The organism is Mesorhizobium sp. M2A.F.Ca.ET.037.01.1.1, from assembly GCF_003998075.1.
Taxonomy (GTDB): domain Bacteria; phylum Pseudomonadota; class Alphaproteobacteria; order Rhizobiales; family Rhizobiaceae; genus Mesorhizobium.
The window spans coordinates 1-50,143 of record NZ_RZSA01000001.1 but is presented as its reverse complement, the minus strand read 5'-3'; the positions used below and the strand labels follow the sequence as shown (position 1 = coordinate 50,143).

The following is a 50,143-nucleotide window of genomic DNA, read 5'->3' as shown; positions in this document are numbered from 1 at the left end:
GAAGAACGTCATGTTCCCGACCGACGCCAAGCTCATCCACCGGGCGCGCGAGCGGCTGGTGCGGCTGGCCAAGAGGACGGGCCTCCATTTGCGCCAGAGCTATGTGCGGGTCGGCAAGCTGGCGCTGATCAGCCACCAGCGCTATGCCCACGCCAAGCAGTTCAAGCGGGCCAACAAGGCGCTGCGCAGGCTCAAGACTATGTCGGCCGGACCATTCGCGACATTGGTCGCCAGATCGCCGGCAATGCGGGGCTGGACGCGCTCTTCAAATGGCCGCTCTACCAGGCCGCCACCGTTCTCCAGCAACGTCAGCGCCAGCGCGTCCGCAAGATCTACTGCCTGCACGCGCACGAGGTGGAATGCATTGGCAAGGGAAGGCGCATATGCCCTACGAGTTCGGGGGGAAGGTGTCGGTGGCCACCACGCTGAAGCGTCCGGGCGGCCAGTTCGCCCTGCATGCAAAAAGCGCTGCCCGGCAATCCCTATGGCGGCCACACGCTCGCAAGCCCATAGAGCATCGGCCACATCAAGGCTGAGCACCGGATGAGCCGCAACTCCTCGCCGGCCAGCAGGGCGACGCCCTCAACGCCGCCGCCGGCTACAACTTCTCCCTCCTGCTCAACTGGTTCACAGGTTTTGTGGCTTCTCATCGCAGCCCAGTCAGCCGAGAGGACTCGAAGCCTGACTAATCTCGTTGTTCACGGACGACTGACAATTCTTGGTGTTCAGTGAGGCTCCTCTGTTGCGGTAAACACGGATTGTCCGTGGATCTGAATCTTATTACAGAGCCGCGCCAAGTCTGACAGATCGTGACTCGCTGTAAGACAGATGCGTATGCCCGCATGGCCCCGAGCGACCGTCGGAAAGAACGTGACGGAAGTGTAAAAGCCATCATCGAATAGGCGTGCTGCGAAATCAATAGCCGCAAATTCATCGCCCACATTAATCATGCGAATTGGCAGAGGAGCGCCTCGCTGATCTGTGTTGATGAGATCGTCGAACAGGGCGATGCGGTCGATCAATTGATCTCGGCGAACCCTGAGCTCGCTCGTGCGGTGGATTTTCGCCGAGGCCATAGCGGCACCGACAGCTGCAACGTTGGGCGAAGCCGAGAAGGCATGCGGAATGGAGTAGCAACGAAATAGCTCTTCTTGATATGCCGTTCCCAGCATGAGCATGCCGCCCGACGCGCCGAAGCCCTTGGCGAGGGACGCCGCGACGATCGTGCGCTCACCTAGCTCGTTGGGTAATTGCGAGCGCGCAAAACCTTCGCCACTTTCGCCAAATAGTGAAATTCCGTGTGCGTCGTCGATGTAAAGAAAAAGGCCATACTTTTCCTGCAACTCAAGAAGCCCTTCGATCGGCGCGAAGCCGCCCATCGAATAGACGCCATCGCAGACGTAAGCGACGATTGGATGCTTGCGGCAAAGCTGCTCCAAAGCATCGAGGTCATTGTGAGGAATTGTCTCGACTTGGGTCTCCTCGGCCACAACTGGCTTATGAAAGGCAAGCGAGGCATGTGCCAGACGGTCGAACACCATGACAGGTCTTTGACCTCCCGTTAAATGTCCGGAGGCGATGATTGGCAGTGCGCCCATGTTGGCAATCATAACCGTCGAGTAAGTAATAATCCGCGCCCCAAAGAGTTGGGAAAGCAATCCCTCAAGTTCACCAACGAGTCCGAAATTCAGGCGCGTGCGTGCACAAGACCAGTGGAGTGATCCGTATTCCTTTATCGCGGCAACCGCGCCTGCAACGATAGCTGGATGATTGTCCAAGCCGAGGTAGCAACAACGTACGTAGTCGGCCATGGTATCGCCTCGACGCTCGCCCTCCGTGATCATGACCGCCCTCCCCTCTAAAGACCGCCCGTAAACACCCATGAGACCACGTTGGTGAGCCCGTTCGAAATGCATTCGCGTCCGATCAATGACCGAAGCGGTGTTGCGGAAATGACTGGCGTTTGCAGCGCCCGCTGTGAATTCCACCGGAGACATTTGGACGTCCTTTCAAAAGTGCATATTTGCGGTAAATTGGCTCCCCAGTCTCACGTGATCCAAATTGCGAACCGCCGAATTCCGATGCGGCTGATGGCCGTCTGATATGATCCCGAAGACACCTTCAGTCTGTCGGATGAGGAGCTGGCGCGCCCTGGGTGGAGAGACCCGAATACCCAGTTCTGGGGTGAAGAGTTCTTCTGCCCTGAGTAGCCGGCGCATCCTGGCACAACGTGCCGCAAAGCCCAGGTTGGAGTTTTCAGCACTAGGTGGAACATGACACCGGAAATGAATCGCGAGACAAGGGAACCGCCACGCGGTCGAGCCCGTCATCGGCACAATCAAAGCTGAACACCGGAGGGGCGGCACCTGTATCGCCCACAATCAGGACGACGTCGGCGGCGCCTCCCTGGCCACCGCCGACTACTTCCCGCTCCTGCTAGACGGTTCAGGAGCTTTTGTGGCTTCTGTTCGCCGCGGCGCTCCCACTCAGGCCGATATGACCCGCGGTCGGGGACATCCACTCAGGTCCACCAGAGAACAAGATCTGGCCGCGCAAATCCGAAAAAGCAATTCAGCAGCACGCGACGCTTTCCGTTGCCTGATTGACCGGTAACCCCGTGAACGAAGCCGCCATCGATTAGGGCGATATCCCCAGTTTTGAGCTCGAACTCGCGGCAAGGGACGGCCTCCAGATAGGCTGCCGAATAGGGGTATCCAGTGGTCTCCACACCTTGCGATATCCGGTCCGCAACCGTCGGCTTGTGGCTCCAGAGCTTCAGATTGCCGCCTTCCTCAGGCATGCTGGGATAGAGGTTGAGCGCTGCGACCGTATTGTGCGCCACCGCAGAAAGCTCGTAATCATCGCCAGCACGTAAGACTTGAGCGACGTCGTCGTGGGGATCCAAGGAAAACGTGCCTGTGCCCGACCAACTGAGGCCGCGACAAACATTGGCCTGGCCGTGTTCGGAACGCGCTAGCCGCAATTCGATTCCCTGGTTGTGAAGCTCTCGCTTCAACGCCCCGAATACTGCTCGAACCGGGTCAACCAAATTCTTAAAAAGGGCATCGACGTACGGCCGCGCGTTTTCGGCGTCTGCGAAATAGGTGGCTGCATCCTTTCTGTAGTGAGATGCACCGACATATTGTCCGGGCACACCATCTTTACGCTCTCTGAGACCGGAGCTTCCAATAAAGTTCGTAGTGATCTCCTCTGCTACTTCGGTGCTGAAAGCTTGCTTGATGTGCAGAGCGGTGAGCTCACCTTTCAGGACCGAGATGATCTCCGCCGTGTTGATCGACCCGGTCCGTTCTTTGATCGAAACCGGCGAGATGGCTGGCACTTGAGATATCTGACTAGGCATTGTCTTGCTCCTGTAGTGCGTGTTCAAGGATGGTGATGCCACGATCGAGTTCGGCATCGGTGATGGTTATCGGCGGGAGGACTTTGATAACGTCGCGATTTGGCCCCGAGGATTCGATAAGAAGGCCATTTTCGAATGCGACATCGTGCACGCGGCCGACAACTGCCGGTGAACGGCATTTCAGGCCGGCCATCAGACCGCGGCCGCGCTTCTGTTCGATGTATCTTGGAAATTTCGCAACCAGGCGATCGAGGTGCGTTTGCAGCCTGACGGCTGTCCGCTCGACACCTGCAGTAAATTTCCTATCCGACCACATCTTGCACATGGCTCCTGCCGTCACGAAGGCGAAATTGTTTCCTCTGAAGGTCCCGCTATGTTCTCCGGGCTTCCATATATCCAAGTCGGGTCGAATCAGAACGATGGACAACGGACTACCTGAACCGCTAAGGGACTTAGAAAGACAAACAATATCCGGTTCGATTTTTGCAGACTCGAATGAGAAGAAGTCGCCAGTTCGGCCCGCACCTGCCTGGATGTCGTCGACGATAAAAACAATGCCATGCGTGCGGCAAATGCGCTGAATTTCCGTGAGCCACGCTGCGGATGCGGCGTTCATGCCGCCCTCTGCCTGGATGGTCTCCAGAATGATTGCGGCAGGCTTTTCTATGCCGCTCCCCGGGTCGCTCAAAACGCTGTCGATGTAACTGGCGGAATCGAAAGCTTGGCTCGGATAGCCGTCATAGGGAACACGGATCACATCGTGGCGAGCGACGCCTCCCAGTTCCCTGGTTGAGGCCGAGCCCGACACCGCTAGAGAGCCGAGCGACATGCCGTGGAACGCATTCGTAAAGGCCATGACGCTCGAGCGGCCGGTGTATTTTCGCGCCAGCGCCAGAGCCGCTTCGTTGGCGTTCGTGCCGGTCGGCCCAGGAAACTGAATCTTGTATGAAAGGCCTCTGGGTTTCAGGATCCAATCGACGAACCCTTCAATGAAGTCACGCTTTGCCGCCGTATGCATATCAAGCGACAGAAGAATGTTCTCACCGACGAGATATTCAATCGCCGGCGCCATAATATCCGGATTGTTGTGCCCGTAGTTGAGTGCGCCGGAACCCACCAGGAAATCGATAAAGGGCTTACCCGTCTCGTCCCAGATCGTCGCCCCAAGGGCCTTCGTAAAGACGGTGGGGAACGCCCGGCAATAACGACGAACGCTAGATTCATGAGCCGTGAAAGCGTCGGTGTCCATATTAAGTCCTCTGCACATAGTCGTCAAAGAAGAGAGCTGTTTAATGGCTAGTGGTTTGCGGCATATGTTCGTCGTTTAACATTGAAGCAGAATGCCGGAGGCAGCTTTGTTTGGTCTGGGTTTGGTCTGGTGGTGCCGGGATCCTCATTGAATATTGTTGGTTGCGTTGCCCTCCATTCGGATGTCTTCGGGGAATGTGCTGCAACAAGATGGCTTCTAAACCTTCCGCGAAAGCACCGATACTATGGCATCAGGTAGTTGACGTACCCACCCATCGCTGCCCATAGCGCCTCCGCACAAATGAATGGGTCCAAGGAGATCAGCAGGGTCGCGTCGCCAGAGGTTGTGTCGCTCGGCGGTAGCGAAGCCGCTCGCGAGCGCGCTCCTCGATGGCGCCGTAGCGAGCGAGCGGCTTCGCGGCGGTCATCAATATTCGCCGTTCAACCTCGGGCTGCGGACACCAACCTGATTCAAGAAACTATTTGATGACCGATGACACAGCGAAAGCCACGCTCTCTTTGAGAAGAATGCGGATTCCGATCTCTTGCGCGATAACTGGCCCGAGCCGCCGGATCAAAAGGGCGGGGCCGCCGTGGACCCCCTTGACGGAAAGCCCGTTCGTAGGCCAGGCGGAAGCAACCGGGAGACGCGCTGGCGAAGGGCCGCATCGGTTTCGAGAGCGTCAACTACCGCGACGGCAACCATCCCCGGCCGCAGCTGGGGCTGCTGCCTTCAGGCGAGTCGAACAGGAGATCGTCTGGGAGGCTGAAGGCGTTGACGAGGTGGGCCGTGAGTAAGTAATCAAGCGCTGATCGGGATCGACGAACGCTGTTTCCGTCCGACCGAGGTTGACCTGTGATCGGCGTTACCTCAAGGCAGGCAGGCCGACAAGCTCGGTTGGAAGCCGAAGACCCCTTTCGATGTGGTCGAGGCCCACTGCCGCGCCTCACGCGAAAACACGATGGCGTCGCGAGCAGGTGCATTTGTCGTGGGGCCATCCGCATTGCCAGGCACGCCCTCTCGGCCGGCATCCGCCCAGGTCCGGTCGTTTGGATCGGCGAATTCACACATTCTGCAAAGCAGAAAACCATCCGCTCCATTCATGCGGTCGACGATTTCGCGAAAAACTGGCTTTTCAAACAGATCGGAGTAACCCTCATATAGAAGGTTGCCCAATACGTGACTCCGTTCAAAATCCATGGAGCACAGGGTGACGTCGCCGTTTGGAAGAAGAACATTCCGATACTGTCGTTCGTCCACGCAGGTTAGGGCTCCGAGCACTGGCTGACGTGGTGCAACGATCTTAGGGTCGACGCTTCCACCCCTACTGCTCACCGGCCGCGCTTTTATCAGTGCTTCGGTAGGAATAATGTCGGCTATATCTGGGTGGGGCTCGCCCAAGGCCACGAATCGGATCAAGGGGATGTCCGCGTCGACGAGTTGACGAACCAGATCGCGATACTTGTCTCCGACCAGGCGGCTGTTCATGTAGGTGCCGTCATCGAAAACATGGACCACGAATACGCCCAAGCGCAAGGCTTGCAATCGCTGCAGGTCCTGCCCGTTCATTCCCACCAGCGTCGTAAAAATCCTGATGCCATGGCCTTTGGCGAAGGCGTGCTCCACCATTTCGGTGCAGTCCGGATTGAGCCAAGGTTCGGAGTATCCCGCAAAACCAATGTCGACGGAAGTCGGTACGCGGGCCAGACACCGCTTGAAATCTTCAAGACCCAGATGACTCGCATGAGACACTTTTCTTTGCCGGACCGCGAACTTGTCCTGGGGACAATATGAACATCCTACGACACATCCCGTGGTCGTCGTTATCTCCAAAACCCTGCCGGCTGTGTTTGCTGAGCGAAGTTCCGGTAAAATCACTGGTGATTACTCCCATCTACCTCCTGCGAAGCGCCACGATAGTGTACGTGTGCCTTTGGCTTTCTGACACCGCCTGTTGATCCACCGCGGCAACGCGGCCATCTACCCTTTTTCGCAGCCTAAGCCGACCGGTTCGCCGATTTGCCGGGCCGACTCTTCACAAACTTCCAGCGCGTCGGACCAGAGACAGCATTGCAATTTTCGAGGCATCACTCGCTCCGGAGATGTAGCCTCAATCGTCGATCGCTGGCCCGTCGCCGAGATGCGCGCGCAGCACCCTCGAACCCGCCGGAGAGAAGCTTTCTGGATGAGGTCGATCATCCCTTACGTCGAGCGAGTTCCGTGTTCTCATGCGGCTTAACCCTCACACTATATTGCCGCACCTCGACCAGCAAAGGCCGTGCCAGTGCCCTTGGCGCGCAGTTACTGCGTGATAGGCTTCGAAAAGCCCGACAGGCCCAAGACGCTCCGCTGTTTTGAACCCGACATGTTTTCTGACGGCTGTCAGATTTTGGACACACATCACTCATGCGTCAGTCGCTTAAGACAGAATGGCGTGCTGAGTTCTGCAAATTCGCTGAGAGCGGGCGGTCATGACAGGGTGGTGCTCAACGTCACCGATTCCCTGGAAGGAACGCCGCCATGATCAAGACGGAAAGTAAGACCGCCAGCGCTGCCGTCAAAGACATTCTGCTTTGAAACCCGGATAGATCGAACGAGGTGGGTGATGCAGGAGGTGCTCGAGGCCGAGATGGACGAGGCGCTGGGGCTTCGAAGAGCGAGCGCACGCCGGAGCTCTCGGCTATCACGCGCGCTACTACGGGCGGAGAACTAGCTGCGCACCTACGGCGGTTCGATAATCCCAAGTTTCAAAGCTTTTACAACAGCTACCGTTCTGCTGGTCGCATCCAACTTCCGCATTACATTTTTTAAATGGAAATCTATCGTATTTCGTGATCTGCCTAAAATAGTTCCTATTTCCCATGACGATTTTCCTTTCGACACCCAATCAATGCAATGTATTTCTCTCGGAGACAGGTTATGTACTCGTTCCGACGCAGTCGTAGTGTCGAACTTCGTAACCATCCGATGAAACCGCAGCGCGGCCATTTGCAGGTAGGTGATCGTTCTATTCTGCAATTCGCAGTCCGAGGATTGAGCAAAACTCACAAACCTAAAGCTGTCACCAGGGCCATGTAATGGGACGGTAACGCCTGACCTCAAGCCGAATGTTGCTGCTTCGTCCAAGACGCGGCGTCCATCTTCAGTTATGCTTTCATCGGTATACACCTCGCTCCATCGAAAGGGCCCCGCCTCCTTTCGACCTTTCTTGATGAGTGGGTCTATTTTGGCATAGCCCATTCTCGAGTAGCGCTCCTGCCATTCAGCAGGATAATTCCACATCACCACAGAACCCTCTCGGTTCGGCTTGAAAACCCCCTGTTTTGATGCGAGCGGGCCATAGGCAATCCACGGGCAATCGAACTTCAGCGCAAACGCAGACATCCGTTCGAACAACTGTTCGGATTGAGCGATATCATCAGTCATCTCGAGGAATAGGTCTAACTCCACCTGCGGGAGTTCCATGATGCCTCCTTCATTGCGTTCTCATCGGTGCAAAGTTTGCTCCAGCCCAGCCTCGCAACATCCGAAGTCAACGGGACTCGAGCCGGAGTTCCTTTCGCCACCTGGAGTACCCTCAAGAGTCGTGCCAGCTTGCGAGCGAAGCTTCTTCTTCAGGTCGTCAATCGACTGGGGGAGGTACCCAGGAGGCGAACCGAACAGCACTGTGTCGGGGAGCGCACAATCCGACAGTCGAGCATTCGATTGACGGAATATGGGCAGGAACGTATTCGCGGCGCGCTTTTGAAATCAGCACCTAAGTCCCGGGCCTGAGAAAGCTGCATGGCAACTGTACTTATTTGATCGAGGCAACGTGATGCACTCACTCCGCTTATCGGATGGAGAAAGAACAAGTTCACAATTCAATCGATACGTCGACCTTCTTTTCCAATCTCCCGAGCTGGGCAGCCGTAGCAAAAGTATTCGACTGGATCGCGGCTGACTTTCTCCAGGCTCGGTAACCTGCTGAATTTGTCCTTCGGATGTTCCCGCTCAGTTGGCACGACTTTTGAACATCACCGTCGTGAGGCGGCAGGAGCTGCCCGCCAAAATTGATGCTGTTATGGGGGAGGTCGAAAATTCTAGTTTTGTCTTTTAACGTCTTTGGGACCGAGCGTGTTGATGCGCCCGCTTGGAAACTATGAAACGTTTCCCCGTCCATGGACGCGGCGCCACTGGTCGCCACGTACTCGCCTTCACTGTCCGCCACTGGAGCCGGCAGCCGGTGCGGCTCGCGATCATCACGGCTGCGATGCTTGCCTCCACGCTGGCTGACGTGCTGATGCCGGTCTATTCAGGTCGTCTCATCGATGCTGTTGCAGGCGGCGCTGCTGTGGCAGCACCAGCCTGGCATTCGGCCCTTGCAGCCTTCTCTGTACCGATTGCGCTTGCGCTCGTTGCCATCGCCATGCGCCACATCGCCGTCATTGGCCTGAACGATCTTTTGCTGAAGATGATGTCCGATGTCGCGAACGAAGCGTTCTATCATGTCCAGCGCTTTTCGACAGACTGGCATGCGAACAGCTTCGCCGGCTCGACAGTGCGCAAGATAACGCGCGGCATGTGGGCGCTCGACCCTCTAAACAGCACAATATTGGTCGCGCTGTTCCCGTCCTTTATCATCTTGGTAGGTTCGACGGCGCTGCTCGGCTGGCACTGGCCGGTCATGGGCGTGATCTTTGCTTGCGGCTCTCTGATCTATCTAGCGTTTTCGATTTCGCTGTCGCTCAGCTATGTCGCGCCGGCGGCGAGCCTTGCCAACCAATGGGACACAAAGCTCGGCGGCGCGCTTGCGGACGCGGTCAGTTGCAACGCTGTGGTCAAAGGCTTCGGCGCCGAGGTTCGCGAAGACCAGCGGCTTGAAAATATCATGACCAAATGGCGGCACCGCGCGCGCCGGAGTTGGGTGCGCGGAACGATCGTCGACTCAACCCAAGGCGTCACTTTGGTTGCGCTCAGGGTGGCGGTGGTCGGATATGCCCTGCTTCTGTGGTCGCATGGACAGGCAACGCCGGGCGAGATAGCCTATGTTCTCACGTCCTTCATCGTCCTGAAGGGCTATCTGCGTGATGCCGGCATGCATGTCCGCACCGTGCAACGCTCGGTTAATGATATGGAAGAACTGGTGGCCATCCACAATCAGCAGCTGGATGTTGCGGATCGTCCAGAGGCCAAGCCGATCCGGATCACGACGGGCCGCATCGATTTCGAGAACGTCCACTTCCGTTACGCCAACCATCCCCTGCCGATCTATAGCCAATGTTCGCTGTCGATTGAGGCTGGCGAAAGGGTTGGGTTGGTTGGACCTTCCGGTTCCGGCAAGTCAACATTCGTGAAGCTCATCCAGAGACTCTACGACCTGAGCGGCGGCCGGATCCTGATAGACGGCCAGGACGTCTCCGAGGTGACCCAAGAGTCGCTCCGTTCGCAGATCGCGATCGTGCAGCAGGAGCCTATCCTGTTTCACAGGTCGCTTGCCGAGAACATCGCCTATGGCCGGCCTGGCGCGAGCCAGGCCGAAATCGAGCAAGCGGCACGGCTGGCCAGTGCGCATGACTTCATCGCGCCCCTGCCGAAGGGCTATGGGACATTGGTCGGCGAAAGAGGTTTGAAGCTCTCCGGCGGCGAGCGCCAGCGCGTGGCGATCGCGCGCGCCTTCCTGGCGAACGCGCCGATCCTTATTCTTGACGAGGCCACATCGAGCCTCGATTCGGAATCCGAGGTGCTCATTCAACAAGCGGTGGATCGGTTGATGGTGGGTCGAACCACACTCGTCATCGCACACCGGCTGTCGACGGTCCGCTCGCTCGATCGGCTGCTCGTCTTCGACCGTGGCCGCATCATGGAGGACGGCGATCATGCCGCGCTGATCGATCTCGATGGTGGCATTTACCGCCGCCTCTTCGAACGGCAGGCGTTGGAACTAGCGATGGGCCTGGCCTGAGCGCCAAGTATCAGGATCGAGTGCCCGACCGCGAGAGCGCCCATTCCCGGTACAAAATGTATCGCCGTCTCACGACATCCCAAATCTAGCCCGGTCGACGTATATTGGGAAGCACATGGAGGTGTCCGCTGAAACCGACTCCCATCCAAAAAAACATAAGGTACCGTCCATCATACTCCTGTTTCGCTTGCATTGCGCAGAACTTAAGCTCGTTAATTTTCGCTTAGAAAATTCTAGAACTATACTGCAAGAGATCCTCCGAAATCCTAGACCTCTTTCATACCGGGCACAACGCAAACGTTTCGCTCAGGTTGCAACCTAAGCTGTCAAACACCTTTTAAGAGAGCGGTGTCCAATGAAGTCCGGCTTGGCAAACCTGCGCAGGTTCTACTGTGGCAGACTGAGCTTCGCCATTCGGCCTCCATCGATCGTCCACACCTGACCGGTGATAAACGAGGATTCTGGCGAAGCCAGCCAGACTACGAGGTTCGCGACCTCCTCCGGCTTCCCCGTTCGCCCAATTGGATGGATATTACCGATCTGCTGGCGAAAGCGCTTGGGGTCCGGCATGCTCTCGATGAAATCCAAGTTCAGGTCGGTGTCGATCCAGCCAGGCGCGACAGCGTTGCAGCGCACACCTTCGGCGCCGTGGTCGATCGCAACCGCGCGGGTGAGACCGTGGAGACCAGCCTTGGAGGCGCAATAGGCCGCGTGTTTCGGGTTGGATCCCAGCCCCTCGATCGATCCGACATTCACGATCGCGCCGCCAGTGGACCGCAGGTGAGGCATCGCCGCCTTTATCAGCACGAATGGGGTGGTCAGATTTATGGCGATCGTCCTCTCCCAATCTGCTAGGCTCATATCTTCGACGAGCGCCTCCTGCATGACCCCGGCGTTGTTTACCAGGACATCGAGCCGTCCCGCCCGTTCGACAACCGCTTTGATAGCATGAGCCGCCTTGGTCGGAGCTGTGAAGTCGACCGAAATGGCCTCGAATTCCCGGTCCTCACCACGTTGAGCGGTGAACACGCGAGCGCCCTCGTCCCTTAGACGTCGCGCAGTCGCAAGACCGATGCCGCTACGCCCGCCCGTCACGAGAGCCACCTTACCTGCAAACCTTTTATCCAACTGCCTTTCCACCCTTCACTTCGACGAGCGACATGCATAGGCAGCGGGACATCGCGTGAGGCACGATGGTCTGGGCGATGCCACCGCCTCTGCGATCTGCCGAGCGGACTAGCTTGCCAAGCTCTGCCCCTATCCGCAGGATCGACGGGGAAGCGGTGAAGACGCTTCCCCGGTTCTGCTACCTCAAACCCAGATGCCATCCCGCTGATCGAGACCCGCGGCTTCCTTCCCCCCGCCGAAGTTCCCCCCGACGACTGGCTTCTGCAGCGGCGGAAGCGGAGTATTACATACTCAGGATCCGGCAAGCCGAGCCTTGCTTGTGTCATTCTAATCGTAAGCACCAGCAACTGCCCTGAGAATGCACAAAAGGTTTCGCTAGGGTTAAAACCAGTTTATGCCTCGCGCAGTCGTGCGCAAGCTGTTCGGACCTGCGACATCGCCTTATTTCGGAACCAGCTGGCGGTTTGGTGAGTACCGGCACACGGGCTCCTTGTCCGGGTGCAGCAGAACTCGTAGGCCTCCGTTGCCTTGCGCCAAGCTCCTGGAGTAATGCGGGCATGGCTGTTCTAAAACATCCCAGGACGTACCCCCGGGCCTCGTAGGCGTATGCGCGGTCTGCAATCAGGTCGATCGTTCGACGACCTTCGAACGATCGCAGCCCGTACGTCTCTATTTCGCGATAAGCCTCTGCTTGACAGCGCCTTGGCGGCAACCTCAGCTTTGAACGCGCTCTGTTGGGGTATGAATGCGGCCCACCGAGAGCGCTGGCTGGCGCTTGCCGAGTAAACTCTGCCATGCAGAATCTCAGTCTCCTGCGACTGGCAGCCAACCAGCTGGGCCGGTATTGATTCGGGCCTGGCCGAGCTCGACGCGGGTGAGATCGTTGAGCGGGCGATCTTGGCCGTGGAGCTGACGCTCGAGGAATTGCCGAACCCGCGCAAGACGACCTGGAGAGCGAGTATGCCAGGCTGGAAGTTAACAGGCTGCCCAGCAATTGAGGGGGACCCGACGGGTGCAACACCTGTTTTTTCTTCCAGGGGGAACTCGGCCCTGCTATGGCCGATCCTACCGCACGTCGCTGATCAGCGACCGGACTTTCGAGAAGCGGCAGTGCGCCTTTCGTCCGGTCAGCCTTTCTCCTGACGCAAACACATGCGGATCGCCGCGGACGGGGAAAGTCGTCCCGCGTCCCGTCCTGCGGCCTGCGCTTTGCTGACGCTCCTACGGCTGTCCCGTTCACCGCCCGAGGCAGGGGCGAATTTCCTCCGTCCTACGCACGACAACCGTCCGCTGTTGCGGACGCGCGCGGGACTGCCGGTTTCCCTGTTGGAGGGCCGACAGTCGCTGGCTCGGAGGTTAACCGGAAACGGGTGCGTCGAGGACCAGCGATCCTGTGCGCCATCCGCTGATCGTATGGCTCCCTGGCGGTTCTTCTTCGCTGCGCTAGCGCTTCAGCAGCTTCAACAATGATGCACGTCGGCTTCATCATCTTCAGCGGCTGGCGCTTGAACCCGGCAACACCACACGGTGGACACAAGCGCCGCTCCGCCAGGTAGCAAGGGAAATCGAACCTATGTAACCGACCACTCAATTAAGCCGACGGCCCGCTGAAGTATCGCCTCCGTCCGAGCGATGTCAGGCGAGCTGGCGGTCACATATCCGATTAAGTCTCGGTGATCGCCTCTCCTTTTGATCGTGGTGTTTGGTTCAAGGTAAAGCTTCACTTTGGCGACGCCAGGTACAGCAGCCGCCCGGCTGACGCCATCGATCCAATCGAGAACGCCGTCCCGTTCAGGAACTAGGAATTGCGCAGCAGCAGTTTCTGAACGGGTTCCGCGCAAATCGCCCTCATCGCCGATCACGAGTTTAATGTGCTCTCGGATAAGATTGATACCGCAAGCTAGCTCAACTAGCTCAACACCGGGCGAGCCCGACATACGCGGATTTACTTCAATGACGACCGGCCCATGTGCCGTCCACCTGAGTTCAACGTTGGTCGGACCCCAGTGAAGGTCGAGAGCCTGTAAACACCTCAGTGAAACATCGGCGATGCGCTCATCCTCTTCATTGGTAAGCAAGGCCGGATAGGCGCATCTATTATATACGAAATGCGGCGAGGGACCGAATTCGAGAGAGGCGATTCCAATGACGTCATCTCCCATCATCTCCACCCAATAATGAAAGCCTTTCACAAATTGTTCCACTAATATTCTTGCTGGGGACTGCCATGTACTCCACCTGCTTGATAGATAAGCAGTATGCTGGATTAGCTCCTCGCTACTGCCGCACAATCGGACCCCCTCGCTGCCGCCGGTGTCCGTGGCTGGTTTTACAATTACAGGAAAGCCGATTTTAGCGGCAGAGCTTACAACCTCGCTCGCATTCGTTGCCAACGCGTAGGCAGGAATTGGAATGTCGGCTTGCCCAAGCAGCTGACGTTGAGTGAATTTATCGCAGCATCGTTCAACCGATTCGGCGTTCGGACCTGGCAGATTGAAATGTCGACAGAGCATGCCGACTGTCGCATATGCAGCTTCCTCCGAGCTCGTAATCCCAGCAATATCATAGGTCGCATGCAGCCGAACACACTCGCAAATCAGCGCATCGAGATTGGATGTGTCCACACAGATTACCTCACTGTCTTCTGCGGCATGATAGTAGTGCCTAAGTGGATCAGCCGCCAGGGTAATCGAGTGCAGGCCAAGACTTCGGGCCGCTTGGACATATAGAGGACCATTGTTCCTTGTACCCTCGATCAGGATAAGCGCTCTTCTTTTCATGTTTGTCGACTCCGAATAGCTTGTCTGGTTTTTTTCCGCGCGTGAGTTCGTCCAACATACCACTGCTCGTGGTTTGCGATTGGTAAATTCTTGTGAAGTAGTTGTATTTATCTGTTGCAGGATGTGACGTCATGACCACCAAAAAGAGTGTCTTGGTTGCCGCAATATAGGCCTATTCTTCTCGCGCAAGTCGGCTGGGGAATGAGAGGCGCGATGATGGGATCCGTTACCGCCGCACCGATCCTGGTGAAGGACCAGAGATCCCATGGCAACGGGTGATGACCGGTGTCTACATCACTCAGCTGGCTGGGGAGCGTCTGGGAGAAGGTACGATGCACGAGCTTCTGCTCGTCGCGCGAACTGTCATTCAAACGAGCTTGGTGAACGGCCTTACACCTAACCTACAGCGGCCTCAAGAACGCACCGCCAAACTGCTGGATAGCTTCATCGATTCGGTTGACGTTCACCGTGCTTTTGACTACGAAACTATGGATCAAGTAGTGCGACGCACAGAAACTTCGATGGGTAGATCATCTTGCTTTGTCACCCCAGGCAGCAGGATGGCCCACCAGAATTAACCAATAGAAAATCTCACCAGCAAGTGTAGCCACCATCCACCAACAATACCGTTCCCGTGATATAGGTTGACGCGTCGCTAGCAAGAAATTGGACGGCAGATGCAATCTCATGAGGTTGGCCGAAGCGGCCCATTGGCGTCCGATCAGACCATGCCCTGACCACTTCTACAGGATACTGGTCGGTCATCTCTGACTGTACGAATCCAGGCGCCACTGCGTTCACCCGAACCCCAGATCTTGCCCATTCGCAAGCAAGGGTTTTGGTTACCATAGTTACCCCCGCCTTGCTCGCATTGTAAGCCGTGACTACGGATTCCTGTCGGGTGACAACATCTCCACATATCGAACTGATATTTACAATCACGCCGGAACCGCGCTCCGCCATGAGAGAGCCGAAGGTGCGACTGCAGTAGAACAGGCCGTCCAAGTTGACTGAAAGGACAGCTCGCCAATCCTCGTCGGTGGTATATTTCGTCGGCGCCGCGCGGGACACCCCGGCATTGTTAATAAGGATGTCAGGGCAAACGGCGATGCCATCGGCGAGATCGCGTACCGCCTGCGAGTCCCTAACATCGAGCTGATAGACTTTAGGCTTGACTGGAAACTGATCTGCCGCCGCGGCCACGCGAACCCGATCCCTTCCAGTGAGAATTATATCGGCGCCAGCTTCTTGTAATGTAAGCGCGACTTGCAATCCGATGCCGCGTGCTCCGCCGGTCACCAAAGCGGTCTTCCCACTCAGACCGAATCTGCCATCGATGAATGATTTACTCATGTATAAGCCCTATCCCTTCTGGAATGTTTCCCGCCTATCGTCTGATGGCCTGCCTTCTTTTTCTAAGCGCGTCTTATCACCTCCTACTGCGACGATAACGGCAGTTGCTGTGTTACTTCCATTCATGCGTTTTTTGGGAACTCAGAGTAACTGTCGTATGGCGCCAACAATGCTGTCCCGTGTTGGAAAAAAGTCCTTCTCAAGAGCCGGACTGAATGGGACATGAATATCTGGAGCACTCAGCCGCAAGATAGGTCGCTTCAAAAGATCGAAGGACTCTTCCGCCATCACCGCTGCGATTTCACTTCCGACGTTGCAGATACGGTGTCCGTTCTCGACAATAATCAGCCGTCCGGTCTTCTCGATTGACATCTTGATTGCCTCATAATCGAGCGGCTTCAATGTACGTGGATCGATCACTTCGACCGAAATGCCTTCCTCGATGAGGTAGTTGGCAGCTTCCATGGTCGGCCTGATAGCACCGGCGATGGCAACGACGGTAACGTGCTCCCCCTCGCGCTTCACGTCCGCTTTGCCAATTGGGATTAAATGGTCCGGATCCGTGGGGACGTCGCCTTTGAGAGGCCAGAGGCGGGTGTCCTCGAAGACGAGCACAGGATCGCCGTCGCGAATGGCGGATTTCATGAGGCCTTTGATATCGGCAGCGCTGGTCGGGCTGATAATCTTAAGGCCCGGCACGTTCATAAAAAGCGGGTAAGGCCGGTCGGCATGCTGTGCCGCTTCGGAGCCCGTCGAGAACATACAGCAGCGAAAGACGATTGGGATGTCTATCTGGCCCCCAGTCATATACCGCAATTTTGAGGCCTGGTTTACAATCTGGTCACAAGCGAGATAGATGAAACTGGCAGTTGAAATGTCTACAATCGGTCGCAAACCATTGATGGCAGCCCCGATGCCAAGTCCCGTAAAACTGCCTTCTGAAATTGGCATGTTCCAAACCCGGTTCTTGCCGAAGCATTCGATAAGCTTGCCGCCGCCATGAACTGAGACGTCCTCTCCCAACAATACAACGCGCTCATCCCGATGCATTTCCTCTAGCTGGGCCTGCACGATTGCCTCAAAATAGGTCATCTGAATATGGGGACCGGGCGTGGCTGCGTCTCTGTGGGTATCGTCTTTCACATCCATTAATCCCTCCAGCCCACCCTTAGCGGGCAATGGTCGACACGAACATATAGTCGGGCAACGTTTCGGGCCGGGGCATGGGGCTAGCCAAAGCAAACTGTACGGCCTGTGTGACGGCTTGGGCCACTTCATGCTCGATGGTTGCTAGAGTCTCTTCATTTACACCCTCTTCGAGCAGCACAGTGCGATATAGCAAAATTGGGTCCCGGTCGCGTTTGTGTGCCTCGACTTCTGCGACCTGTCGATAAGGCTCCCCAGAAACGGCCAAGCCTATATTGTGTTCATCGAACCGATAAGTGTTGGCCACTATGAGAGTGGGTCCCTGCCCCGCGCGTGCTCGCGTGACCGCATATGCCGCAGATTGATAGACGGCACTGACGTCCTGTCCGTCTACTATTTCTCCTGGAATTCCGTAACCTGCCGCTCGTAGGGCAATGTCCGGCTGTCCGTGGCTTGTTGCTACGGAGGTGGTCATTGCATAGCCATTGTTCTCGCAAAGATAAATGACGGGAAGCCTCCACAACGAGGCCATGTTGAGGCTCTCGTGAAAAGTGCCCTGGTTCACTGCTCCGTCGCCGAAAAAGCAAAGGGTAACCTGATCGACGCCGCGCACCTTGGCGCTAAATGCGCATCCTGTGGCAAGAGGAATGCCCCCTCCGACGATTCCCGATTCACTGATAATCCCCACTGAACTGTCCGCAAAATGCATCGAACCGCCACGCCCCTTACAAACGCCGCCCTCCTTACCCATCAGTTCTGCCATAAGCGCCTGCAAATGCGCGCCCTTCGCAATCGGATGGCCATGCGAACGGTGTGTTCCGGTCATGGCGTCATCGTCCCGGAGGGCGAGGCTTGCTCCGACGATAGCGCCTTCCTGACCCACGGTCGTGTGAAACCAACCAGGGATCTGACCACCGTTGAACAGGCGCCTACCTTCTTCTTCGAATCGGCGGATGCGAAGCATCCGTCGAAAAGCCTCTAGCCTACGATCGCCCTTCAACTGCATGACCCAACCCTGCCCGTCAGCAAGGGGCGATCGCCTGCATTCCAACAGCGCGCATCGGCTAAATCCTCGTGCTCGAGCTCCGAAGGTACGTGGCGGGTCTCTTCGGCATTCTCCTGGCGAGGCACGATCTCGGCAGGCACTTTCATCTGGTTCTCTGTCAGCATGGCCTTGTTCCTTCCGGCTCGCACAACCCTGTGCATGCGTCATGCCATTTGACCTGAAGGCTCGCATTACACTGTTCTTCATCGAAGAAAGGCGTCGTGAAAGAACTGCACAGACCTCCTTTGTTCGAAGTTCGCCAACAATGTCGGATCCTGAACTGGCCCCCATTTCGGCCGGACAGTCGGCCTAACGCGGGAGGCTTGGGGATATCCTCAAGCACAGGCTTATGGCTGACGACTGTCGACGGATTGAACTGATCACCGGGGAGGTACGGCGCCGACACTGGACGACGACCGAACAGAAGCTGCAGATTATCGAGGAGAGTTTCCTTCCGGGTGAGACCGTGTCCTCTGTCGCCGCACGATGAGGCGTGGCGCCAAATCTCTTGTATCGTTGGCGCCGTTTATTGAAGGAAGGCGGAACGGCTGCGGTGGGATCGGACGAATCTGTGGTCGGGAGTTCGGAAGTGCGGCGGCTTGAAGAGCGCCTTCGCGACCTCGAGCGGCTTCTCGGCCGCAAGACCATGGAAGTGGAGATCCTCAAAGACGCGCTGGCCAGGTCGGAGTCAAAAAACCGAACTTGCGGCTCTTGTCGCAGCCGAGGGACGGTTCCCGATGAAGGCCGTTGCCGAGACCCTCGGGGCGGCGCGTTCCCATCTCCATGAGTTGCATCGCCTGGTGAAGCCGCGCGGGCCTTATCGCAACCCCGATGACGATGGGCTCTTGGAGCTGGTCGCCGCCTGATCGACGAACGCCCGACCTATGGCGATCGTCGCATCACAGCCCTGACGAACAGGGAACGCGAAAGACGGCGAACCGGCCGTCAATCACAAGCGCGTCTTCCGTGTCATGCGCCAGCGAAACAGGCGCGACAGCACGCGCACGAGTAAAAAGAGCCCGGCCTGCACGAGATCCAGCGTGTGCCGTCGGGCGAGACACCACCACCCGGTACGATACAATCAGGCGGGATGGTAGATGAGAGCTATGCAGCGCCGCGATGAGGCCGATCTCAGCTCCCAAATGCCTGAGATTGGCTTCGCGCGCAGGCGTTTCGGCCGCGTATAAGGTGCCGCCTTGTGAAAGGGATCGCAGCAACCTCAGCCGGCAGCATGAACACTGCGTGATAGAGCACCGGCAGCAGTTCATTCTGGCGTGCGGCAAGCCAGTCCCGGCAGGCCTGACCCTGGCATTTGGGACTGTGCCGGCTGCGACAGGAATTGTAGGCCACGCGGATCGACCGCAGGAGCGGCAGCCGTAGACTGGCCGCCCAGTTCGGCGGTCCGGCAGAGCTCGATCGCGCTCATCACACGCCGCTCGATGCGAGCCTAGATAGCCGTCATGAACCTGTCTATATACTTCGCCATGGCGGCGGAAGATATCCGCCACCTTCAGTCTCGCCGACATGGCGGTACCACTCACCCTGGCGGCACCTCGATGTTCAGCCGGGCTTGTCGTGCGTCGGATGAGGCTGTTCGAGACCTTAGCGTAGCGCGCCGCCGGACAGATTGTTGTGGCCGAGTAGAACCTGGATGGTGCGGATGTCGGTGCGTTCTGAAGATGCGTGGCGAAGCTGTGCCTGAGCGTGTGGACCGTCACCCGCTTAGGCGGCCGCACGCGCCGAACGACAAGCCCAAATAACACCCGCGCGCGGGAAACAGCCAGTCCCGCGGCTTCGCCAAGCCGCCAGTAGACTCGCAGATGCGCAGAAGCTGCGCCGACAGCATCACGGTGCGGTCCTTGTCGCCCTTGCCGTGCTCAACACGGATCACCCCGCGACCGCTGTCGATGTCGCCGACCTTCAGCCCGACAGTCTCCAAGCACTGAGACCTGCTCTTAGGCCGTCGTCAGGGCCGTACGGCACTTCAGGCTCGGCACCGCCTCTAGGAAGGCCACGACTTCGTCGGCGCTCAATACCACCGGCAGCGTGCGTAGCGAGCGAGCATAGACGATCCGCTCCGGACTCTCGGCATGGCCCAGCGTCACGCCGTAGAGGAACCGCAGCGCGCACACCGTCTGGTTCAGCGCAGCCACGAGATTCCGGTCGACATCAAATGAACTTGGAAGGCGCGCACGTCCTCCAGACCGAGCCGGTCCGGCGAACGGCCAAGTAGCGCGAAAACTTCGCCGCGGCATGCACGTGGGGATCGCTGCGTGGCCGGCGGCAGATTACGGATCGTCATATCCTCGATCATGCGCCGGGGAACTGGGGTCAACTTGGCCATTTCTGTAGCTCCTGTTCTCAGATTGCGCTTCAACAGCCGCGATCCTTCAAAACAGAAGCGTTCCTGCAAACCGATCCGCCAAATGCCGCGTTAGCGGCTTCGTTCAATCCTCAAAATGCCCACATCGCCAAAAATCTGCCAAAGTAGCACTAGGCTGCGTCGCGACGGATCGCCTCTGGTGGACTCCGACAGGCAAGTCAGAGAAAGCTCGAAAAATCAACACTGGGGCGTTTCCGTCGGACGCTCAGCTTAGCTACATCCGTGGCAGACTTATTGGACTTGCTCAGCGCGGCGGCAGCACGATCGAAGAACTCTGGAGGAAGGCCCTCTCCGGGTTAGTAGAGTCAAAAAGATTTGTCCCCTGTGACGCAAATGCGAAAAGCAAGCCGACCAGGGGAGTCGTGATCAGTAGGGCGGAAATCGCACAGCATTTCTCTTCCAACAAACGCCCAGCCTCGGCATGTATATCTAGGGAATAGTGCATATTTATCCTCCGAGATAGCGTTCCGTCACGACAGGAGGGACTTCTCATAGTATCGCGCTGCCTCAGGTTTCTTGTCAAGCAGGTCCCGGCTGTGACGTAAGCAGATGAATTGACCGCCCCATGGAGCACCGAACACGCCGAACGATGACGACCGATCCGCGCTCCATACACCGAAGCTCCACATTGTTGTGTCCCCAGCCAAGATCGAGAGCATGCAAACCACTCAGCGAAATGTCTGCTACACGAAAATCGTCGTCACGAAGCGCCAACCCAGTGTGACCTGACACTGACCGGCTATTGCCTGCAATTCGACCAATATCCTTGGCGGAATGGCCACATGCGCCACCCCCAACAGAGACCGTGTGTTCGGAGGCTAACAGCGGACTTGCTGCAAATCTGACGCCACAGCTGCCACTGCCCGACTGCTGGTCAGAGTATCGACAGCACTCGCGGGTCAGGGCGTCGACCATGGACTTGGATGCCTCCACCCCCCTTTCTACGAATGTAGGCGGGCGAGTTGGACCAACGAAAAGCCAACTTCCGCAAAAGTGCTGAGCCAGATGCGCAACAAACAGCTTTTCCGCGGATCTCTCAAGAATTGGACAATTTGAAGAGACTCGGCCGAAATCCCTAGGCCACCAAAGCCTCATCAAACGGGCATCTCGTGAGATTTTCAACTCCGCTCTCGGTCACGAGCACCTGCTCTTCCAGTTTTACGCCTTCCCGCCCACCGACGGCACCGATATAAGCCTCGACGCACAGGGTCATTCCGGGCTCGAGAACATAGTCGAATGCTCCCGGGATGAAGTCTTCAGGATAGAGAATCGCGGGATATTCGTCGCAAAGACCAATGCCATGCATCATGACGCCATATCGCTGCTTGACGAAATCCGCGGGAAGCTTGTGGCTGCGCTGAGTGAGTTCGGTGAAAGAGACGCCCGGCTTTAGCATAGCCATGTTTGCAGCTACGTGCTCGTAGGCTATGTCGTGCAGCCTTCGCTGTGCTTCGGTGGGTCGGCCGTCACCGCAGTGCCAAGTGCGGGAGAAGTCGGCACACATGCCGTACGGGCCCACCATATCGGTGTCGAAGGCGACGAGGTCTCCTGAGACAATGCGACGGGGGCCGGCCTCCTGCATCCAGGGGTTCGTGCGCGGGCCGGAAGTTAAAATGCGCGTTTCGATCCACTCGCCACCACGTGCGATGTTTTCGGCATGAAGAACCGACCAAAGTTCCGTTTCGGCTATGCCGGGCTGCAAACGTTCTCGCATTTTGGCAACGGCAATCTCGCAGGTCGCGAGAGAGCAGCGCATGGCGTTGATCTCGTCGATTCCCTTAATGGCCCTGGCGTGCTCCATGAGCTGCATGCCGTTGCAAACCTCGATGCCAACTGCATCTAGCGCACGAAGGCCGGGGATTTCGATCTTGTCGACGGCAAGACGACGGTTTTTGCCACCAGAGCGGCGCAACAGTTCGTCAATTTGTCCGGCAAAGTCCTTGGCGACTGCTTCTTCTTGGTCGCCGGCAACGAAATAGTAAAAGCCGGCCCCGCCATCCCGGGTTTCGTTGATGAGCGGCAGATAGGTTGACAGGTGGCTGCAACGATGGAAATCCCAGAGAACGACATAGCCGTCGGCCGATACGAACACAGCTCGTGACGGATTGTGCATGATCCATATGTGCATGTTCGAGGAATCTGAAGCGTATCGTATGTTCAGCGGGTCGAAGCAGAGCACGCCCGCATAGTCTCTTTGGCGGAGTTGCAGAACAATCCGATCAAGACGGGTCTTGCGCATACGATCTAGGTTGGGCGTGGTCAGGCCCAAGGCTGCCCACTCCGCAAAGGCGACGTCCGTCGGCCCAATTTCAACCCGATCGTTGTCATCCATGCTCCCATCCGGCTTAAGTGCTTTTGCCACTCGCGTGGGATCAATTTTGTGGTTCACAATCGAAAACGAGGACATGTTAAGGCCGCCCTAGTGGCTCACTCTTACGTGGATCTAAGACCGGATTTCTTGGATGCTAAAGGCGGAAAAAATATTGCTCGATATAAAGTCAATTCATCTGCATTCGTGCTCTGGGGTGCCTGCGACCACAACTGGAACCAGGTAGCCTTCCAGCGCGCCGCAATGGGCAATCTGTCGATCCCAGAGCTTTGCCGGGAGCCCTGTCGTGCTAGTGGTTTACGCCTGACATAAGAGTTCGGCTGAGGATTCCCTTTTGTGAGTGCGCATGCGAGTCTGGTACATGCGCACAGGAATATACCTCACCGTTTCTTCGATTGATCGTCAGCCTCTCTCTGATCAGCGCGCCCATCGCAGTGCGCTGCAGAAGCACGTTTGGCGCGCAGAGATCATTCTGTTGAGCAGCGACGGCGTGGGCACCCTCGAGATCATGCGGCAATCTGGTAAGTTCAAGACTTGCGTGTGGCGCGCCAGTGCAAGCTCTGCAACGATCCGCAGTTCGTCGACAAACTGCGCAACGTCGTCGGCCATGCCACTAGTTGATCCACCGGCTCACGCTATCCTGTTGTCGGTCGACGAGAAGAGCCCAGATCCAGGCGCTCGACCGCACCCAGCCCGGCCTGCCCATGAAGGGTAGGCTCGGCACCACGACCACGACTACAAGTGCAACGGCACGACCACCCTGTTTGCCGCCCTTACCGTGCTCGATGGCACCGTTATCGGCAGGAACATGCAGCGCCATCGTCACCAGGAATTCATCCGCCTCACTCAACGCTGTCGATGCCGAGGTGGCGGCCAGCAGGGCCATCCACGTCGTTCTTGACAACTACGCCGCTCACAAGCACCCCAAGGCGCGTGCCTGCTCGGCCGCCATCAGCGCCTCACCTTCCGCTTCCACCTTAAGCGTCACGAGCACCGCACGGCTGTCCTTGGTTGACAGAGGCAGGGTCAGATGCGGGCCGCTTTGACTCGCTGCGGCATGGTACGAGCGGATGGCGACGACCGCCTTTGCAACGGCGGCGACGCCCGCGCCGTCGAGACGGGAGTTCACCCCCTTTGTGTCCCGGATTAGGACGGCGTCATCTGGGTCTACGGCGCCAATGATGACGACGGGATCTTCACCGATGAAGGCTTCGAGGAGGTCAAACTCCTCCTCGAAGAACATCATCGCGTCTCCCCATCGAAAGCTTGACCCCAGCACTCCGGTGCTCAGGTTCTCTGGCCACCAGATACGCACGTCTGCGGTCTTCACCGGATGCGTACCACGCAGGCTCAAGTTGGCGTTTGGAATTGGCAACGCTTCCGGAGCGAAACGTTATGACGAACTGAACGTCAAGGGACTCTCCATCGCTGACCTAATGAGCGTGGAAAGCTCTACGAGGAGATGCTGGACCTCATGGAAGAATCCGGGGAATTTCCGATTCCTGACCCACGGGGCCACTCCCGTCGTGTATCGCACAACGAAGGTGCAGGCGGCAATGCGCCCAGATGGAACCCCACTATATCTCGATTGCAAGCCAGTTTCGGGCTGAGCGACATCTGTGGCTTTCGTCCCAACAAGAAGCGTTCCAGGACCGCTATTCTAAGCCAGAACGATTCGGCGCTCGCGAAATACGTGTAGAGGAGCGCCGCCACTTCATAGGCGCTTACTACATAGCGGACACGGACACCGGTTGCCCGAGGTTATCGGTCCCTGGATGCCAGATTCAATCATTGAATTTGATGCGCAGCATGATGTTGATGCCCCATTCGTTATTAGCGCGCCGGCGGGAACAGTGGGCGCCTCCGCCTTACCCCCATAAGCCGTACCCTCATAGGGCGCGCGAACCGGGCACTGCTTGTGCGGCACAGCTGAACCATGGACGCCTGCCGAGGGTGCCCACCAACCGCAGTTCCCCAGTTGCGAAGCCCTCGAGGCCACCCCGTTTTTATGTTACGCCGTCGCAATCGCCGGGTTCGGCTGTTCGGCCGGAACACCCCAATTGCTCGCCATGGAATGCCAATGCATTACGCCAGACCCGCGGTCTGTTGCGCTGATGAAAGGCTTCGCGCCTGACAAATTGCCTAAGCCCAGCCAAGATTTTAAACAAATCGGCCCCCAGTTTCCGCGAGGGATGAACGTTCAGCAGGTCAACGATTTGGAGCTTAACGGGAAATGGCATCTAAAGCTGTGCTCCGGGTCCTGCAGGCTCACTGAGGATGGGGGAGCGACGCGGCCACAGATGCGATCTTGAGCGTAACGACACCGGGTGTGGAACTCGCAGCCGGATGGCCGGTACATCACGCTTGGCACTTCGCCCTTGAGCTCAATCCTGTTGAGCACTGCGTCTGGGTCCGGTTCGGGATTGGCCGCAAGCAGCGCTTCGGTATAGGGATGGCTTGGCTGATGGAAAATACTCTGCGTCGTGCCGACTTCAATGAAGCGGCCGAGATACATGATTGCCATGCGGTCAGTTATGTGGCGCACTACATTGAGGTTGTGCGTGATTATCAGGATCGCGATGCCTAGTTCGTCCTGCAGGCGAGTGAGAAGATTTAGCACCTCGCCTTGCACCGAGACATCCAAGCCCGCGGTCGGCTCATCGGCGATGATCAAGTCCGGATTGAGCGCTAGGGCGCGCGCCACGCTGACGCGCCTGGCTTGACCACCGGAGAGTTGATGAGGATAGCGGCCAACAAAATCGGCCGGCAAGCCCACCATCCGCAGGAGGCGCGTCGCTTCAGCTCCTAAATCGCGATCCTTCAGCCCATGGATGCGGAAAGGCTCGGTCAAGATCGATCGCACCGTCAGCCTGGGCGAAAGTGAACCGATCGGATCCTGAAACGTCATCGCCATGCGTCGCAAGTAGGGCTTGCGTTCTACCGCACTGAGGTCCGTGAGTTCCTGCCCATCGAAGCTGATGCTGCCGCTCACCGCCCGCTGCAGGCCAATCATCGTGCGAGCGACGGTGGATTTTCCGGAGCCGCTCTCGCCGACAAGGGCCAGCGTCTCACCCTTGTGAATTTCAAAAGAAACACTGCATACCGCGTCGATGAAAGGCGCATTTGTCCCGGTCGCGAGCGCTTTAAGCGGCCCCATCGTGCGGAAGCGGACGCAGAGGTCCCGAACACTGACAAGGGCACTCATGCCGAAACTAGTCGATTTTCTTCGAGCAGATGGCATCGTGCCGTCTGCCCTGGGCTGATCGGGCGATCGACTGGCTGTTCCTCGAGACAGCGATCATATGCCTGCGGGCATCGCGCGCTGAAGATGCACCCCTTCTTCAAGCCCAGGAGGCTGGGCACCTCGCCGGAAATGGTCGGCAATGTGCGTGTGGTTCGTTTAAGCCGCCCCGGGTCGCACTCAAGCAGGGCGCGGGTGTAGGGATGAGCGGGATTGCGGAATATGCTGCGCACATCGCCTTGTTCGACCACTTCGCCGGCATACATGACGACGACCCGGTCGCACAACTCAGCCACAGCTCCAAGATGATGGGATACGAAGAGGACGGAGCAACCGATCTCCCTTTGGAGATTTTTGAGCAGATGGATGATCTGGACTTCAAGTGTCGCATCGAGCGCAGTCGTCGGCTCGTCGGCGATGAGGAGCACGGGTTTTACAAGCAGCGCCATGGCTATACATATCCGCTGACGCATGCCGCCGGAAAAGTGGTGCGGATAGGCCCCGATCCGGTTTTGCGGATCCGGAATTCCGACCCGGTGTAGCATGTCGATGGCACGAGCACGCTTTTCACTCCGGCTTTTTTGCTGGTGGTGCTGGATGTCGATCATCTGGTTCTCAACGGTGCGCACAGGATTAAGCGCAGTCATTGGATCTTGAAAAACCATGGAAAGTCGATCGCCAAGCAGGCTACGCTGCGACTGAGCCGGCATCTTCAGCAGGTCTCGCCCTTCAAACAGGATCTCGCCACCTGTGACATCGGCATTTTCCGAAAGCAGACCCATCACCGTATACGCAAGCGTCGACTTTCCAGATCCGCTTTCGCCGACAACGCCGACCACCTCTGCGGCTGCGACATTAAGCGACACGTTTCGCAGTGCATGAATGCGCCCCTCTGGTGTCCCGAAATCAAGATGGAGGTGACGTATCTCCAGGAGGGGTGTGGTCGATTGCGATGACCGATCGTGTGGTATCATAGATCTTTCCGCAGCTTTGGATCGAACATGTCGCGTAGCGCCTCACCCAGGAATGTGAAGCCCAGCGTTGCGAGGACGATTGGAATACCACCGCCAACCACAAGCCACGGCGTCTGCTGGATGTAATTATAGCCGTCGTTGAGGATTGCTCCCCAATCGGGCGTGGGTGGACGTACGCCCAAACCAAGGAAGCTGAGACCGGCCTCCACCGCGATTACCGCGGGCACGTCCATGCTCACGAGGATGAGAAGCGGGCCGATAACATTAGGCAGTACGTGCACTGCCAGGATGCGCATCGTGCCAGCGCCCAGAGTGCGTTCTGCGGCGATGTATTCACTGTTGCGTAGCGCCTCTGTCTGGGTCCTCACGACCCGTGCATAAATGGGCATAGAGGTGATTGCGATAACAAAAATCATGCTGGCCAGGCTGGGTCCAAGTAAGCCGATAATCGCCAACGCGAAGATGATGCCCGGAAAGGAGCGGATCGTATCGAATAAAAGAAGGAGCAAATTGTCCAGCCACCTCGGTCCGAAGCCTGCGATCAGACCAAGCACGAGGCCGGCTGCCAGCGAACTGCCTAGCGAGGCGAAGGCGACAAGCAGCGGGACGCGGCCGCCCATCATGACGCGCGAGAATGTGTCGCGGCCCAGTTGATCGGTGCCCAGAAGAAAAAGTAGTGACGGGTCCGCCAAGCGCGGCCCCACCATGATGCGGGTCGGATCATGTGTAATGATGATCGGGGCGAAGATCGCGCTTGCGAAAACGATCGCGACCAGCGCGGCTCCAAGGACGCCAAGACGGTTCTTGCGCAGTTGCCGCACCGTCTTACGGAAGCTGCCGGGTGCTAGCTCTGGGCCAGTTTCGCCGCGGAGCGCTTCAAGGCTCGCCATGCTAAAGTTTCTCGCGGGTTCGAGGATCAAGAGAGGCAGCGATCAGATCGGACGCCGTCGTCGCCAAGACAGTAACAACAGTGGTGACTAGCACGGCCCCTATTACGACTGCATAGTTGCGCGTGTTGACCGCCTGTACAATCAAGGCACCGATACCTGGTCTTGCGAAAACGACCTCGATAAAGACAGCTGACGAAAGCAACCACGCTATGCCCACGCCGAGGATCGTCACTGTCGGCAGGATCGCAAGCGGCAGCGCGTAATGCAAAACAATGCGCCATTCGGAAATGCCGAAGGAACGGGCCATTCGCACATGGTTTTCACCCAGGATCTCCATCATGGATGCCCGTACCAGCCGGGAGATGTATCCAACCCAGCCGATCCCGACGGCGAAGGCTGGCAGAATGAGATGAACAAGGCCGTCCAAAAAACCCTGTCCGGCTCCGACTGCTGGTAACCAATGGAGCGTGACAGCGAAGATCAGGAGTGCGTAGACAGCCATGACGAACGAAGGAATCGCGATCGTGGCGACTGCCATGATCGCGACGATCTGGTCGATGACAGAATTACGCCTCATGGCCGAATAACAACCGAGCGGCACCGCAATCGCCACCGCCCACAAAATCGAGACGAAGATTAGTTCGATAGTATAAGGAAGTTGCTCGAATATTATGTCCGCAACCGGACGTTGGCTCAACACATCAAAACCAAGATTGCCTTGCAGCAGCCCTTCGAAGAAAATGACGATCTGCACGGCAAGCGGCTTATCCAGCCCCATCTCCCGATGAAGGTGCGCTATCATTTCAGGCGTGGCGCGGGGACCTAGCAGAGCAACGGCTGGGTCGCCAGGCACCGCATGGATCATCATGAACACAAGGGTCACCGCGATCACCGTAATGGCGACCGCGAGGAAAACGCGTTTCAGTAGATAGATCCACACAGTTCACGCTCAAGCTTAAGCCGGCTGGAAATCGATATATAATGGGGTTCCATCTGGGCGCATCGCCGCTTTCATTCGCGTCTTCCGATATAGGATTGGATTGGTCTCATTGGTCAGGAACCGAAATGCGCCAGAATCTTCCATCAAGTCCTGCATGTCCTCGTAAACCTTTGCCCGCTCGTTGGGATCGTTAATGGACAGTCCCTTAGCGTTTAGCTCGTCAAAGCGTTGGCTGCGGAAGCGTTGCCAGTTCCATATACCCACTTGATCTTGCACGAACCAAGTCACGTAGTCGTACGGATCCGGCAGTCCGGAGAAGGTCATAATAAAGAGCTGCACGTCCTTCCAGCTGTCTCCCTCAGACTCCACGCCGAGTGACCAGAATGTCCCGGGATCTCGGGCATTAACCACCAGAGAAATTCCGACTTGGGACAATTGTGCCTGCACCGTCTGAGCTATGGCTGAAGTCTGGCTGTCGTTTGTACAGTCGAGGCTCAATGTCAAACCATTTACCCCAGCCTTCTCGAGAAGCTCTTTGGCTTTTGAGAGATCACCTTCCGGCGGAACCAGAGTCTTTGCGCGATGCCCAACGATACCTGGAGGAATAATACCCGTGGCCGCAATTGACTGACCGTCATACGCGGTATCTAAAACCTGTGGTACATTGATCGCCCATTGGATCGCCCTGCGGACATTTATGTCCTTCAGTTTGGGATGATCCATGTTCATGCCGATCCATGTATAACGGGTCGATGCCCTTTCCGCGATCTCCGTGTTGGCGGGCGGATTGCTCTTGAACGCCGCGAGAGAGTCCAAACCGACTACGGTGAAATCGACGTCGCCCGCCTGATAAGCACGTTCCGCTGCCTTAGCGTCCGGAATAGGCAGGATACGGATTTCGTCGAAGCCCGGCTTGGGGCCTGACCAGTCCGGATTTCTCGTGAGAAGTGCGTACTGGTTGGGCTTCCAGTCAGCCAGCACGTAGGGACCTGAGAATGCTGGCGGCTTCACACCGAAATTACCGCCGTCCTTGGTGGCTTTCCTTACCGCAGCCTCAGAAACGATTTGGCCGACGGCATAAGGCAGCGGAACAAGCCAAACAGCCGCAAATGGCGCGTTGAACACGATAACACCACTGTAGTCGTCCTCCACCTCGACGTGATTTAACGAGCCCCATTGGGGCTTGATGGGTGAATTGAGCTTGATGACGCGCTCGAAAGAGAACTTAACATCCTTGGCCGTCAGCTCGCCGTAATCGCCACTAAATTTTATGCCTTTCTTGAGGCGAAATCGGATATGCGTGGGATCAACCTGCTCGATCTTGTCTGCAGCCTCTAACTCCCAGCCCCATTCGGTGCCGGGCTTATATCGCGTGAGCTTTGAATAGATACAGTTTGTTAGGTCTACTTCCGCCGCCTGCCCGAGGAAAGCGGGATCCAGCGTGACCAGGTCTCCACTGGAACGCACCTCGAGCACCTTGCCTTCGGCCGCCCAGATGACTTGAGACAAGGGCATGCCAGCAGAGATTATGCCACCGCTTAGCGCGGCTCCTGCCCTAAGAAAGGTGCGGCGGCTTACACTTTGCATCATGTCCTCCATGGCTGTTCCCCTTGCCGAGCGACTTGCCGAGGCGTCTTGCCGTGGCCGCGGCGCCCGCGTTCCTTGCTCGGGTGTGTTTCTCTTTGGAATATACTATGGGGCAGCCAAGCCGCAGGCGGAAAAGATACCGTCAGGCATAAATTCTGTTTATGTCATGAGCTCTCGGCCTAGTTGCCGACGCAGCACTCTTTCCTTCAGAAGTTGCGGAGATGGCGTGAACCTCACTGCTGGTTGGAACGCGTCAATACCTACTATCTCGTTGTAAAAAGCGACATTTGAACCCCGGCCGAGCGGGACCAGTACCGGTCAGTTTAAGTCCCGAGCGAACTCCTTGACGTCGTCTCGTTCAAGTAAAAGCTTGTCGCCTTCCTTCGCCACGATATGTGTCTCGATGCGCCATACGTCGCGCAGCGCGCGGACAGTGGCCGAGAGCGCAATATGCACGTTCCAGTTACCGCGGGCGTACGACTTTTCCCAGTTGGAGGTTCCGCGCGCCGAGCTCGGATCGTCGGGATGCATGGTAAGTGTGTCACTGTGCTTAGCCGAAATGACCATTCCGGTGTGCGGATGCACCACGGTCCCCGCGTCGCTCGCCATCCGGAAAGTTGTCTCGCCCGTGGCTTGGTTGGTGATTACCTCGCGACAGAAAGGTTTACCAGGCTTAATAGTCTCTGTTGCCATCGGCCGAGCACTCTCTGGCTTCAGAAACGGTACAAGTTTGGAGTCTACGGCATTCGCTTTGCGCACCGGCAAGATAAGCCTGCTGGCCGCACAATGTATTGATAGACTTGCCCTCTCTGGACTAGGAAAGACAATAGGCCAATGGCTGGTGGCGATGGCGAGCCTTATGCGTTGCCCTTTTTCAAAGCGTTGCCCGCAAGACCGCAGCTTCAGGCGTATTGCTTCAGCCTTACCGGGCGTCATTGGCTTCAAATCGAGGTCGTCGTGGCGATGGGTCAAATTCAGAATGCCATAGCTCACACGGGTGGCCGAGCCGTCCTTAAACACGAGCGAAAGCGTGGCCGATAGGATTGCCACTGCTTTGTCGGAAGAGAGGGTTACCTCAAGCTCGGGGAAGCCGAGAAGGTCTACCTCCTCCAGAAGAGGCTCGGTTTCGAATACCAAGGCGTTTCCGGCTTCCATGCGCTGGTCGATGGGCTGGTCCGGCACTGCGCCATACGCGCACCAAACACCGGATGATAGCCCCGAAGTGGACGGTGAACAGATCGTAAGAACAGCATCACTGCCATCTCCTTCGGCAAGAAGTCCCGGTGAGAGCGACAGCCGTCTTTCGACAATGCTCGCCGTCGGCCAGGAAGGCTCAGCGATCCAACGGCCTGGCCGCTCGTCGTAGATGGCGGCGGGGGGCAAAGGATCCTGAATCCACGCGCGCAACATCGGCTCGTCCTCAACGCCGGTGTGGATGGCTTTAAGATGCTGGTCCCACCAGCGCAAGCATTCCTGGAGAAAGCCGATGCGAGGCCCGGGCATGGCGATGTGAGGATACTTATGAGCCCAAGGGCCGATCAGGCCTTTGCGAGGTCCCGGCAGGTTCTCGAGCATGCGCAAGATGGCGTTGGGATAGGCGTCCGCCCAGCCACCCACCGCGTAGACAGGAATCTCGATGTTGGAATAGTCCTCGCAGATAGAACCATGCTTGTAGAAATCGTCCCGACGCTGGTGCGCGAACCAGTCTTGCAGCCAGATCCCGTTGCCGTTGAGCCGCTCTTCCCAAATCTCACGCCAGCGTTCTCCCACAAGAGCTGGATCGGGCGGGGTCATGGCAATCGCCCAAGCCGCTGCCCCCCACATCAAATTTTCGCACATAAGCGCGCCGCCGAAATAGTGACATTCATCCCGGTATCGATCGTCGGTCGAACACAGCGAGATTATCGCCTTGAGGGCTGGCGGACGGCGGGCAGCAACCTGAAGGCTGTTGAACCCGCCCCAGGAGATGCCAATCATACCGACACTGCCTGAGCACCATAATTGCTTCGCCAACCATTCGATCACGGCAAGACAGTCGTCCTGCTCTTGTTTGAGATATTCGCCCCTGCAGACCCCTTCGCTATCACCCGAACCGCGCATGTCCACGCGCACACCTGCATAGCCATGCCCGGCGAAGTATGGATGGGTGAGTTGGTCGCGCTCCACAGTCCCATCCCTCTTTCGATAGGGCAGGTATTCGAGGATGGCGGGGACCGGGTCCGCCTCGGCGTCCTCCGGCAACCAGAGGCGGGCAGCGAGCTTTACCCCGTCCGGCATCGGGATCCAGACATTCTCGATCTCGCGCACTTTGCGGGGGAAGTCGGTAACAACGCGGATGTCATCCATGGTCCAATCCTCATATGCGTTCGCGCTTGCCGAACTGCCCTTGAGGTTCAGCAAGAAGGCGGCGGGTAACCTGCTGGAACAAAAGCGGTGGCAGGGATACCCGTGTTCGTCGAAGGGGGACCGGCGACCAAGTTGCGAGCGCCGTCCTCGTCCTCACCTCGAATAGACGACGAGGCTGAAGAGTCGCAGACTGAAAAGCTCGCGACTGGCATAAAGCCGATTCATATCAAACGTTGCGCTCGCTAGCCTTAGTCCCGAGTGACAGGTTTCGCGCAGACTTAGGTCAACTTGGCTCTCGCATGGAGCGCGTCAAGGCTCGGCCCAACACCCGAGCGGCGGGATGTCATGGTGGCGTGAGACCGGTCGCCTCACCGAGCCTAGTTTGCCATCAACTTCCCATCAGCCTATCTGGGGCACCTCTCAGCCTTTAGTGATAGCCCGACAAATCTCGCAATGGAGATCCGTATTCCGCGGTTGCGCAGGATCGTCACGCATCGTCCGGCTATACGACTTTATTTGACTCCGGCCAGCCAGCGGATGTTCTTCCCGCAACCGCGACCGGCCGGCGGATGCAGGCGGATCAGCGGCGGTTAATGCGCCAAATAGCAGGCCATGGCCCGTTTTCCCCAACGAGATCTCTCTCTAAAACCCGAACGTCCAAGTTATCCTTCACGCCACGATTTTAAGCTCTTAGGTGGCTCCGCACCCGACGCACCTGCACCAACATTCCACTCCCCCAAATCGATACGCTTATATTGATTCTGAAGTGACATCTTACTGACGCGGCAGTTAGTCACTTCCAATGAATTATCCGTCGCTCACATACATGTATAGCCGCCATCAACGGACAGGATGGCTCCCGTGCAATAGCTTGATGCAGGGCTGGCAAGAAACAGCACCGCGGATGCAACTTCATGGGACTCGCCCATTCTTCCCAGCGGAGTCTGCTCTAACCATCGATCATACTGAAATGAGCTTTCATTCCTCGGGGAAATTGTCATCTCTGTTGTAACATATCCTGGAGCTACCGCATTTACTCGCACATTATGCTTTGCCCAGGCACAGGCCAGCGACTTCGTCATCATGTGAATGGCGCCCTTACTGGTAATATAGGCGGTGTTGTTCTGTGGCTGCGTCACTATCATGCCGCACATGGATCCGATGTTCACGATGTTGCCCCAGCGACGGGCGATCATGTGCCGGCCAAAGGCCCTCGCACACCAAAATGCAGCATCCGAATTGACCCGCATCGTTGCCAGCCAGTCCGCGTCGGAAGTGTCGAGGGCCTCGGTTATCCGGGCTATACCGGCATTGTTAATAAGGACGTCGATCGGCTGTTCGGCATTCAGTTCGTCGGCGAGCGCCGTAACCGCATCCGGCTTTGCCACATCGATGCCGCGATGACTTGCCGCGATACCGCATGATGCGAGTTTGGCCGCAGCGGCAGCAGCGCTATTCGCGTCCAAGTCCGCGATGACAATTGACGCGCCCGCTTGGCCGAGAGCGTGAGCGATTTCAAGCCCGATACCGCGCCCCCCTCCGGTTACAATTGCACGCTTGCCGGACAGGTCGAATTTCTTCAGATAATCCATGCTGCCTTTGATCCAAGTTTGTATGTTGGCCTCGCCCCAATAAATTGACCGGGATCATGATCCCGATACGGGTGGCGCCCGTTGTTGCTTTTGCGGGTCTGTGCCACTCTGCCGGCTATCATCACTAAAACGGCCCCGCGACACGGATACGGAATGACATTGTCCAGCACCGTCCGACAGGGATCAACATTCTGCCGCAGAAACAACCCGTATAGGCAGCCTGGCCAATTGGCTTGCAATGATAGGCGCCAGCAATTGTCCTGAGAATGCGCAAAAGGATTCGCTGGCCGTAAACCCAGCTTATGTCCAGCCGCTCATGCGCAAGATCGCGAATACGCTACCTTCGCCGGCCATAACGCAAGCGTCTAGTTGCCAAACTTGGACCTCATGCTCAGGCGACCATGCTCATAGGATTTTCAATATAGCTCTTAAATATCTGCAGCAACTTTGCTCCGAGCACGCCGTCCACACAGCGATGGTCGATGGAAAGGGTAACACTCATCACCGTTGCGATGGCCATTGAACCGCTCTTGACGACTACATGCTGTCTGCCCGCACCGACTGCCAGAATCGTAGCGTGGGGGGGATTGATCACGGCAGCGAACTCTTTGACCCCCATCATGCCCATGTTCGAGATCGATGTCGTGCCGCCTTCATATTCTTCAGGCTTTAGCTTGCGATCTCTCGCGCGTTTGCCGAGGTCCTTCATCTCGGCGGAAATGACTTGAAGTGTTTTCTGTTCAGCCTTGCGTATGATCGGCGTGATCAGACCGCCTGCGATCGAGACAGCTACCCCTATGTCGACGTGCTGGTGTTTAAGAATAGCGCCCTCGGTCCAGGAGACATTCGCGTCCGGAACGTCACGCAGCGCAAGCGCCAAGGCCCTTATCACCATGTCATTGACGGACAACTTGTAGACCGGCAGTCCGTCCGCGGCCCTAGGCGCCGCACCGTTGAGTCGGGAGCGCAGTCCTAGAAGCTGATCGATCTCGCAATCCACTGCGACATAGAAATGCGGAATGGTTTGCTTCGAGGTCAGCAGACGACGTGCAATCGTCCTTCGCATCCCGTCGTTAGGTATGCGTTCATATGATCCGCCCTCAAACAGCTTAAGAACAGCGTCGTCCTTGGCACCTTTGCTTCCAGACGACGCTGCAGGAGCAGGGCCTCCAGGCGCGTCGGACCGTTGTCCAGGGGCTGCGGCAACCGAACCAGCTTCAGTCTTTATGGCAAGAACGGCGACCAGGTCCCTGACTTTTAGACCGTTAGCGCCTTCCGGAACGACAATCCTTTCCAGAGTACCGCCGGCAGCGGCCTTGATCTCACCTGTATCGCTACCGCTTGATACTTGAGCCAAAACATCTCCGGCCTTTATGTCGTCCCCCTCGTTGAACATCCATTTTACAATGGTGGCTGCTCCCATATCGGAAACGAAGGCCGGCATTCTGACGTTGATAGGCATCGGCTCTACTGTGGCTTTTGAGGTATCTAGCGGGCTAGCGGTTTGCGGGTTCGGGCTGCTCTGCTTGGGGTACGAAGCGGAAAAATCTTCGAGCTGAACGGATGTTGGGGCTAAGAAGGCTCAAATGCTCACAGCAACAGTCCTCCGTCGATCGCGATCTCCGCCCCGGTAATGTAGCGGCTCTCGTTCGAGAGCAGGAAGAGAACGAGGTCGGCCACCTCGTCGACCGTCCCGGCCCGCTTGAGCGGAATGAGCGCGTACTGGCGCTCTCTGTCGGACGGATCCTCGGCGAGCAGCATGTCGGTTTCCACCCACCCGGGGTGGATAGAATTGACGCGGATTCCTGCTGGCGCAAGCTCTAGGGCCGCGCATTTTGTCATGCCTCGAAGGGCCCATTTCGTCGCGGAGTAGGCCATACAAGTTCGACTTCCGCGCATCCCGGCGACAGACGAGATGTTTACTATTGCGCCACCGCCGGATGCCTCGATCAGAGGTGAGACTTCCCGCATACCGAGGAAGCAACCCAACTGATTCACACGGAAGTGCTTTTCGAAGAGCGCGACGCTCGAATCCCTCATTGGCACGGGTTCATAAATCGCCGCGTTGTTGACCAGACCATGAAGTCCCGTCCCCTCCCCCTCCAGACAGCGGATCAGGCTTCGCCAGTCTTGCTCGCTAGTGACGTCGAGATGCACGTATGACGCTTTTTCACCAATAGTCGCTGCAAGTTGTTCGCCCTGCTCGTCTAGGAGGTCGCCGATGACAACCCGCCCTCCCTCCGTTGCGATTTGGACGGCTTCCGCCGCACCTTGACCTCGAGCTCCACCAGTAATCAAAACCGTCTTGCCTTCGAAGCGTTTGTCCCGCGTCATGGTAGTCCTACAGCAACGAGCAGTTGACTCCGAATACTAACCAATGGGTATGCAGACGTAAGCAGCCAGGAGTGGCACTTAAATCGCCGGAGGTTCTGAAGTTTAGTCAGATAAGTAACGAACCGTGATTCTTTTCTACTGCCCGGTGTTGATGCGACAGATGACGATTCCGACTTCCGTCGCTGACCCTTCATCAACAAGGATTTCGGCAACCACGCCTGCGGTCTCCGCCTCTATCTCAATGTTAGTTTTTTCCGACTCCACTTCGGCTAGAATCTGACCCGGAACGACCGAGGTGCCGACCGAAACATACCACTTCGTAAGATCAACCTCGACCGTCGATGCACCCATCTTCGGGATACGAACTTCAAACATGAGCATAGCTCCTTACGGCTAAGATCGCGTCTTCCAGTTGCTGCGGCTTCGGCAGAACAGCAGCTTCGAGCGCAAGATTGAACGGCATAGGAACGTCAGCTCGCGTGACACGCTTGATCGGGGCCTTGAGAGATGAAAACGCCAGCTCCCCTATTATTGCGCTCAATTCGGCGGCGAACCCACAAGTACGGTTCGTGTCGTCGTAGATTACGACGCGGCCAGTTTTCTTGACGGACTTCAACAGCCCTTCCCTGTCAAGCGGCAAGAGAGACCGAGGATCCCACACTTCGACGCTGATGTTTTTCTCCTGGGCGAGGCGCTCAGCGACAGCTAGAGCCTCGGGCACTAAATGCCCGATAGCAATGACTGTGACATCGGATCCTTCACGCTTAACGTCACCGCAACCGAAAGGGACGGCATAGATTTCCTCCGGCACCGGACCCTTTTGCGGAAGCGACATGGCTGATGCTATGAAAACGACGGGGTCGTCTTCGCGGATCGCCTGGATCATGAGGCCCTTGGCGTCGTAGGCATTCGAAGGGCAAACAACCTTGAAGCCAGCGTGTAGGAGGTACGGATAGGGATTGTCTGAGTGCTGGCCCGCGTTTCCACCCCGCGATCCAGACACCATAAGCGTGTAAGTGATTGGAAGATTTGCTTGACCTCCTAACATCAATCGCATCTTCGCCGCTTGATTGACTAGCTGGTCGAATGCGACGTAAATCAGTGAGGGAACTTGAAACTGAACGATTGGGCGCAAACCGGCCAAAGCCGCCCCCGTAGCGAAGCCGGTGAACGCTGCCTCGGAAATGGGTGTGTCGAGTACGCGGAGATCGCCGAAAGCGCCATGGAGGCCTTTCGTCTCACCGCGAATTCCACCTCGAATGTCCTCCCCGATAATCATGACACTCTCATCTGCCCCCATGGCCTGATGGTAGGCTTCGTTCATGGCCTGAAGAAATCTCAGCTGTCTCACGGCTCTACTCCCCATGCCGGAGTGTTCGGATACGGCACGGCATACATGCAATCGAGAGCCTCGGCCGGGTTCGGCGGGGGGCTGCTCCTAGCGAACTCGACGCCCCGATCGATCTCAATGTTGACCTCGGCATCGATAGCTTCAATGTCTTCTTGAGCGCACAAGCCACTTTCCATCATACGCGCCGCCCAGATCTTGATAGGGTCCCGCAACTTCCAGCGATCGACTTCCTCTTGAGATCGATAGTTCATCTTCATGTGACGCTCGCCTGTATAATGCCCAAAGTAGCGATAGGTTTGACACTCAATGAACGTTGGGCCTTTGCCGGTCCGAGCGCGTTCCGTAGCAGTGAGAGCAGCGTGATAAACGGCCTCGACGTCCATGCCATCGACGCACACACCAGGCATTCCGTAGGATTGGGCGCGAACGTAAGGGTCTAGGATCGTGACTTCTTTGAGAGGCGTCGAGATCGCGTACTGATTGTTCTCGCAGACGAAAATGACAGGAAGATCCCAAATCGCCGCGAGGTTCATCGCCTCGTGGAGGACCCCTTGGTTGATTGCTCCGTCGCCGAAGAATGAAACAGCAACGCGGTTTTCGCGAGCAGCTTTGAATTTGTGAGCCGCACCACAGGCTATAGGGGCTCCAGCGCCGACGATACCATTCGCCCCAAATATTCCAATCCCGACGTCAGCAATGTGCATGGATCCGCCGCGACCCTTATTGTATCCGCCCGTTCGCGCGAGCAGCTCAGCAAACATTCTGCCAACGTCGCCGCCCTTCGCCAGTGTGTGGCCATGCCCTCGATGGGTACTTGTGACGATGTCTGAAGTCGTGAGTGCGCCGCAAATACCAACCGCAACCGCCTCTTGCCCGCTGTACTCGTGACATACGCCGGCGATCTCGTTGTCATCGACTAGGGTGACGACCCGGTTCTCAAACTGCCTGATACGCGCCATGTCGTAATACAAGCTTCTCGCGAATTGAGCAGGCATAATGTTAGACGTCGACGCCTCTATTTTGTGTTCCAAGTTGATCTACTCCGGTCAAACCCGTTGTCGATGTGGCTACTCGATACCTATCGCCGACCAAGATTGTCGCGGCACGCAAGCCCAGAATAACTCTTTTCGAATAAACCATATTCCGGGCGTCTCGTAGACTGAAAGGATGGCGTCGGGTATAGACCTGATTGATATCAAGCCTCACAATCTTCACCCGAGGTAATCGCTTCTCGCCGTGGACCGGTGGCCGCGCATGAAGTACGAGAACGCGGCCAGCGAACTCAACGTGACGCGTTAAGATCCGCACATGACAGAACCTGAAAGGCAACTGTAGCAGTGCCGCGAACCGGGTTCCTCCCTATGCAGCAGCGGCGTGAACTGACCGCCCAGTTCTGTCCACCCAACTTTTACTGCCCGGATCGGCTGACGCGCCGGCGGTTGGCTTCGCGATAGGCCTGCTTAAAAGGCTTCCAATTGAGAGGCCGTCTCTCTCAAAGGGAGCTGTAGAGAGGATTTAACGTTTTCCAGTGTGTAAGCAAATGCAGTGGGCCTATCGAAGCGCCAATCCTTGTTGGCATACCCTCCAGAGCCCTCTTTAGGTTGTCCGCGGTGATCACCGAGCCTGCGTAAAGCCAGTTGGCCAAGTCAAGCATGGCGTCATATGCATCAGTTCAGTCGCGGTGCCGCAGGCATCCTTGAAAATCCTGATGCGGTAGTCGCGCGAAATCGCGTCTCACACTGTCGTTTCCAAACAAACCTCGCTTAAGCTCCGAACATTATAAGATGGTCCGCATTCAATCGGCGCAGCAAAATCTCCAAATTCGTGTTGTAGAACGCGCTGGGACGCTGCTTTCGTACAAGGCTAGCTTCCGGTTTCAGGTCCACGATGAATCTCGGCAGCCTGCCCGACGCTATGTGATGGGCGTCCGCCGTTCAAAGCCTCGTGACGTAGCGCGTCTACTCCTCTTGGATCATACCAATTCTGTGTATAGACAATAGGCAGCCCCGCTGCACGGCATGCATCGGAGAGCTGTCTTGGCACTCCGCAGCAGCTCTTCTCGATTGTAGATCGACCATGCCCCATCCGCTTCGATGCAGTCATGTAAATCCACCGCAATGACTACAGTGCGCTTGAACTGATCGGGCAACGTCATGTCGAGAACCTTTCCCCTTGTTCATAATTTACCCAAGGACATCTTCAAACAGCCGCGAGTCGTGATAGAAACGCTCCGAGGTCGATCGTGCCGATGCATGGGCGCACCTTCAATTGTCCGTCCAAACGGCTATTTGCCAATGAGGGCACGGAATGCGCAAGCAACCACGCCGCAATCGCGATTTGAATGCCACTTCCTGGTCAGATGGTTCAATTCTCAGGCCTGTTCGAAGAACTCTACTGCAATCAGCCGCTCTTTATTCCAGACGCTAGTGCTTTGACAGGCGAAAGATTGCTGCCCGACATAGACCATCTTCATGACAAGCTTAAAGCCGCTCGTAGGAGCATTCAATTTTTGCGCTGACACGATGCCCGCAGCGAGGGATCGCGAAAGTCCATCCCATACGCGCCTGGAAAGGGGGAGCCTAACGACCGTACGCGGCCGGCCCGGGCAGCATTAGTCCGAACGGCACGAGAGGAATAGCGGAACGACGTCCACAGGTTCTGCAGTCCTAGAGCAGTTCGCATTTAGGTTGACTTATAGCCTGCGCTTTCCATGTAGTTGTTGCATTCGTTTGGGCTGACCTGGGGTGTGGGCGATGGCGTTGTGATCGTTTGGCGGCACGGTCGGATGCAGTGCTTGAGCTTAGCAAACAGCTTCTCGATTGGATTGAGATCTGGACTGTAGGGCGGCAGGAAGAAGAGCCGCGCCCCAGCAGCTCTGACGATATCGCGGACGGCTTGGCCTTTGTGGGAACCGAGATTGTCGAGAATGACGATGTCCCCCGGCTTCAGGGCTTTGATGAGCTCGGTTGCGACATAGGCACGGAGGGCCTGCGCATTGATAGGGCCGTCAATGACCCAAGGCGCCTCCAACCCGATCATGGCGTAGCGCGGCGATGAAGGTCATGGTCTTCCAATGGCCATATGGTGCGTGGGCCATCAGCCGCTTGCCGCGCACACCCCAGCCGCGCAATGGCGCCATGTTTGTCTTGACCCATGGTTCATCCAGGAAGACCAAGCGCGTAGGGTCAATGCGGGTCTGGTAGCGCATCCATTGCGCTCGCCGGCGCATCAGCTTGGGCTTGAACTGCTCGGCCGGCAGAATGGGTTTTTTAAAACTCTTGCCCTCGCGATGCAGGAAGTGACCGACGCTCGCAGGGTGGATGATGAGACCACGTTCAGCCAGTGCCGCCGTCAACTGATGAAGCGTCACGTTGGCATCTCGCTCGACCTAGCCCAGGACGAAAGCACGATGCTCCCATCGATCAGATAGGGCCGGTGACCGCCCATCTTGCCAGGTGCCGCACTGCCAAGGCGACGCTTGCGCGCCGCCCACTTGATCACGCTCGACACCGCCACCCTCAGAGCCGCAGCTACCTCACGGCTCGTCTCGCCCTCTTCAAGTCGGGCCAGTGCTCGCTCCCGAAGATCCATCGAATAAGCCTTCGTCAGTCCCGACCTCCAACGGTCAGAACATCAAATCTGATTTGCTCATCCTTGGGAATCCCGAATCAGATAAAACGCGAACTGCTCTAGTGGTGTGATGGGATCGCAAAAAGCTTTCGCCCGAGGGACTTGGACATAAAGTGGGTTTAAGACTAGCGAAACCTTTTGCGCATTCTCAAGGCTATTGCCCGCGCCTATCATCAGCAAGATACAAATCCGGCACGCCTTCTTAGACGGCGGGGCCACGAGTGTTTTAATGCGGGACGCCGGTCGTTCCGCTATCGCGGGCGAGGCTCTGAATGGACACTGACGTTCCCGCAAACCGACGCCGCGGAGGCCGGTCTTCGGTGGTTGCGGCACGGGAGGCTGAAAGAAGGCCGCGTGTCTCGACTATCAAGTACGGAATTCGACCTGTGGAGGCCGTCAACGCCGAACAGCTTGAGCGCATTCATCAGGCTTCGCTGGCGATCCTACGCGAGATCGGGATCGAATTCAGAGATGAGACAGCGATCAGGCAGTGGAAAGAGGCGGGGGCGGATGTCCGTGAACACCGCGTTCGCCTCGAGGCCGACATGGTCATGGATCTCATCTCCAAGGCCCCTTCCCGTTTTGAAATGACGTCTCGCGATCCGTCACAGCGTTTCGAGATCGCGCCAGATACAATGACTTTCGGCGTCATGCAGGGTGCGCCAAACATCCGCGATCTTCAGGGCGTGCGGCGCGCATCCACGATCGAGGATCTCCGGAACATGAACCGGCTGACCCAGATGCTGCCCGGTTTCCATATCGCGGGCGGGTTCACCTGCGAGCCGACCGACATCGCCGTGCCATGGCGCCATCTGCACATCAATCATTCGAGCCTGGTGGAAACCAACATGCCTTTCTTCGGTCTGACGACCGGAAAGCAACGTGCCGACGACTCGATCGCGATGGGCCAGATCGTGCATGGCAAGGCATTCATGGATCAGAACGCGGTGATGATCGGTCACGTGTCGGGCAACTCGCCGCTTGTCTGGGATTCGACCATGCTGGAAGGGCTTCGCGCCTTCGCCGACGCGAACCAGGTCGTGCTGCTGTCTCCATTCGTGCTCGGCGCCGCCAACACTCCCGCCGACATCCCCGCCACGATCGCCCAGTTGAATGCGGAGGCGCTCGCCGCGCTGGCCTATACTCAGCTTGCCGCGCCAGGCGCCAAGATGATCTACGGTCAATATTCCGTCTCGGTGTCGATGCGCAGCGGCGCCCCCATGTCCGGCATGCCGGAAGTTACTCTGATCAACGCCGTCATCGGACAACTGGCAAGGCGCTATAACGTGCCGTGGCGAACCACTGCGTCTCAATCCTCCGCCAAAACCTTCGATGCCCAGTCCGGTTATGAATCAGCCATCGCCTACATGTCCGGCGCCAGCGCCTGCTCCAACCTTATGATGCATGCCGGCGGCTGGGATGAAGCCGGTCTGGTGTGCTGCATGGCGAAGTTCATCGCCGATGCTGAACAGAACCTGCTCATCGAGAAATACGCGCGGGGCATATCATTCGAATATTTCGAGGATGCGCTCGAAGCCGTCCGCCGCATCGGACCCGGCGGCCACTATCTCGGAGATTCCTTCACGCTCAAGCGCTTCAAGGACGCGTTCATCGCGCCGGAGATCCTCGACTACCTAAGCTACGAGCAGTGGAAGGTCAAAGGTTCCAAGGACATGGCACAGCGCTGCAGGGAGAAGGCGACAGCAATCATCGCGAGCTACGAGCAGCCGCCGATGGACCCTGCCGTCCGCGAGGAACTCGATGCGTTTGTGGCGAAACGCCAGGAGGATATTTCCCCGAGCCTCGCCTAAGTCCAGCCAGGCGCCCATGAATAAATGGACCGGGAACAATAAAATTAGGGAGAAGAAACATGGCGTTTTTCAGAAGCAATGGGGATCGCGTTCCAGCTTCCATCGATAAGATGGCGAGCGAGGTCAAAGCAGGCACGATGGACCGGCGTGAGTTCCTTGCGCTTGCAAGTACATTCGGCGCCTCGGGTGCGATGGCCTATAGCCTGATCGGCGTGGCATTTCCCCAATCGGTGCGCGCCGCTGAACAGAAGAAGGGCGGAATTCTGCGCGTCTCAATGCCCGTCAAGGCGCAGAAAGACCCGCGTACCTATGACTGGGTGGAACTTGCCAACATCTCTCGTTGCTGGCTGGAGCCGCTCGTCCGTTACACACATGAGTTCACGTTCGAACCTGTTCTGCTGGAAAGCTGGGAGATCAATGAGGACGCGACGGAGTATGTCTTCCACGTCCGGAAGAGCGTCACCTGGAACAACGGCGATACATTCGACGCCGATGACGTAATCTTCAACATAACCCGGTGGTGCGAGAAGGGCGTCTCGGGCAACTCGATGGCCGCTCGTGTCGGGGGGCTTATCGATGCCAAGAACGGCAAGGCGAGAGATGGAGCGATCGTCAAGGTCGATGATTATACCGTCAAACTCGAGCTAAGCGACCCCGACATCGCCATAATCGCGAATTTCACCGACTATCCCGGGCTGATCGTCCACCCCAGTTTCGATGCCGGCGGCGCCGACCCAGTCACGAAGCCGATTGGGACGGGTCCATTTGAACTGGTATCCTACTTGGTCGGCAGCAAGGCTGAAGTCAAACGCCGGCAGGATGGCAAGTGGTGGGGCGGCGAGGCGTTGCTCGATGGCGTGCAGTTCGTCGATTATGGGACCGACTTCCAGGCGACGGTGGCTGCTTTCGAGTCCGGGGAGGTCGATCTCAATCTGGAGACTCCGGCTGACTTCATCGACATTCTGGACAAGATGGACCTGGTAAAATCGGAAGTCGCAACGGCAACGACGCTCGTGTGCCGCACCAACACCGCCCACAAACCATATGACGACAAGAAGGTCCGAAACGCGCTGCAGATGGCGGTCGATAACAACGCTGTCCTTCAACTCGGCTATGCAGGGCGGGGAACGGTCGGCGAAAACCATCACGTCAGCCCAATTCATCCGGAATATTATGCTCTGCCCAAAAAGAGCCGGAACGTAGAGGGCGCGAGGAAACTCATTGCTCAATCCGGACATACAGACTTCGAGCATGAGTTGATCTCGATCGACGAGGATTGGCAGAAAAACACCGGGGACGCCATCGCGGCCCAGCTGCGCGAGGCCGGTTTCAAGGTCAAACGTACTGTGCTTCCGGGTTCGACATTCTGGAATGACTGGTCAAAGTACCCATATTCGCTGACCGTCTGGTACATGCGCCCCCTCGGCGTTCAGGTTCTTGCATTGGCCTATCGCACTGGCGAAGCCTGGAATGAGACCGCTTATTCAAACCCCGAGTTTGACGCCAAGCTCAAGAAGGCCTTCTCCGTGAGTGACGCTGCCGAGCGCAAAGAGTTTATGAAGAACATCGAGGACGTGTTGCAGGACTCCGGAGTGATCATCCAGCCGTTCTGGCAAAGCCTCTTCGGTCACATGAACAAAAAGGTCCAGAACTACGTAATTCACCCGACGTTTCAAATGGATCTGCAGAACGTCTGGCTCGCCGCCTGAAGGCTCCAGTCGAGCACGCCGACTGGAGGGCAGGCCTGGTCCGGAGCGTGGTGTCCAGATGGACGTCGTCGGGTGAACAGGACGGTGAAGTCTGGACGATGGCACCATGAAGCAGGGAGAACTGCGCATCTGTCGGTAACGGTGCGACCTGCTCAGGAATAGAAGAGTAGCTCTACCTGCCGTAGGGCCTTGCGGAATCCGGAGCACCTATTGCACACAACTAACTTTAGCGCGACGCCGCGATATTCCCCTGGACCCTGGTGGCGTAGCAAGTTTTCGAGCGAGAAAGCTTCTGGAGAACAGCAACATGGGTAAGTGCGGAATACTAGATCCTTTTGAGTGCGGGGTAATCCCTCTCGCTGATTGGATGACTATCGGGCTGCGCTGGGTTGTTGATCACTACAGGCCGTTCTTTCAATCGGTCAAGGCGCCCTTCGACCTTCTACTGCAGTGGTTCGGCATAGCGCTCCATTCGGTTCCTCCGGTCGTGATGATCATCGTTGCGGGCCTGGCGGCTTGGCAGTTCGGCGGACGGAAGGTCGCCGGGGTTATCGTCGGCGCTCTCATCTTTATGGGTCTCATCGGCGTCTGGCAGGACGCCATGACGACGCTTTCAATTGTGCTGACTTCGCTCGTCGTAGCGGTGATGCTTGGCATTCCGCTCGGTATCTGGGCGGCGCGGAGCGAGCGAGTATTTGTGGTGATGCGTCCGATCCTTGACGGGATGCAGACCATTCCAGCGTTCGTCTACCTGGTTCCCATTGTGATGCTCTTCGGTATCGGCAACGTGCCGGGCGTGATCGTTACGGTAATTTTTGCGGTTGCGCCGCTGATCCGCCTTACGAACCTCGGCATACGGCAGGTACCGGAAGAGGTGATCGAAGCCATGCGCGCCTTCGGCGCTACGGAGCGTCAGCTTCTGTGGAAGGCTCAGCTGCCGCTTGCGCTACCCACCGTCATGGCCGGCATCAACCAGACGCTGATGATGTCGCTATCGATGGTGGTCATCGGTTCGATGATCGCTGTTGGTGGACTGGGCCAGACGGTGCTGCGCGGCATAGGCCGTCTTGATGTGGGTTTGGCGACAGTCGGGGGCCTGGGCATCGTCGCGCTGGCCATCGTGCTGGATCGCTTCACGCATTCGCTGTCGACACAGAAGCGAAGGCCGGGCGAGCTCTGGCATCAAGGTCCGGTGGGACTTTTCAGGGCCGTCACCTTAACAACTAGTCACAGAAGCTGAGCAATTTGCTCACACAGGGAGGAAACGATGAAGATAAAATGTGTGGCGCTGGCCATGGCCGTGATGGCTGGCTATGCGGTGCCGGCAATGGCAGATCAGGTCATGCCGGCCTGGAGCGGAGCGACAGAAGAGCTGTTCCAGACATTTGTCGTGGATGAGGGTCTCAAGGAGCTCGGCTATAACATAGCTGACCTGACCCAGGTTCAAGTTCAGCTGGCGCATACCGCTGTAGCTAACGGCGATCTCACCTTTTATGCGGTGCACTGGGTTCCGCTTCACGACACTTTCTGGAAAGCATCAGGCGGCGATGAAAAGCTGATGAGCGTCGGCACCCTAATCAAGAACAGCCTGCAGGGCTATCTGATCGATAAGAAAACGGCCGACGCCACTGGCATCAAGTATCTTGAGGACCTCAAGGATCCCGAGAAGGCCAAGCTTTTCGACATCGACGGGAATGGAAAGGCAGACCTCTACGGTTGCGAACCGGGGTGGGGCTGCGAACGCGTGATCGAGCATCAGCTCGACGCCTATGGCCTGCGTGATACCGTCGAGGAAAAGCAAGGCGGCTATTTCGCCATCATTCCTGACGCGATCGAACGCATCAAGGCTGGCAAGCCGACACTGTACTACACTTGGACGCCGCTGTGGGTATCTGCCATTCTCCGCCCAGGCAAGGAGGTTGTCTGGCTCAACGTCAAGAACACCTCTCTTCCTGACGCGGAGACCGGCAACACAGTTGTTGAAGGCCTCGGGAATCTTGGCTTCGCCGTGAACGACCAGAAGATCATCGCCAATACGACTTGGCTGAAAGCCAACCCGAAAGCCAAGAAATTCTTTGAGCTCGTGCAGATCCCGATTGCGGACGTCAACGCGGAAAATCAAAAGGTTGCCAATGGTGAAAAGAGCAACGAGCAGATCATGAAACACGCAACCGACTGGATCGCCGCTCACCACGCTGATTGGGAAAAGTGGATCGCTGAAGCCAAGGCCGCCAAGTGAGGCTCTGAGGTTTAAATCGGCCGGCGGCATCCGCCGGCCGATTACGGTCTGAAGATAGGCACAACACACTATCGAGAGTTCCGCACATGACTATACCCGCCATCGTCTGTTCCGGCTTGTGGAAAATTTTCGGGACGCGCAAAGGGAAAGCCCTCGCGGCGGCCCGCGATCGCGGGTTCAGCAAGAGGCAAGTCCTTGAAGAATTCGATTGCGTTCTGGGTGTGGCCGATGTGTCCTTCTCGGTCGAGCCCGGCGAGATCTTTTGCATCATGGGGCTGTCCGGCTCAGGGAAATCGACGCTTGTCCGCCATCTCAATCGGCTGATCGAACCAACCGCAGGCGAGGTTCGGATCGGCGGAAATGCCATCAACAAACTTTCGCCGTCTGAACTCCGGACCCTTCGCTCAGAGACGGTCGGCATGGTCTTCCAGCACATGGCGCTGCTGCCGCACCGCACCGTCTACGACAATGTTTCCCTCAGTCTCGAACTCCGAGGCAAATCACGCAAGGAGTGCCGCCGCGTGGCGGAAGAAAACCTCAAGCTCGTTGACTTGAGCGGTTGGGGCGAGCGTTACCCGGACGAGCTCTCGGGCGGGATGAAGCAGCGGGTGGGGCTTGCCCGTGCCATGGCGGCAGACCCGCAGATCCTGTTACTGGACGAGCCGTTCTCAGCGCTCGACCCGTTGATCCGCCGCCAACTCCAACAGCAGTTCCTAGACCTCGCGAAGGTCGTCCAGAAAACAACGGTGTTTATCACACACGACCTCGACGAAGCCATTCGCCTGGGCGATCGTATTGCGATCATGAAGGATGGTAAGTTCGTTCAAGTGGGAACGCCGGAAGACATCGTAACCGCGCCCAAGGACCGCTATGTCGCTGATTTCGTCTCAGGCATTTCGCTGCTCAATCTCGTCACTGCCAGGAAGATCATGCAGCCGCGGGACAGCATAGCGACGCTTTCTGAAAAGAAATTCCAAGCGCTCCCCCGCGTGCAAACCACTGACAAGCTCTCCGCTGTGATCAGCACCGCTGCGGATGGCGGCGATCTGATCGCAGTCTATGACGGCAGCGAGCCGGCGGGCGTCGTCACCCGGCGCGCCCTGTTTTCAGGAATTCAAGGCGTGATATCGAGCCCCAAGGCCGTGAGTGGTTTGAAATCGGGAAAAATTTGCCAGTACGGGGGCAGCTCTGCCCCCTCAATCCGCCCAACAAGCTCTGGAAGATCAATCGATATGGACACAGCTGCGCTCTCTGCTCACAGCGACGAAGGCAAGAAATGAGCGAACCGACCTTGTCCCGTGCTTAGTAGAAGTGCTCGCGCAGTGCCCCGGCGCCCTGCATGCTGAACAGTCTGAAACTACTTTCGTGAAGGACCCCGCCGTCGCCCTTTCGCGGCGATGACTTACGTTCCGCCCGGGCGATCCACGCGCGGTGGACGCAACGGGCTTTAAATCCGCACGCCCATTTTACCACCGCCGATCTGACACATTTAAATTGGTCCTATTGAAGACTTGCCACCCACCCACGGCTGTGGTCGATCGTAGGGACCGGTACTGAGGACGTCTGCCTACAAGGCCTTGAGCCGCTCCACCGCGGTTAGGGCTGATATCTCTCGGGCCTTGGCCAGCATCACTACTTTCAAGGTCTCCCAACAAGAGACGGCATTGGGGATACGGACACCTAGACGCTTGACGTATAATTGCTCGCGTTACGTATCGAAGCTGCATCCCTTGCGAAGACGCGTTGCGCAGCTATCCACTCATTCCTATAGGTGTTTGTAACTCAGGCCCGCACTTTTTCAGCCTTCGGATCGTACATCGGCTTCAACGATGCTTCCGCCGCGAAGCGTTCGCCGGCGATTTCGATCTCGTAGGATGAAGCCAGCACATCGGCCTCGCTCTCGCCCCGGCATGGCACATAACCCAGCCCTACCGCGCCGCCGAGGTGATGGCCGTAATTGCCTGATGTGATCGGACCGACGATCTTGCCGTCGCGCAGGATCGCCTCGTTATGGAAGAGCAGGGGCTCTGGATCCTTAAGCCGGAACTGGACGAGCCGGCGTGACAGGCCGGCTTCCTTTTTGCGCAGCACGGCATCGCGGCCGATGAAGTCGCCCTTGGCGGTCTTCACCGCGAAGCCGAGGCCGGCCTCCAGCACATTGTCCTCGTCGGTGATGTCGTGGCCGAAATGCCGGAAAGCCTTTTCGATGCGGCAGGAATCCAGCGTGTGCAGGCCGCAGAGTTTCAGGCCGACATCGGCACCGGCCTCGTCGATCGCTTCGAAAACGTGTGCTGCCTGGTCGGTCGAGACATAGAGTTCCCAGCCGAGCTCGCCGACATAGGTGACGCGGTGGGCGCGGGCCAGGCCCATGCCGATCTCGATCTCCTGGAATGTGCCGAACGGATTTTTCTCATTGGAGAAATCGTTCGGGCTGACCTTCTGGATCAGCTTTCGCGCATCCGGACCCATGAGACAGAGCACGCTTTCGGCCGCCGTTACGTCGGTGACGACAACGAACTGCCCGCCGACATGGCGGCGCAGCCAGGCGAGGTCACGCTGCAGCGTGGCGCCTGGGACGACGAGGAAGAACGCCGTCTCCGACAGGCGCGAGACCGTCAGGTCGCTCTCGATGCCGCCGCGTTGGTTGAGCATCTGGGTGTAGACGATCTTGCCCGGCGCGACGTCCATGTCGTTGGCGCAGAGCTTCTGGAGGAAGGCACAGGCGTCGCGCCGGTCAAGATCGTCTACACCCAGATGCTCAACCAACGCGGCGGCATCGAG

General features: G+C 57.4%; 35 protein-coding genes and 4 pseudogenes. 9 read left to right on the top strand and 30 right to left on the bottom strand.

Annotated elements, in window-relative coordinates; translation table 11 throughout:
• A pseudogene (locus EOA27_RS00185) lies at window positions 1-689 on the top strand (IS5/IS1182 family transposase); the annotation flags it as partial.
• A 36-nt stretch (window positions 690-725) separates the two neighbouring features.
• Here EOA27_RS00185 and EOA27_RS00180 read toward each other — a convergent pair.
• The 5 genes from EOA27_RS00180 to EOA27_RS00160 all read right to left on the bottom strand — a co-directional run bounded on the left by EOA27_RS00180 (window position 726) and on the right by EOA27_RS00160 (window position 8,075).
• Window positions 726-1,997 carry an aminotransferase class I/II-fold pyridoxal phosphate-dependent enzyme gene (locus EOA27_RS00180; protein WP_126080648.1) on the bottom strand — a complete coding sequence of 424 codons (1,272 nt, stop codon included), beginning with the start codon at window positions 1,995-1,997 and terminating at the stop codon, window positions 726-728.
• A gap of 524 nt (window positions 1,998-2,521) precedes the next feature.
• Window positions 2,522-3,361 (bottom strand): hypothetical protein, encoded by an 840-nt coding sequence (locus EOA27_RS00175; RefSeq protein ID WP_126080647.1) that lies wholly within the window; start codon window positions 3,359-3,361, stop codon window positions 2,522-2,524.
• A complete protein-coding gene (ectB, locus tag EOA27_RS00170; protein WP_126080646.1) occupies window positions 3,354-4,610 on the bottom strand; it encodes a diaminobutyrate--2-oxoglutarate transaminase in 1,257 nt (418 codons plus the stop codon). The genes EOA27_RS00175 and ectB overlap by 8 nt, the downstream gene beginning before the upstream one ends.
• An 870-nt stretch (window positions 4,611-5,480) precedes the next feature.
• On the bottom strand, window positions 5,481-6,362 hold the full coding sequence (locus EOA27_RS00165) for an SPASM domain-containing protein (RefSeq protein WP_245466457.1): 882 nt from the start codon (window positions 6,360-6,362) through the stop codon (window positions 5,481-5,483).
• Between the two features lie 969 nt (window positions 6,363-7,331).
• Window positions 7,332-8,075 carry a LuxR family transcriptional regulator gene (locus EOA27_RS00160; protein ID WP_126080645.1) on the bottom strand — a complete coding sequence of 248 codons (744 nt, stop codon included), beginning with the start codon at window positions 8,073-8,075 and terminating at the stop codon, window positions 7,332-7,334.
• A gap of 676 nt (window positions 8,076-8,751) precedes the next feature.
• On the opposite strand from EOA27_RS00160, the gene EOA27_RS00155 reads away from it, so the two are divergent.
• Window positions 8,752-10,554 (top strand): ABC transporter ATP-binding protein, encoded by a 1,803-nt coding sequence (locus tag EOA27_RS00155; RefSeq protein WP_126080644.1) that lies wholly within the window; start codon window positions 8,752-8,754, stop codon window positions 10,552-10,554.
• 387 nt (window positions 10,555-10,941) lie between these two features.
• On the opposite strand, the gene EOA27_RS00150 is transcribed toward EOA27_RS00155, so the two are convergent.
• The 6 genes from EOA27_RS00150 to EOA27_RS40385 form a co-directional block, all read right to left on the bottom strand.
• Window positions 10,942-11,649: an SDR family oxidoreductase gene (locus EOA27_RS00150; RefSeq protein WP_245468328.1), complete on the bottom strand. Its 708-nt coding sequence runs from the start codon at window positions 11,647-11,649 to the stop codon at window positions 10,942-10,944.
• A 1,604-nt stretch (window positions 11,650-13,253) separates the two neighbouring features.
• Entirely contained in the window at window positions 13,254-14,462 is a 1,209-nt protein-coding gene (locus EOA27_RS00145; protein ID WP_126080642.1) for an acetyl-CoA carboxylase biotin carboxylase subunit family protein, read from the bottom strand.
• Window positions 14,463-15,053: 591 nt separating this feature from the next.
• On the bottom strand, window positions 15,054-15,815 hold the full coding sequence (locus EOA27_RS00140) for an SDR family oxidoreductase (protein ID WP_245466459.1): 762 nt from the start codon (window positions 15,813-15,815) through the stop codon (window positions 15,054-15,056).
• 141 nt (window positions 15,816-15,956) lie between these two features.
• Window positions 15,957-16,964 (bottom strand): pyruvate dehydrogenase complex E1 component subunit beta, encoded by a 1,008-nt coding sequence (locus EOA27_RS00135; RefSeq protein ID WP_126080641.1) that lies wholly within the window; start codon window positions 16,962-16,964, stop codon window positions 15,957-15,959.
• A gap of 19 nt (window positions 16,965-16,983) precedes the next feature.
• On the bottom strand, window positions 16,984-17,925 hold the full coding sequence (locus EOA27_RS00130) for a thiamine pyrophosphate-dependent dehydrogenase E1 component subunit alpha (protein WP_245480723.1): 942 nt from the start codon (window positions 17,923-17,925) through the stop codon (window positions 16,984-16,986).
• 32 nt (window positions 17,926-17,957) lie between these two features.
• Window positions 17,958-18,131: a hypothetical protein gene (locus EOA27_RS40385; protein ID WP_189343319.1), complete on the bottom strand. Its 174-nt coding sequence runs from the start codon at window positions 18,129-18,131 to the stop codon at window positions 17,958-17,960.
• A gap of 224 nt (window positions 18,132-18,355) precedes the next feature.
• On the opposite strand from EOA27_RS40385, the pseudogene EOA27_RS41820 reads away from it, so the two are divergent.
• Window positions 18,356-18,983, top strand: a pseudogene (locus EOA27_RS41820) (transposase); the annotation flags it as partial.
• A 154-nt stretch (window positions 18,984-19,137) separates the two neighbouring features.
• Here the strand turns inward: EOA27_RS41820 and EOA27_RS00120 are convergent.
• The 5 genes from EOA27_RS00120 to dddP form a co-directional block, all read right to left on the bottom strand.
• On the bottom strand, window positions 19,138-19,356 hold the full coding sequence (locus EOA27_RS00120) for a transposase zinc-binding domain-containing protein (protein ID WP_245466460.1): 219 nt from the start codon (window positions 19,354-19,356) through the stop codon (window positions 19,138-19,140).
• 364 nt (window positions 19,357-19,720) lie between these two features.
• Window positions 19,721-19,945, bottom strand: a complete 225-nt coding sequence (locus EOA27_RS41815) for a tyrosine-type recombinase/integrase (protein ID WP_245466461.1) — start codon at window positions 19,943-19,945, stop codon at window positions 19,721-19,723.
• Window positions 19,946-19,961: 16 nt separating this feature from the next.
• Window positions 19,962-20,159 (bottom strand): hypothetical protein, encoded by a 198-nt coding sequence (locus EOA27_RS41810; protein WP_245466462.1) that lies wholly within the window; start codon window positions 20,157-20,159, stop codon window positions 19,962-19,964.
• Window positions 20,147-20,350, bottom strand: a complete 204-nt coding sequence (locus tag EOA27_RS41805) for a hypothetical protein (RefSeq protein ID WP_245466463.1) — start codon at window positions 20,348-20,350, stop codon at window positions 20,147-20,149. Before EOA27_RS41805 ends, EOA27_RS41810 begins: the two co-directional genes overlap by 13 nt.
• Window positions 20,351-21,464: 1,114 nt before the next feature.
• Window positions 21,465-22,796 carry a dimethylsulfonioproprionate lyase DddP gene (dddP, locus tag EOA27_RS00110; RefSeq protein ID WP_126080638.1) on the bottom strand — a complete coding sequence of 444 codons (1,332 nt, stop codon included), beginning with the start codon at window positions 22,794-22,796 and terminating at the stop codon, window positions 21,465-21,467.
• 283 nt (window positions 22,797-23,079) lie between these two features.
• Between dddP and EOA27_RS00105 the strand changes: the two are divergent.
• A pseudogene (locus EOA27_RS00105) lies at window positions 23,080-23,691 on the top strand (hypothetical protein); the annotation flags it as partial.
• 1,227 nt (window positions 23,692-24,918) lie between these two features.
• Here EOA27_RS00105 and EOA27_RS00100 read toward each other — a convergent pair.
• The 13 genes and pseudogenes from EOA27_RS00100 to EOA27_RS00035 form a co-directional block, all read right to left on the bottom strand.
• Entirely contained in the window at window positions 24,919-25,923 is a 1,005-nt protein-coding gene (locus EOA27_RS00100) for an ABC transporter ATP-binding protein (protein WP_126080637.1), read from the bottom strand.
• The gene (locus EOA27_RS00095; RefSeq protein WP_126080636.1) at window positions 25,920-26,933 is read right to left on the bottom strand and encodes an ABC transporter ATP-binding protein; all 1,014 of its coding nucleotides are present in this window, start codon (window positions 26,931-26,933) and stop codon (window positions 25,920-25,922) included. The genes EOA27_RS00100 and EOA27_RS00095 overlap by 4 nt, the downstream gene beginning before the upstream one ends.
• Window positions 26,930-27,823 carry an ABC transporter permease gene (locus tag EOA27_RS00090; protein ID WP_126080635.1) on the bottom strand — a complete coding sequence of 298 codons (894 nt, stop codon included), beginning with the start codon at window positions 27,821-27,823 and terminating at the stop codon, window positions 26,930-26,932. Before EOA27_RS00090 ends, EOA27_RS00095 begins: the two co-directional genes overlap by 4 nt.
• Window position 27,824: 1 nt before the next feature.
• Window positions 27,825-28,763: an ABC transporter permease gene (locus EOA27_RS00085; RefSeq protein WP_126080634.1), complete on the bottom strand. Its 939-nt coding sequence runs from the start codon at window positions 28,761-28,763 to the stop codon at window positions 27,825-27,827.
• A gap of 15 nt (window positions 28,764-28,778) precedes the next feature.
• Window positions 28,779-30,362: an ABC transporter substrate-binding protein gene (locus EOA27_RS00080; protein WP_126080633.1), complete on the bottom strand. Its 1,584-nt coding sequence runs from the start codon at window positions 30,360-30,362 to the stop codon at window positions 28,779-28,781.
• Window positions 30,363-30,668: 306 nt separating this feature from the next.
• Window positions 30,669-32,696, bottom strand: coding sequence for a CocE/NonD family hydrolase (locus tag EOA27_RS00075; protein WP_126080632.1), 2,028 nt, complete (start codon window positions 32,694-32,696; stop codon window positions 30,669-30,671).
• A gap of 818 nt (window positions 32,697-33,514) precedes the next feature.
• Complete coding sequence (locus tag EOA27_RS00070; protein ID WP_126080631.1) at window positions 33,515-34,288, bottom strand: SDR family oxidoreductase; 774 nt, start codon at window positions 34,286-34,288, stop codon at window positions 33,515-33,517.
• Between the two features lie 391 nt (window positions 34,289-34,679).
• A complete protein-coding gene (locus EOA27_RS00065) occupies window positions 34,680-35,750 on the bottom strand; it encodes a 2-oxo acid dehydrogenase subunit E2 (RefSeq protein WP_126080630.1) in 1,071 nt (356 codons plus the stop codon).
• Window positions 35,751-35,878: 128 nt separating this feature from the next.
• Window positions 35,879-36,622 (bottom strand): SDR family oxidoreductase, encoded by a 744-nt coding sequence (locus EOA27_RS00060; RefSeq protein WP_126080629.1) that lies wholly within the window; start codon window positions 36,620-36,622, stop codon window positions 35,879-35,881.
• Between the two features lie 135 nt (window positions 36,623-36,757).
• Window positions 36,758-36,997 (bottom strand): biotin/lipoyl-containing protein, encoded by a 240-nt coding sequence (locus EOA27_RS00055; protein WP_164762741.1) that lies wholly within the window; start codon window positions 36,995-36,997, stop codon window positions 36,758-36,760.
• Window positions 36,990-37,946 (bottom strand): transketolase C-terminal domain-containing protein, encoded by a 957-nt coding sequence (locus tag EOA27_RS00050; RefSeq protein ID WP_206516850.1) that lies wholly within the window; start codon window positions 37,944-37,946, stop codon window positions 36,990-36,992. The genes EOA27_RS00055 and EOA27_RS00050 overlap by 8 nt, the downstream gene beginning before the upstream one ends.
• A 23-nt stretch (window positions 37,947-37,969) precedes the next feature.
• Window positions 37,970-38,944 (bottom strand): thiamine pyrophosphate-dependent dehydrogenase E1 component subunit alpha, encoded by a 975-nt coding sequence (locus EOA27_RS00045; protein WP_210214129.1) that lies wholly within the window; start codon window positions 38,942-38,944, stop codon window positions 37,970-37,972.
• 1,711 nt (window positions 38,945-40,655) lie between these two features.
• Window positions 40,656-41,582: pseudogene (locus EOA27_RS00035) on the bottom strand (IS630 family transposase).
• 293 nt (window positions 41,583-41,875) lie between these two features.
• Between EOA27_RS00035 and EOA27_RS00030 the strand changes: the two are divergent.
• From EOA27_RS00030 to EOA27_RS00010, 5 genes are all read left to right on the top strand, one after another.
• Window positions 41,876-43,414 carry a trimethylamine methyltransferase family protein gene (locus tag EOA27_RS00030; RefSeq protein WP_126080626.1) on the top strand — a complete coding sequence of 513 codons (1,539 nt, stop codon included), beginning with the start codon at window positions 41,876-41,878 and terminating at the stop codon, window positions 43,412-43,414.
• 59 nt (window positions 43,415-43,473) lie between these two features.
• Window positions 43,474-45,123, top strand: coding sequence for an ABC transporter substrate-binding protein (locus tag EOA27_RS00025; protein WP_126080625.1), 1,650 nt, complete (start codon window positions 43,474-43,476; stop codon window positions 45,121-45,123).
• 367 nt (window positions 45,124-45,490) lie between these two features.
• Entirely contained in the window at window positions 45,491-46,363 is an 873-nt protein-coding gene (locus EOA27_RS00020; protein ID WP_245466464.1) for an ABC transporter permease subunit, read from the top strand.
• A 27-nt stretch (window positions 46,364-46,390) separates the two neighbouring features.
• A complete protein-coding gene (gene proX, locus EOA27_RS00015) occupies window positions 46,391-47,362 on the top strand; it encodes a glycine betaine/L-proline ABC transporter substrate-binding protein ProX (RefSeq protein WP_126080623.1) in 972 nt (323 codons plus the stop codon).
• 86 nt (window positions 47,363-47,448) lie between these two features.
• Entirely contained in the window at window positions 47,449-48,642 is a 1,194-nt protein-coding gene (locus EOA27_RS00010) for a betaine/proline/choline family ABC transporter ATP-binding protein (protein ID WP_126080622.1), read from the top strand.
• Window positions 48,643-49,144: 502 nt separating this feature from the next.
• On the opposite strand, the gene EOA27_RS00005 is transcribed toward EOA27_RS00010, so the two are convergent.
• The coding region (locus EOA27_RS00005) for an aminomethyltransferase family protein (RefSeq protein WP_145970230.1) at window positions 49,145-50,143 on the bottom strand (999 nt) is incomplete at its 5' end.

Coding starts and splice junctions, on each gene's coding strand:
- EOA27_RS00175 (WP_126080647.1), bottom strand. CDS start 3,361: ATGCCTAGTCAGATATCTCAAGTGCCAGCCATCTCGCCGGTTTCGATC.
- EOA27_RS00145 (WP_126080642.1), bottom strand. CDS start 14,462: ATGAAAAGAAGAGCGCTTATCCTGATCGAGGGTACAAGGAACAATGGT.
- ectB (WP_126080646.1), bottom strand. CDS start 4,610: ATGGACACCGACGCTTTCACGGCTCATGAATCTAGCGTTCGTCGTTAT.
- EOA27_RS00130 (WP_245480723.1), bottom strand. CDS start 17,925: ATGCTTCGCATCCGCCGATTCGAAGAAGAAGGTAGGCGCCTGTTCAAC.
- EOA27_RS00070 (WP_126080631.1), bottom strand. CDS start 34,288: ATGGATTATCTGAAGAAATTCGACCTGTCCGGCAAGCGTGCAATTGTA.
- EOA27_RS00140 (WP_245466459.1), bottom strand. CDS start 15,815: ATGAGTAAATCATTCATCGATGGCAGATTCGGTCTGAGTGGGAAGACC.
- EOA27_RS00025 (WP_126080625.1), top strand. CDS start 43,474: ATGGCGTTTTTCAGAAGCAATGGGGATCGCGTTCCAGCTTCCATCGAT.
- dddP (WP_126080638.1), bottom strand. CDS start 22,796: ATGTCCTCGTTTTCGATTGTGAACCACAAAATTGATCCCACGCGAGTG.
- EOA27_RS40385 (WP_189343319.1), bottom strand. CDS start 18,131: ATGCTGACAGAGAACCAGATGAAAGTGCCTGCCGAGATCGTGCCTCGC.
- EOA27_RS41805 (WP_245466463.1), bottom strand. CDS start 20,350: ATGGCCAAGTTGACCCCAGTTCCCCGGCGCATGATCGAGGATATGACG.
- EOA27_RS00180 (WP_126080648.1), bottom strand. CDS start 1,997: ATGTCTCCGGTGGAATTCACAGCGGGCGCTGCAAACGCCAGTCATTTC.
- EOA27_RS00065 (WP_126080630.1), bottom strand. CDS start 35,750: ATGCCTATCAACGTCAGAATGCCGGCCTTCGTTTCCGATATGGGAGCA.
- EOA27_RS00155 (WP_126080644.1), top strand. CDS start 8,752: ATGAAACGTTTCCCCGTCCATGGACGCGGCGCCACTGGTCGCCACGTA.
- EOA27_RS00020 (WP_245466464.1), top strand. CDS start 45,491: ATGACTATCGGGCTGCGCTGGGTTGTTGATCACTACAGGCCGTTCTTT.
- EOA27_RS00080 (WP_126080633.1), bottom strand. CDS start 30,362: ATGGAGGACATGATGCAAAGTGTAAGCCGCCGCACCTTTCTTAGGGCA.
- EOA27_RS00075 (WP_126080632.1), bottom strand. CDS start 32,696: ATGGATGACATCCGCGTTGTTACCGACTTCCCCCGCAAAGTGCGCGAG.
- EOA27_RS00095 (WP_126080636.1), bottom strand. CDS start 26,933: ATGATACCACACGATCGGTCATCGCAATCGACCACACCCCTCCTGGAG.
- EOA27_RS00060 (WP_126080629.1), bottom strand. CDS start 36,622: ATGACGCGGGACAAACGCTTCGAAGGCAAGACGGTTTTGATTACTGGT.
- EOA27_RS00030 (WP_126080626.1), top strand. CDS start 41,876: ATGGACACTGACGTTCCCGCAAACCGACGCCGCGGAGGCCGGTCTTCG.
- EOA27_RS00090 (WP_126080635.1), bottom strand. CDS start 27,823: ATGGCGAGCCTTGAAGCGCTCCGCGGCGAAACTGGCCCAGAGCTAGCA.
- EOA27_RS00160 (WP_126080645.1), bottom strand. CDS start 8,075: ATGGAACTCCCGCAGGTGGAGTTAGACCTATTCCTCGAGATGACTGAT.
- proX (WP_126080623.1), top strand. CDS start 46,391: ATGAAGATAAAATGTGTGGCGCTGGCCATGGCCGTGATGGCTGGCTAT.
- EOA27_RS00055 (WP_164762741.1), bottom strand. CDS start 36,997: ATGTTTGAAGTTCGTATCCCGAAGATGGGTGCATCGACGGTCGAGGTT.
- EOA27_RS00135 (WP_126080641.1), bottom strand. CDS start 16,964: ATGGATGTGAAAGACGATACCCACAGAGACGCAGCCACGCCCGGTCCC.
- EOA27_RS00100 (WP_126080637.1), bottom strand. CDS start 25,923: ATGAGTGCCCTTGTCAGTGTTCGGGACCTCTGCGTCCGCTTCCGCACG.
- EOA27_RS00010 (WP_126080622.1), top strand. CDS start 47,449: ATGACTATACCCGCCATCGTCTGTTCCGGCTTGTGGAAAATTTTCGGG.
- EOA27_RS00050 (WP_206516850.1), bottom strand. CDS start 37,946: ATGAACGAAGCCTACCATCAGGCCATGGGGGCAGATGAGAGTGTCATG.